The organism is Pseudomonas kielensis, assembly GCF_030505375.1.
GTDB classification, from domain to species: domain Bacteria; phylum Pseudomonadota; class Gammaproteobacteria; order Pseudomonadales; family Pseudomonadaceae; genus Aquipseudomonas; species Aquipseudomonas kielensis.
In genome coordinates this window covers 4,891,962-4,947,421 of sequence record NZ_CP130043.1, presented here as the reverse complement: position 1 = coordinate 4,947,421, position 55,460 = coordinate 4,891,962, and the positions used below count along the sequence as shown (strand labels likewise).

The following is a 55,460-nucleotide window of genomic DNA, read 5'->3' as shown; positions in this document are numbered from 1 at the left end:
CGCCGGCTGGGCGCCCGCCTCCCACCACTGGATGCTGGACTTGATCTGGTCCAGCTTGGCAAAGGCCCGGGTCACGCCCTGTGGGGTGTTGAGGACCTGATACAGCTCGTCCATTTTCACCCCGTCGGCCAGCAAGGCGATTTCCAGGGTGTACTTGGCGCTCTTGCGCAGCCCGCGCTTGCCAGGAAACTCGCTGACGTTCCAGAAGTCCGCCCAGTTCTGCGGCGCCTTGGCCAACTTGCCCTGGTCAAAGGCCAGGACCATCGACCAGACATAGGTGGCGACCCCGCACTCGGTCAATGCCCCGGGGACAAATTGCCCCGGGTCGCCCAGGGCGCTCAGGTCGAGTTTCTCGAACAGGCCCTCCTCACAACCGCGCAGCAGGTCCGGGCTTTCCACTTCAACCACGTCCCAACTGGTGTGACCGGCGGCCACCATGGCCTTGATCTTCGACAGTTCGCCGTTGTACTCGCCGGCGACGATGTTGCCCGCACCGCTGGCGTTGAACGGCTGGAAATACGCCTTATCCTGGGCCAGCTTGGTGGCCCCGCCAAAGGAAATCACGGTAAGGCTCTGGGGCGCGGCGCACACAGCGCCGCTCAACAGGGCCAGGGCAAACGGAAGACTGCAACGCAAGGATCTGGACATGGATCTGTTCCTCGAGAATGCCGGTACGCACTGAGGCGGCGGCGGGACACACATGGGCGGCCGCTAGGCCTTGTTATTGTTCGTCGGGGGCGCTCAGCCAGGCCGCCAGCCGATCCATCAGGCGGTCACAGGCGTGCAACTGCTCGACGCTGACAAACTCGTCGGGCTTGTGTCCTTGATCCATGCTGCCGGGACCACAGACCACGGTCGCGATACCGGCCGCATCGAATAACCCGCCTTCGGTGCCGAAGGCCACGGTGCTGAAGGCATCACTGCCACAGAGCTGGGCGATCAGGCGCGCGGCGGCGCTGTCCTGCGCAGTTGCCAGGCCCGGATAGGCCGACAGTTGTTCAAAGCGGATCGACGTCTCGGGCTTGATCGCCTGCATCGCCGGCAGCAGTGTGGTCTGGGCGTAGTGCTGCAACTCATCGACCACCGCTTGCGGGGCGAAGTCGGGCAAGGCGCGCACTTCGAAATCGAAACGGCAATCGGCCGGCACGATGTTCAGCGCCGTGCCGCCCTGGATCACCCCGACCTGCACGGTGGAGTAAGCCGGATCAAAACGTGGGTCCTGCAGTTCTGGCTCTGCCAGGGTGGCGCCGATCTCACCCAGCCGGCCGATCAGGCGCGCGGCCTGTTCGATGGCATTCACCCCAGAGGGGGCGTACGCCGAATGGCAGGCGGCACCGCGCACATGGCAACGCATCGCCAGCTTGCCCTTGTGGCCAAGCACCGGCTTTAGCTCGGTGGGCTCGCCGATCAGGCACATGGCCGGCGCCGGGATTCGCTGGGGCAACCGTTCCAGCAGACTGCGCACGCCCAGGCAACCGACCTCCTCGTCATAGGACAGCGCCAGGTGCACCGGCCGGCGCAAGTCGCTTGCCAGGAACACCGGGACCGCCGCCAGGACCGAGGCCAGGTAGCCTTTCATGTCAGCGGTGCCGCGCCCGAACAGTTTGCCGTCGGCCTCACTCAGGCAAAACGGCTCGACCGTCCAGGCCTGGCCGTCCACCGGCACCACGTCGGTGTGCCCGGACAACACAATGCCGCCGGCCACCTGCGGGCCCATGGACGCCAGCAGGTTGGCCTTGCTGCGCTCGGCGTTGTAGATCAGTTCGCAGTCAACGCCGAGGCCCTGCAGGTAGTCGCGCACGAACTCGATCAGCGCCAGGTTGGAGTCGCGACTGACCGTGGCAAACCCCACCAGACTGGCCAACAAGGCGCGGCTACGCGGCTCACTCATCACCCGGCACTCCATAGCTGGGGGCCTGTGTCGGGTCGAGGGCGCGGGTCAGGTAGTCCTGCAGTTGTGGCTGGTAGGCGCGCCACAATTTGCCCAGTTCGTCGATGGGCTGGTGTTCGGCCCAATCGACCCGCAGGTCGACGATCGGCCACGTCAGGTCGTCGACCACCGACAGCGCCGCCGAGTGCACCGTGCCGGCTTCGCCACCGGCCGCCTGGCCAGCTTGCAACGCGCTGAGCAAGCGGGCGGCAAGGCAGCCTTCGCTGTGTTCGAAGGCGCTGACCATGGCCTCGATCACCCCGGTGTTGGCTAACAGGTTGCCAGCGGCCACGCACTGTTCACCGGCCAGGGCGTTATGGGTCCCCAGGGCCTGGCTGCCGCTGAACACCGCAGTCCGGCCCTGGGCATCCACCACCGCCACCTGGCGGTACTGACTGTAGCCGTTGCGGGTCAGGGCCTGGTCCAGGGCCTGGGCCGGCGCGGCTCCGGCGGCCAGGCCGTCGAGGATCTGCGGGCCAAGGGCCGGCAGGGTAATGTTCTGGCTCGAGACCGCGCCGACGCCGGCCCGCAGCCAGGGGCAACGGGCCCCGACGGCGATGCTCGAGGAGCTGATGGCGATGCCCAACTGGCCGGTCTCGGCGCAGCGTCCAACGATGGAAAAGGTCATGTTCGCTTCCTTACTCGGGGATCACGGCAATCACGTCGATTTCCATCAGCCACTGCGGCTGGCCGAGGGCGCTGACCACCAGGCCAGTGGAAATCGGGAACACCCCTTTGAGCCATTTGCCGACCTCCTGGTACACCGGCTCGCGGTAGCGCGGGTCGATCAGGTAGGTGGTGGTCTTGACGATGTGGCTCAGGTCGCTGCCGGCCTCTTCAAGCAGTTGCTTGACGTTGCGCATGGCTTGTTCGGCCTGGGCCCGGGGGTCGCCCAGGCCCACCAGTTGCCCATCGAAGTCGGTGCCGACCTGGCCCCGCACGTACACGGTATTGCCGGCGCGCACGGCCTGGCACAGGTCGTTGTCCAGCGTCTGGTTGGGGTAGGTGTCTTTGGTGTTGAACATGCGGATGCGGGTATGAGTAGGCATCAACGAACTCCCATGCAGCTGGCTGGTTGGAGCGGTGCCGCGCACGCCTGTTCGGCATCGGCCTGGCGTTGTGCGGCATCCCGGTAGGCGAAATAGGTGCGTTGTTTGACGATGTGATCGGCGACGTGTTTGGCGTCATGCCAAACCCCCCAGATGAATGCCGAGCCGCGCCGCGACTGCCACGGCAGGCCAACGAAATACACCCCCGGCTCGCTCGACACGCCGCGCTGATGCTGGGGTTTGCCGTTGTCCTTGAAGGCATTGACCTTCAACCAGCTGTAGTCGACCGTGTAACCGGTGGCCCAGATGATGGTGCCGACTCCGGCCTTGACCAGGTCCAGCTGCAGGATCGGCTGACTGACACACGCCGGATCGGGCAACAGGCTGCGGGCTTCGGGCTCCAGCGGCAGGTCGAGACCGTTGCGGGCGATGTAGGCATCCGCTGCATCCAGCAAGGCCAGGTAGTTCTCGTCGCCACGGGCGATGTTGTCGGCCAGGTTGGCGGCGAAATTCACCACTGCACCGTTGAAGGATTCGGTCAGGCCGACCAGGGTCATGCCTTGCTGGGCGAGCCGACGAAAATCGATGGTTTCACCCCCACGGGCACCGCTCACGGCAATGGTCACGTGCTCCTTGCCGGGTTGCATGGCCTCGGCATCCCACTCGCCCAGCACCCCCAACCACCAGCAGAAATCACGGTTGCGATAGGCACGTGGCGGCCGGTCGTGAGCTCCTACCGACAGGTACACCTGCTTGCCGGCGCGCTGCAGTTCATCGGCGATCTGCACCCCAGAGGATCCGGCGCCCACCACCAGCACCGCGCCCGCCGCCAGTTGCTGCGGGTTGCGATAGTCGGCCGAGTGGATCTGCTGGACGCCGCTGATGGCCGGCGCAATCGGTGGGATGACCGGGCGCTGGAACGGACCGGTGGCGACCACCACGTGCCGGGCTTCGATCAGCCCGGCACTGGTGTTGACCGTGAAGCCCGGACGATCGCTATTGCGCTCCACGCTCTGCACTTCGACCCCGGTGCGGATCGGTGCATTGAATTTTTTCGCATAGGCTTCGAAGTAGTCCGCCACCTGCTCCTTGGGGGCAAAGGCGTCCGGGTCAAGGCCTGCGAATTCCAGGCCCGGAAAGCGGTCATGCCAGGCCGGCCCATTGGCGACCAGCGAATCCCAGCGCCCTGTGCGCCACGCTTCGGCGATACGGTTGCGCTCCAGCACCAGGTGCGGCACCCCAAGTTTGCTCAAGTGCTCACTCGTGGCCACGCCGGCCTGACCGGCACCCACAACAAGCGTATCAATTTGAATTTTTTCAACGGTCATGTCTGTGCACTTCTGAAAGTTGGACGGGTTCAGATCGGTCATGGCTGGCGCCTCTGATGCGGATCATCGTGGTGCTGCGAATACGGCTGACTGTGCGCGGGTGTTGGGCGCATTCTGTGATGCGCAGGGGATTAGCGAAATGATGTTTTATGTAGTCGTGGGCAAGGAAAAAGCGTGCCCGTACGCCCCCCCGTAGCCGCTGTTGAGCAGCGCGAGGCTGCGTCAACCGCCGGGGGCCGCTACGCAACCCAACGCAGCCTTCGGCAGCTGCTACGGGAATTGGGTGGGGGGTTGGGACATTGAGTCCGGACCCCGATCAACAGCGTCAGCTCAAACGATCGTGCAACCAGCCCTCGAACCGCCCCTCCTCGATGACCGTGCGCAACGCCTGTCGGGGCTTGCCGTCCTGGCGATCCTGCTGGGTGTAGAACCTGGAAAAATGCGCACCGAGGATCTCGGCCTCGTCATAGCCTTAGATCCGCGCCGCAGCGGCATTCCAACTGGCGACGATAGCCTCGGGTTTGGCACGCTGCATGGGTTGTTCTGGATCTGTTGATCCTAGATGGCATCGGCACCGGGCAAAGCAGATTGAACTCCTTATATGCCGATCTCTCACAATGCTATGAAGGCGGCGGTACTCGCCATCCAGCGCAGGGAGTAGTCAGTGTGAACAGGTCGACAGCGCAGGACGGGGGGCGTTCGCTTGAGCAGATCCTCGAGGACTTTGGCCAGCGTGCCGCGCCGCTGGAGCTCGATCGACAATTGCCCGAGGTCATGCGCCGCTGCCTGGCAGACGGCCAGGCCGACCTGCCGCTGCCCGGCCAGGGCCAGACGCTGCAACGCTGGCGCGCCCTGGCGCAGGTAGCGGGCAACGACCTGGCGCTGCTCAAGCTGTTCGAAGGCCACACCGATGCCAAGGCGATTCTTGCCGAACTGGGTGCCCTGCACTTGGACAGCCCGGGCATCTGGGGTGTATGGGCCGCCGAGCCGCCAACGGCCAGGGTGCGCATCGTCGGTCGGGAACACGGGGCGGTGCAATTGAGCGGGACCAAAGCCTGGTGCTCCGGCGCCCTGCAGATCGACCATGCGTTGCTCACCGCGTGGGGCGAAGACGACCGCCCGCAACTGGTGGCGCTGGCACTGACCCAAGGCGATCTGCGAATCGACAGTGACGACTGGCAGGCCCGCGGAATGGCGACCACCGCCAGCGTCAGTGTCCACCTCGACGGCGCCCGCGCTCACTGTGTGGGGCCCAGCGGTGCGTATGTGCAGCGCCCAGGTTTCTGGCATGGCGGTGCCGGCATCGCCGCCTGCTGGTACGGCGCCGCGCGGACCCTGGCCGAGACCTTGCGCCAAGCCTGCGCCGGACCGCGCAACGACCCCCATGCGCAGGCGCACCTGGGTGCCGTCGATGCCGCCCTGGCCAGCGCAGCGGCCGGGTTGCGCGAGTGCGCGGCGTGGATCGATGCCCACCCCCGGGCCGATGCCGAGTTTAACGTGCGCCGTACCCGCGCCCTGGTGGAGGCTGCAGTGGTCCAGGTGCAATGGCACGTCGGCCGGGCATTGGGCGCCACGCCCTTTTGCCGTGATCCACGGTTCGCCCGGCTGAGCGCGGACCTGCCAGTGTTTATCCGGCAGAGCCATGCCGAGCGCGACCTGGCCGAACTCGGCCGGCAATTGCACGGACGTGATCCGCAAGGCTGGTGTCTATGAGCCAGGACCCGGACCAACTGATTCAAGGTGCCGGCACCTCACTGGCCCAGTGGCAGGCATCGCGCGCCTTGCACGCCGTGCCGTCCTTGCCCCGGGAACTGATCCTGCCCATGGGCAGGCGCCTGGTGGTGGTCGCCCCGCACCCGGACGACGAGGTGCTGATGTGTGGCGGACTGTTGGCCAGCCTGGCCAGCGATTCGCCCTGCCTGCTGTTGATTTCGGTCACCGACGGTGAAGGCAGTCACCCGGGGTCCAGCCTCTGGCCCTCCGAGCGCTTGGGCGCCGAGCGGCCTCGGGAGAGTGCCCGGGCCCTGGCTTACCTGGGCCTGGATGCACAACGATTCGATTGGTTGCGCCTGGGGTTCGCCGACTCCGCGGTCGCCGACAGCGAAACACAGTTGGTGCGGCAACTCTGCGCGCAGATCCGCCCCGGCGACCAGGTGCTCACCACCTGGCGCCACGACGGTCATTGTGATCACGAAGCCGTTGGCCGCGCCTGTGCCAGTGCCTGCCGCGCGCGCCAGGCCCATCTGCTGGAGGTGCCCGTGTGGGCCTGGCACTGGGCTGAACCGGAGGATCGCCGCCTGCCGTGGTTGCGGGCACGCAAACTGCTGGTGGCGCCGCGTTTCCTGGTGCGCAAGCGCCGGGCGATTGCTGCGCACCAGAGCCAACTGTTGGCCGACCCGAGCACCGGTCAGCCGGCCATTCTCCCCCCGGCAGCGCTGGAGCGCCTGCTGCAACCTTTTGAACTGGTGTTTCTATGAGCCTGTCCGCGCCCTACTTCGAACAACTGTTCAGTGCCAATCCGGACCCTTGGGCGTTCCGCAGCCGCTGGTACGAAAAACGCAAACGGGCACTGACCCTCGCCCTGTTGCCCCGCCAACGCTACGGGCGAATCTTCGAGCCGGCCTGCGCCAATGGCGAGCTGAGCCTGGGCCTGGCCGAGCGCGGCGAGCACTTGCTGTGCATGGACCTGAGCCCCACCGCCGTGGCCCTGGCCACTGAGCGCCTGGCCGGGTATCCCACAGTGCAGGTGGTGCAAGGCTGCTTGCCTGAAGAGTGGCCCGAAGGCCTGTTCGACCTGATTGTGCTCAGTGAACTGGGCTATTACCTGGACACTGACGACTGGCGTCAGGTGATCGACCAGGCCCGCGCGAGCCTCAGTCCCCAGGGGGCGATCCTGGCCTGCCACTGGCTGCGGCCGATAGCGGACTGCCCGCAAACCGGGGCGCAGGTCCACGCCATGCTCCAGGCCCATCTGCACCTGCCGCGTGCCGTGCACCACCAGGAACCCGACTTCATCCTCGAGCTCTGGTGCCGAGGCCCCTACCGTCCTGACCTCGAAGAACAAGCCCTATGATCGGCGTCGTCGTCCCGGCTCACAATGAACAGGCCCTGCTCAAACGCTGCCTCGACGCACTGGCCTGCGCCGCCCACGCCGTCGAACGCGGTGGAGAGTCGGTGGCGATCCTGGTGGTGCTGGATGCCTGCACCGACCGCTCGTTAGCCATCGCCCAGGCCTGTGGCGTGCAGACCCTGGTCATCAACGACGCTAACGTCGGGTGCGCCCGCCGGGCCGGTGCAGCCTACATGCTGGACCGGGGGGCGCGCTGGCTGGCCTGCACCGATGCCGACAGCCGGGCGCCCCGCAACTGGCTGCGTCAGCAGTTGGCATTCCAGGCCGATGCGGTGTGTGGCACGGTCAGCGTCGATGATTGGCACCCCGACCATTGCCCGGCGGCGCGCCAGCGCTATCAGGCGCTGTATCAATCCCGGGAAGGCCATCGGCATGTGCACGGCGCCAACCTGGGGGTGTGCGCGGAAGCCTACCGGCGCGTGGGCGGCTTCCGCCCCCTGCCGGCCCATGAGGACGTGTGCCTGGTGAAGGATTTGCAACGCAGCGGTGCCAGCATTGTCTGGACTGCCCTCAACGGAGTGCGCACCAGCAGCCGCGTGGACTGCCGTGCGCGAGGCGGGTTCGGTGACTATCTCAAGTCGCTGGCGGGTGGGGGCTGAGCCGGGCCCAGTGAATGCAAGCGTCTCAGCGCCGGCGCACCACCCGCACGCGGCCGCTGTTGCCTCCGCCGCAGAAGAACTGCTCGGCGCCATCGGACTCCAGGCCCGAGACGCCGACCCCAGCGGGCATGTCGAGGGTCTCCAGGACTTCGCCGCTCTGCGGGTCGATCCGCCGCAGCTCACTCTCTTCACCTTCCCAGGTGCCGTGCCAGAATTCGCCGTCGACCCAGGTCACGCCCGTGACAAAACGGTTCGATTGCAGGGTCCGCAGGATTTTCCCCGAGGCCGGGTCGATCTGGTGAATCTGCCGGTCCTGGTACTCGCCGACCCACAGCGACCCTTCAGCCCAGGTCAACCCCGAATCACTGCCTCCGGGGGCCGGGATGCTGCCCAGCACCCGTCCGCTGGCAGGGTCGATCTTGTGGATCTGATTCCCGGCAATCTGATACAGGTGCTGGCCGTCGAAAGCGGTGCCGGCATCCGCGGCCATGGCGAAAGTATTCAGCGTCTCGCCACTGTCCGGGTCGAGGGCGATCAGGCCCAGGTTGTTGGCGAACCACACGCGCTCACCGTCCCAGGTGACGCCGTGCACACTGTCGACCCCGGGAAAGGGTCCGTACTCGCGCACTATGTTTGCGGCTGACTGTTTCATCGCGACATCCTCGTATGGGTTGGAACCTGCAGCCTAATCACCGGACCAGGGCAGCGGGAGTAACAAAGTGGTCGCGAATCCCGGAATCGGTGGGCGGGTCCAGCGCGCCGCCCGGCCTCGGCCGAACACCTGTGCCTTGCCCTCTGCCGCCAGCGCCTCGAGGGCCCGTTGCACACTGCGCTGACTGATGCCCAACGCCAACGCCAGGGCCGAACTGGACCAAGACTCACCGTCCATCAACAGCGCCAGCACCTCGCTGTGGGGAGCTTCGACAGGCCAGGCCAGGACTGCCAGCGTGCCCGGTGCAGGCAGCACCAGGGCATATCCGCCCTGGGTTGCGGTGACCTGGGCCAGGGGCCGCAACACCGCGCGCAAGCGGCCGATTTCCACCCGCAGACGGGCCCGCAGGGAGTCGTCGCACAGTGTCAGGCGGAACACCCGAGCGATCAGCGTAGCCCTGGGCACCGCCTGCGGCCAGGCTTCGCCGAGAAGGCTGAGCAGCGCCATCAGCACCGGGCGGCCCGCCAGGGAAATCTGCGCGTCAAACTGCTGGACCTGATAACGCCGCGCGTCCAGCACCAGCGCCCCGGACCCCAGCAGCGCCTGGACGGCTTCCAGGTCCAGCAGTCGCTCTGCGCCCTGGCCAAGCAATCGCGCGGCCGGGGCTTGGAGTACCTGCCGGGCGCTTGCCACTTCGGCACTGAGCGCCGGGATTGCGGCCAACCGCGCAGCCTGCTCGGCGTCGGCCAAGGCCAACCGGGCCGCCGGGGCATCCAGGCGCCGGATCGCCAGACCCGCGACAATCAGCCCATGGATCGTGCGCAATCCCGCTGGCAGCGAGCCTGGCTGCAGTGTGGCGAGTTGGCCCTCGGCCGCGTCGAGTTGGCCAATCAGCAACAGCCGCCGGATCTGCAGGTAGCGGGCATGGGCGGCATTGATCCGGTCGCCGTGCCGTTGCAGGCACTCGCGCGCGGCCTCCAGGGCCGGTTGTGGCCAGCCGAGGTCCCGCGCGGCAAAGGCAATTTCCGCCTCGGCCACCACGCAACGCGCCCGCGCCACCCGCTCTTTGGGGTCGAAGTCATGGCTGGCCCGGCGCAGCAGAGCCTTGGCCCGCGCAAAGTCGCCCAACTGCGCCATGGCAATCCCGCGCAGGGCGAGCGCCGGCGGGTCGTCGCGCAAGGCGACGTGCTTGAGTGCCCCCAACGGGTCGCCGACCGCCAGTGCCCGGGCGGCGGCCGTGATCAGCGAATCCATGTCAACCGCTCCCACGCATGCTCTCTGGCCCTGCAGTCTATCTCAGCGGCCACTGGCCCTGCGGTAGGCGAGGCCTGTGGCAAGTTTTTCCCACTGACTTACACTGAAAGACCCATAACGCGGATCATGGTGCTCACCGTTGCCCGGGCAGTCGCTGATGATCTGAGTGAAGCCAGCATGAAAACGCTCACGACCCTGTGCACCACCCTCCTCGCCACCGGCGCCTGCGCGGTGCACAGCGAGTTGGCCTGGGCGGACGCCCTGTACAACACCAGCTTCGAGTGCGCCCAGGCCAGCCTGGTGGTGGAAAAGCTGATCTGCCGCGATCCGCAGCTGGCACGTATGGACCTCGAACTGTACCGCCTGTATCGCCTGGCCCTCACCGATGAGCGCTCGGTGCCGCGCCCGGACAAGGTCATGACCGACCAGCGCTTCTGGGCCCTGGCCCGCAATCAGTGCGCCTCCACCGCCGAGCCCAAGACCTGCATCCGCCAGGCCTATGCCGAACGGGCCCATCAGTTGCGCCAGGGCTCCGCCATCGTCAGGACCAAGGACCCCAGCCGGCTGACCGACGGACCGCTGGCGTTTCATTGCGACGGGCTGGACGCGCTGGTGGCCGCCACCTACTTCAGGGCTGGCCCGGATGTGCTCTATCTGCGCTGGGCCACGACCTCGATCACCCTCACCCAGGTGCCGAGTGACTCGGGGGAGCGCTACAGCGGCAAGGACGCTCGCGGCTATTACAGTTTTTCCCAGAACGGCAACCAGGCGCTGCTGCAGCGCCCGGCCAGCGCACCCTTGAGGTGCACCCTCGAACCCACTGGATAAGCGGGAGGGCGTCATGCGCCAGATAGTCAGTAAAGAACCCTGGTGGGCGCAGCCCCCCCGGCAAGGGCAGGACGAGTCAGAGCTGGAATGGGGCTGGCTGGTGACTTACAACGAAGGCGAACCACGGTTTGAATTCGTCAAGCAACGGCCTTCGCAGGACGAGATCCGTAACCGCAAGAGTTGCCGGATCACGCCTCACGAATGAACACGCGCTAGACGTCGACAATCCGCTGGAAACCGCCGAACACCATGCGTTGGCCATCGAACGGCATCTGGTTGCCCTGCTCATGCACGCGCGGGTCGGCCATGAAGCTGGCCATGCCGGCGTCGCGGGTTGGTCGGTCGGGCCACAGGATCCAGGAAAACACCACGGTTTCGCCCTCCTGCAGTTTCACCGCCAAGGGAAACGACGTCAGCTTGCCCTCGGGCACATCGTCGCCCCAGCACTCACTCACGTTCAGTGCGCCAAACTCCTTGAAGATCTGCGCCATGGTTTCGGCATGGTGGCGGAACGCCTCGCGCTTGGCGGTGGGTACAGCGGCTAGAAAACCATCGACATAGGACATGCTCAGACTCCTGTTGCACATTGGCTGATGGAACGGCTCATGCACTAGTCGACTGGCCCGGCCAATGATCGACAGGCCCGGGGACGGTAGCGACCGACGGTCAGGCGTAACGATTGTCCGGCCACTTAGCGGCAATGATTTGGATCCGCTAATACTCGCTACTGGGCCGAAGCGAATTTTTCACATTGGTTTCACTCCCCTGCCACCTGCCGACGCCTAGAGTGCCCGACATCATTTGTCCTGCGAGCGCCTTGCACGCGCCTTGTCAGGATCATTTCAGTATTGGATTGATGGTCTACAGGTGAACACTGTGGTTATGTCCCGAACACCGAAGTCATCCGGTGCACGTTCCGCTCAACACCCCCTACGCAAGGTGGCCCTCGTCACCCTGGCCCTGTTGGTGGCGGCCTTGGTCATGGGTTTCGTCGCCTGGCCAGTCTCGCCGATGCTCCTGGCGCAAGGCGACCAGGTGCAAAAGGCCGGTATGCTGCAACGCTGGCAGGCCGGGGAAATCGTGGTGCTGGTGCGCCATGCCGAACGCTGTGACCAGTCGAGCAACCCCTGCCTGGGCCCTGCCGACGGCATCACCGAAGTCGGCCGGGACGCGGCCCGGCATGTAGGCCAGGCCTTGGACGCCCTGGGGCTGGCCCACACCGACCTGCTCACCAGCCCGGCCACCCGCACGGTGCAAACCGCGCACTACCTCTCAGCCCAGGAGATTCCCCAGCAGGAATGGCTGGCAGCCTGCGGCGAGACCATGGGCGCCGAGGTGCTGGCGCACAAGACGGCGCAGCGCAATCTGGTGCTGGTGACCCACAGTGGCTGCATCAGCGATTTCGAAGCACAGAACGGCTTCAAGCATGCCAGCAAAGCCGAGTACACCAGCGCGTTGTTTGCGGCAGCGGGTCCAGATGGGAAGTTGCACATACTCGGCACGGTGAATGATGCTGATTGGCCGGACGTGCTGAACAATCAAGTTGCAGAGCAATAGCACAGGGTGTCCCGCGCTTGGGGTGAGTGGCGCCCAGGCAGTCAAGATTATCCACCCCTGCCAAATCCTCTAAATTACTTTATAAATCGTCGATATCGTATTGTTTGATAAGGATTTAATTACAGATCGAAGCGATCTACCGCGCGCCGCCGCTCATTGTCGTCGCGCACATCGTAATTGGCAGTGGTCTGGATATTGCTGTGGTGCGCCAGCTTCTGCGCGATCGACAGGTCGTGTTCCTCGATCACCCGGGTGATGAATGAACGGCGGAAGTCATGGGGCATGATCTTCACGCCTACCTGAGTTCCGCGTTGCCGGGCAATGTAGTAGATCGCGTGCTTGGTTATCCGCTCGCGGGTGATGTGACTGCCACGGCGAATGCGGTTGAACAGGAAGCCATCGTCGGCCTCCCCTTCTTTGAGAAACGAACGCCGCAGTTCCAGCCAGGCCTCGAGCTTGGCAAAGGCCCAGCTCGGCGCGTATTTGATCAACTGTTTGTTGCCCTTGCCCGTGACCTGCAGGCTGCGTTCGGCGAAGTCGACCTGTGCCAGGTCGAGGTTGACCGACTCCGACTTGCGCATGCCCGAGCCGTACAAGATCGCAATGATCGCGGCATCGCGCAGGCCCTGGGGCCGAGGGTCGGCGGCGCACACCGCCATCAGGTCGTGGATCAGGGTGCGCTTGAGGTTGCGCCCCTGGGACAGGCGCGTGCCGGCGATGCCTTTGACCGAGCGCATTTTCAGCAGGTGCTCATGGCTGATCAGGCTCATGCGCCAGGCTTCGTTCATCACCCCCCGTACCGCGTTGACGTACAGGGACGAGGTGTTGGGCGCGTAGCCATCGCTGCGCAACGCCGCCACCAGCGCGATCACATCCTCGGGCTGCAACTGGTGCCAGGGGATGTCTTCCATGTTCAATTCATCAAAACCCAGGCGGTCGGCCGCGTCCTGCAAGACATAACGCAAGGTCAACTGGCTGGAGGGTGCCAGGCGCGCCAGATACAGCGTCAGTGGATTGGGGCGTTGCACGTCGGGTGTCGGTGGGGTATCGGGTAAATCGAACAAACTGAAAGGACCTTTAATGAAAATGGCTCAACAAAGAGGGGTCAGACAGGCTAAACCTGTAGGAAGTTTCTGATAAAAGCTGCATCCCTGGCAGCCCCCTGAACAATTGCTGTAAGCGTCTAAGTTAAACGATCCGGACACCGATTTTTCATGTCACTTTTACATTTCCGCGCTTACTCTCAGCGCTTCCGAATCAGGTTCTGCCTGAGCCAAGCTGCCGGTCCCTGGGAGAAAAGTCAATTCATGGGGTTTTTCACCATTACCGGCTAACCGTTTGATATGGAATATTTTTCTTGAGTTACTCTGTGACAATTTATTCATTTAAGCCGAGCTTTCCACGGAACTCGACACCTCGGTGTTCGATCCCATTGTTCCCTGACATGACTCCCAATGACGTCAAACCCGTAGTGGGCGCCATTGCACAGACCCTGGACCCAAGCCTTTGAAGCCTTATCCAATCCATTGCGTGTCGATCGTTATCCCGGTCTACAACGAAGAAGACAGCCTGCCCGAGTTGTTGCGCCGCACCGAAGCGGCCTGCCGCCAACTCAAGCAGGACTATGAAATAGTCCTGGTCGACGACGGCAGCCGCGACAGCTCCGCACAACTGCTCGAAGAGGCCGCCGCCCGCGACGGCAGCAACGTGGTGGCGGTGATCCTCAACCGCAACTATGGGCAGCACGCGGCGATCATGGCCGGCTTCGAACAGTGCAAGGGCGATCTGGTGATTACCCTCGACGCCGACCTGCAGAACCCGCCCGAGGAAATTCCTCGCCTGGTGGCCCAGGCCGAACTGGGGTACGACGTGGTGGCCACCGTGCGCAACAATCGCCAGGACTCGGCCTTGCGCCGCTATCCCTCGAAGTTGATCAACCTTGCGGTCAAGCGCTCCACCGGGGTCGCCATGAGTGACTACGGCTGCATGCTGCGGGCCTATCGGCGCACCGTGGTCAACGCGATGCTGGCCTGCCGCGAACGCAGCACCTTCATTCCGATCCTGGCCAACAGCTTTGCGCGCCACACCACCGAGATCCTGGTGCAGCACGCCGAGCGCGAGCACGGCGAGTCCAAGTACAGCACCATGCGCCTGATCAACCTGATGTTCGATCTGATCACCTGCATGACCACCACCCCGCTGCGCCTGCTGAGCATCATCGGTTTCAGCATGGCGGCGCTGGGCATGCTCTTCGCCCTCACCCTGATTGTCTTGCGCCTGGCCTTTGGTGCCGACTGGGCCGGTGACGGCATGTTCGTGTTGTTCGCCATCCTGTTCGTGTTCACCGGTGGCCAGTTCATCGGCATGGGCCTGTTGGGCGAGTACCTGGGACGGATGTACGGTGATGTCAGGGCCCGGCCACGGTTCTTCATCGAGAAAGTTTTGCGCAACCAAGCCGCCACGCCGGCTCCCGTTGTCACTGTCGACGGTTTGACTTCCACTTCAACTGATCAGGTTTCGCCATGAGTTCAAACGCTGTTGTTTTTGCCTACCACGACATTGGTTGCGCGGGCATCGAAGCCCTGCTCGAAGCGGGCGTCCGGATAAGCGCGGTGTTCACCCATGCCGACGATCCCAAGGAAAACACTTTCTATGGTTCGGTCGCGCAACTCTGCGCCCGCAAGGGCATCACCGTGCATGCGCCGGAGGACGTCAACCATCCGTTGTGGGTCGAGCGCATCGCCAAACTCAACCCTGACTACCTGTTCTCCTTCTATTACCGCAACCTGTTGAGCGAGCCGCTGCTGGCAACCGCCCGCCAGGGTGCGTTCAACCTGCATGGTTCGTTGCTGCCGGCTTACCGTGGCCGCGCACCGGCAAACTGGGTGCTGGTCAACGGTGAAACCCAGACCGGTGTCACCCTGCACCGCATGGTCAAGCGCGCCGACGCCGGGGCCATCGTCGCCCAGCAAGCGGTCGCCATTGAACGCAACGACACCGCGCTGAGCCTGCACGGCAAGCTGCGCGAAGCCGCCGCCACTCTGCTGCGCGACACCTTGCCCCTGATGCTCCAGGGCAAAACCCGCGAAACCGCCCAGGACGAATCCCGCGCCTCCGTGTTCGGGCGCCGCACCGCGGCCGACGGCAAACTGCTGTGGCAACAACCGGCCGAGCAACTGTTCAACCTGGTGCGCGCCGTCACCCAGCCCTACCCTGGCGCCTTCTGTGCCGTTGGCGAGCACAAATTGATTGTCTGGAGTGCCGAGGTGGCCAAGGGCAATGCGGGCCTGGCACCCGGACGCGTGATCAGTGTCGACCCGTTGCGCATTGCCTGCGGCGAAGACTCGCTGGTGATCACCTTTGGCCAACGCAACGACAACGGTCTGTTCCTCAGTGGCCCGCAACTGGCAGACGAACTGGGCCTGGTCGAGGGCTCCGTGTTGCGCGGCGCCGAATCCGGGCGCAGCCCACGGCGCACCCGGGTGCTGATCCTGGGCGTCAACGGGTTCATCGGCAATCACCTGTCCGAGCGCCTGCTGCGCGACGACCAGTACGAAGTCTACGGCCTGGACATTGGCTCCGACGCCATCGAGCGCTTGCGCAGCCACCCCAATTTCCACTACGTCGAAGGCGATATCAGCATTCACTCCGAGTGGATCGAGTACCACATCAAGAAATGCGATGTGGTCCTGCCGCTGGTGGCCATCGCCACGCCCATCGAATACACCCGCAACCCACTTCGCGTGTTTGAACTGGACTTCGAAGAGAACCTCAAACTGGTTCGCTACTGCGTCAAGTACAACAAGCGCGTGATCTTCCCGTCGACGTCGGAAGTCTATGGCATGTGCCAGGACGAGAACTTCGACGAAGACACCTCCAATCTGGTCGTCGGCCCGATCAACAAGCAGCGCTGGATCTACTCGGTCTCCAAGCAGTTGCTGGATCGGGTGATCTGGGCCTACGGCCAGCAAGGCCTGGATTTCACCCTGTTCCGGCCGTTCAACTGGATGGGCCCGCGCCTGGACCGCCTGGACTCCGCACGGATCGGCAGCTCCCGAGCCATCACCCAACTGATCCTCAACCTGGTGGAAGGTACGCCGATCCGCCTGTTCGACGGCGGCGAGCAGAAACGCTGCTTCACCGACATCGCCGACGGCATCGAAGCCCTGGCGCGGATCATCGACAACCGCAATGGCGCCTGCACTGGCCAGATCATCAACATCGGCAACCCGGACAACGAGGCCAGCATTCGCCAACTCGGCGAGGAATTGCTGCGCCAGTTCGAGGCACACCCACTGCGTGGCAACTTCCCGCCGTTCGCTGGCTTTCGCGAGGTCGAGAGCAAGGCGTTCTATGGCACCGGCTACCAGGACGTGGCGCACCGCAAGCCGAGCATCAAGAACGCCAAGCGCTTGCTGGACTGGACCCCGACCGTGCACATGCGCGAAACCATCGGCAACACGCTGGATTTCTTCCTGCGTGAAGCCATGCTCGAAATCGCGGACAAGCGTTGATGCAGGCAGGCCTTCGAATCGATGTCGATACGTACCGGGGCACCCGCGAAGGCGTGCCCCGGTTGCTCGACATGCTGGATGAGGCGCAGGTCAAGGCGACGTTTTTCTTCAGCGTTGGCCCGGATAACATGGGGCGCCACCTGTGGCGCCTGATCCGCCCACAGTTCCTCTGGAAAATGTTGCGTTCCAATGCCGCCGGCCTGTACGGCTGGGACATTCTGCTGGCGGGTACCGCCTGGCCCGGCAAGCCCATCGGTCGTGACCTGGGGCACCTGATGCGCCGGGCTGCGGACGCCGGCCATGAAATTGGCCTGCATGCCTGGGACCACCACGGCTGGCAGGCCAATGCCGGGCGCTGGAGCGATGCACAGTTGAGCCAGCAGATCCGCCGAGGCGTCGACTGCCTCAGCGATATTCTCGGCCAGGCCGTGGACTGTTCGGCCGCCGCCGGCTGGCGTGCCGATGAGCGGGTGATTGCGGCCAAGCAGGATTTTGCTTTTCGCTACAACAGTGATTGCCGGGGGCACAGCCTGTTTCGTCCGCGCCTGGCCGACGGCAGTCTCGGCACCCCACAGATTCCGGTGGATTTGCCGACGTTCGACGAAGTGGTCGGCCCGCTGGTGGCCGCCGACGGGTTCAACCCATTCATTCTGGACCGATTCAGCCCCTCGCAGCTGAACGTCTACACCGTACATGCAGAGGTAGAAGGGATTCTGATGGCTGAGCATTTCCGTCAATTGCTGGTGCAAGCGCGCATGCGCGACATCGACTTCCAGCCCTTGGGCAACTTGCTGCCCGATGCGCTGGACACCCTGCCTGCGGGGCGGGTCCTGCGGGGCACGCTGGCCGGCCGTGAAGGCTGGCTGGGGGTGCAAGGCGCATGAGCAGACGCTGGATACTGCCGTTATTGTTGCTGGCTTTCGGCCTGTTCTACCTGCTGCCGATGACGTCCCACGGCCTGTGGATTCCCGACGAAACCCGCTACGCCCAGATCAGCCAGGAAATGCTCCTGACCGGGAACTGGGCCTCCCCCCATTTCATGGGCATCCGCTATTTCGAAAAACCGGTGGCCGGTTACTGGATGATCGCCCTGGGCCAGGCGCTGTTTGGCGACAACCTGTTTGGTGTGCGCGTGGCCTCGGCCCTGAGCACTGGCCTGAGCATCGTGCTGACCTACCTGATTGCCCGGCGCCTATGGAGCGACCCACGCAAGAGCCTGACCTGCGCCTTGCTCTACATGAGTTTGTGTGTGGTGGTCGGCCAGGGTGGCTACGCCAACCTCGATCCGCAATTCACCTTCTGGGTCAACCTGAGCCTGGTGGCGTTGTGGCTGGCCTTTGACAGCCAGACACCCCGCGCCCGCCTGGGCTACTGGGCCCTGACCGGCCTGGCCTGCGGTATGGGTTTCATGACCAAGGGCTTCCTCGCCTGGCTGCTGCCGGTGCTGATCGCCCTACCCTACATGGCCTGGCAAAAGCGCTTGCGTGAACTGCTGACCTACGGCGGCGTGGCCGTGGTGGTCGCGGTGCTGGTGAGCTTGCCCTGGGCATTGGCGGTGCATGCCCAGGAGCCGGACTTCTGGAATTTCTTCTTCTGGCATGAACACATCCGCCGGTTTGCCGGTGCCGATGCCCAGCACTCGGAGCCCTGGTGGTACTACTTGCCGCTGTTGCTGGCGTTCAGCCTGCCGTGGGTCGCATTGTTGCCGGTCGCCCTGCGCCAGGCCTGGCAAAACCGGCGCCAGGCCAGCATCGGCTTCCTGCTGCTGTGGCTGCTGCTACCACTGGCCTTCTTCAGCTTGGCCAAGGGCAAATTGCCGAGTTACATCTTCCCCTGCCTGTTGCCGCTGGCGCTGTTGATGGGCGATGCCCTGGTGGATCGCTTGAGAAACCGCCAGACCCGGGTCATCCGCATCAACGCTGCGCTCAATCTGGCACTCGGTGGTTTGGTGCTGCTGGCGCTGGTGTATTTCCAGATCAAGAAACCGCTGTACAACAACGAACCCGAGCACCTGGCGCTGGTCAGCGTTGCCGTGATCGGCTGGCTGCTGTGCAACGCCCTGCAGGCGCTGCGACCCTTGCGACTGTGGGCCGCGCCGGTACTGGGCAGTTGGCTGTTCGTCGCCCTGCTGCCGGCCGGCCTGCCGAACTCGGTGGTCTACAACAAGACCCCGGACCAGTTCATCAACGACCATCTGCAGGAGCTCAGCCAGAGTACCCGCCTGTTGAGTAACGACCTGGGCGCCGCCTCGGCCCTGGCCTGGCGCCTCAACCGCCCGGACGTGGCGCTGTACAACACCGTAGGCGAAGTGAAATATGGTCTGGCTTATCCTGACACCCTGCATCGCCGGGTGGACTTCCTCAAGGTCCCGCAATGGATGAGCGAAGCCCGCCAGCAAGGCCAGGTGGGCGTCGTCATGCGGATCAATGGCCAGGAGCACTACGAAATCGACATGTTGCCCCAGGACTTCAAACGTTATGACCAAGGCAATCTGGTGATCCTGATTTTCCCCAAGAGTCAGCCATGAGCCTGATACTGATCGGGGTCGCCTGCCTGCTGACTTGCCTGGGCCAGGTGGCGCAGAAATACGCCGTGGAAAGCTGGCGTGACCGGCCTTCGGCACTGCTCGACAAACTGCGTTCGCCCTGGCTGTGGCTGGCGCTGGCGAGCCTGGGCCTGGGCCTGCTGGTGTGGTTGCTGGTGCTGCAACAGCTCGATGTCGGGGTGGCTTACCCGATGCTGAGCCTGAATTTTGTCCTGATCACCCTGGTGGCCCGCTTCGTGTTCCATGAAGCGATCGACCGCCAGCATTGGATCGGCGTCGCCCTGGTGATCGCCGGGGTGATTCTGCTCGGGAGGCAACTATGAGCCTGGGTCGTGGAATGGGTTTTGCGATGACCAGCGTGGTGCTGGTCAGCACGGCCCAGTTGGGCATGCGCTGGAGCATGAGCCATCTGCCCCTGCCATCGCAGTGGTGGACGGCCCTGCACGACGGCACGGTCGACCCCTTCGCGGTGGCAGTGGTGCTGAGCGCCATCCTCGCCTATGGGCTGTCGATGCTCTGCTGGCTGCTGGCCTTGCGTGACGTACCGCTGGGACGCGCCTACTCACTGCTGAGCATCAGCTACGCCCTGGTCTACCTGCTGGCGGCCAGCCTGCCACTGTTCAACGAAGACTTCAGCCTGTCCCGCTCCCTGGGGGTGGCCCTGGTCATCCTCGGAGTCATTACCATCAATTCGCGCAGCAACCGTACTTCAGACCTCAGGAATGCCTCATGAAAATCAGTGTAATCGGGAGTGGCTACGTGGGCCTGGTCCAGGCTGCCGTGCTGGCCGAAGTGGGCCACGATGTGGTCTGCATGGACATCGATGAGCAAAAGATTGCGCTGCTGCAGCAAGGGCATGTGAGCATTTTCGAACCGGGGCTGGCCAGCCTGGTACGTGAAGGGCTGGAATCTGGACGGCTGCATTTCAGCACCGACGAAAAACTCGCCATCGAGCACTGCCGGGTGCTGTTCATCGCCGTGGGCACGCCGTCCGACGACGAGGGTGCGGCCGACCTGCGCTATGTGTTGTCAGTCGGCGATGCAGTGGCCCGCCACCGCCAGCAGCCGCTGATCCTCGCCGAGAAATCCACCGTGCCCGTGGGCACTGGCGACACGCTGCGCGCGCACATTGAACGCCAGTTGCACGCAGGCGGGCGCAGCCTGAAGTTCGATATCGTCTCCAACCCCGAGTTTCTCAAGGAAGGCTCGGCGGTCGCCGACTGCCGGCGTCCCGACCGGATCATTGTCGGCTGCGACAGTGACGAAGTCCGCGAAGTGATGCGCGACCTCTATGCGCCGTTCAACCGCAACCACGATCGCATCCTGTTCATGGACCTGCGCAGCGCCGAACTGACCAAGTACGCCGCCAACTGCATGCTTGCGACCAAGATCAGCTTCATCAACCAGATCGCCGAACTGGCCGAACACCTGGGGGCCGACATTGAGTCGGTGCGCCTGGGCATCGGCGCCGACCAGCGTATCGGCTATCACTTCATCTACCCCGGCTGTGGTTATGGCGGCTCGTGCTTCCCCAAAGACATGCGGGCCTTGATTCACAGCGCCCAGCAAGCCAATTGCTCCAGCGACCTGCTGCAAGCGGTGGAAGCGATCAACGAACGGCAAAAACACAAGCTGTTCGAGCGGATCAACGCGTTCTACAACGGCAACCTGGCCGGCAAGACTTTCGCCCTCTGGGGGCTGGCATTCAAGCCCAATACCGACGACATGCGGGACGCCCCGAGTCGCGTCTTGATGGAGGCGTTGTGGGCAGCGGGCGCATCGGTCAGCGCTTTCGACCCAGAAGCCATGCAGGAAACCCAGAAGCTGTACCCGAACGAGACCCGGCTGATGCTGATGGGCACGCCAGAATCAGTCCTCAAGGACGCTGACGCGTTGATCATCTGCACCGAATGGCAGCAGTTCAAGGCCCCCGACTTCGAGTTGATCCAGCAGCGCCTGAAGGCGCCGGTGATTTTCGACGGGCGCAACCTGTACGACGCCGAACGCCTGGCGCGCAATGGCTTCAAGTACTTCCCGATGGGGCGCGGCGAGTCCTGCCATCTGCCGATGCCGCAGCAGCAGTGGCCCGCTGCAGCGGCCATCGCCTAGGCCGTCGCCATGACCTATTCCCTGCGTCGAGCCCACGTCGATGATGCCGACGCCCTACCCGACATCGAGCGCTCAGCGGCACGCCTGTTTGCCCAAGACCCGGAGCTGGCCTGGCTGGTCGACGCCGCGGTGATCAGTGGCCCTGAACATCGCCAGCACATCGCAACATCCCCGGTGTGGGTGGTCGAGGCGGCGGATGGGGGTATTGTCGGTTTTCTCAGCGCGGCTGTGGAGGGCCGCCAACTGCATGTCCAGGAGCTGTCGGTCGGACGTTCGGCCCAGGGCCAGGGCTTGGGTCGCCGGCTGTTGCAGGCGGCGATCGAGCACGCCCGGGACCAGGGGTTGTTGGCAGTGACCCTGACCACCTTCCGTGAATTACCCTGGAACGAGCCGTTCTATCGGCGCTGTGGTTTTGCCACCCTGGCAGCACAGCAGATCGATCCCCACCTGCAGCAACGGCTGGACGCGGAAGCGGCCCACGGCCTGCCCCGTCATCGGCGCTGCGCCATGCGCCTGGACTTGCGCCTCTAGCGACAAACCGTTGCAGGCTCGGCGCACCGGCCGTAATCGGCGGTTGCCTGTGTGGCCTGAGTGCACGCCGGGGGATTTAACTTCAACATTAATGAACTTAAAGCTCATTAATATGAATTTGTCAGGCGGCACGTTGGCCGGCACACTGTGCCGGTTCCTCCCCCAAATGTTGGAACGCTTAAAGGGCTTGCTGGAGAACCAGCCAAGCCCTTCTTTTTGCCTGCCCTTCACCACTGGACCGTTCTGCCCATGTTCGCTCGCTGGATTCCTGCTGCCATCAACACTCGCCCGACCGAATGGAGCCGCGCGGCCATCGGCATGTCGCTGGGCACGCTGCTGAGTGTCTGGGTCTGTGCCCAGGTCTTCGGCATGCCGATTGCCCTGCACTTGATCGGCCCCCTGGGAGCGTCGGCAGTGCTGTTATTCGCCGTGTCATCCGGTGCCCTGGCCCAGCCGTGGTCAATCATCGGTGGCTACCTGTGTGCCACCGTGATGGCGTTGCTGGTGGCTCACGTGCTGGGACGAACCCTGGCCAGTGCTTGCCTCGCGGCCGGCATGGGCTTGATCCTGATGTGCTGGTTACGTTGCCTGCACCCACCGGCCGGGGCCCTGGCACTGCTGATGGTGCTGGCGGATCCGGCAACCATCGCCCTTGACTGGCAGGCGCTGGCCCCGGTGATGCTGGGCGCATCGACCCTGCTGCTGAGCGCCCTGGGGTACAACAACCTGACCCGCATTCGTTACCCCAAGCGCCCCGCCGAGCCTGTACCAATGATCCCGGCGGACCACCCGCCCACCGACAGCCAGGCCATCACCGCCGAAGACCTGAAGGCCGCGCTGGCCGAGCTTGAGGCCTTCTTCGACGTCACCCCCGAAGACCTCGAACAGTTGATCCATGCCAGCGAGCGTCACGCCAAGCGTCGCAGCATCGGCCAGGTACTGAGCGGCCAAGGCTGAATCAGCCCAGGGTCGAGGTCTTGACCATCGCCAGTTCGGGGTGGCTGACCAGTTTGTCGATGTGCAACTCCGGGTCGTCGAACCAGACTTCGGTCAGGACCCGATAGTGCTCCATGTCGCGACAACGCATGCGCAGGCTGTAGTCGAAGGCGCCGCTGATCAGTTGGCATTCCAGCACTTGTGGGCAGGCCCGGACCTTGGCTTCGAAGGCCTTTTGCGCGGCGCGGCCACTCTGGTTCGACAATGCCACCAGCACCAGCAATGACAGGCCGGGGGTCAGTTTTTTCTCGTCGAGAATCGCCCCGTAGCCACGAATCACCCCCAACTGCTCGAGTTTACGCACCCGTTCAAGGCAGGGCCTGGGTGTCAGGTGCACGAGCTCGGACAGCTTTTGATAGGTGATGCGCCCATCGTGGCGCAGCACCTCGATAATTGCCTGGTCGATACGATCAAGCACAATCGACAGATCGCGGATATCCGCCATGTACGTCTTGCCTCACTTCAAACGGCCCGATAGAAATTACTGCATACGTTCACGCTGATTGGCCGGTCGAGAATAGTCGCAGCCCCCAACTGCTCGCCCCTGTTCCAAGTCAAAACGTTCATACAGATTTTCAACGGTGAACTTGTACAGGAAATACCCCTGGCCGCGCACCTCTGTCGACCTGAAACCCTCGACGCTGACGGCTTCAAACCCGTGGCCAGAATGCCAACAGACGTTGCCTTCGAGGTGTCGTTAAGGGCTGAGCAAACAGCGCAGATCGGCTGACATCGGCCGATTCACAGCCGATTCTGTCGCGAATGCCCTATTCACTCAAAAATATCGCCGACGGCCGTTTCGATATTACAAAAATGCACACCTAACCTGCATTCATCCGGGTTGTACATGGCAAATTTGCACTGTTACGATCGACGATCGCCCGCGCCCGGGCATTTCCATAAAGAACAATAAAAGCAGGGAGTTACCGATGACTGCTGAGGTTTTATCTACGCAGGTAAAGGCCATGGATGCCACGCAAAACGAAGTCCTGGCCGAGGTCCGCAACCATATTGGCCACCTGACCCTCAATCGCCCCGCCGGCCTCAATGCCCTGACCCTGGACATGGTGCGCACCCTGCACCGCCAACTCGAGGCCTGGGCCCGGGATTCGCAGGTGCATGCCGTGGTGCTGCGCGGCGCCGGCGAAAAAGCCTTCTGCGCCGGCGGCGACATCCGTTCGCTGTATGACAGCTACCAGGCCGGCGACACCCTGCACGAAGATTTTTTCGTTGAGGAATACGCCCTCGACCTGGCTATTCACCAATACCGTAAACCGGTGCTGGCGCTGATGGACGGTTTTGTCCTGGGCGGCGGCATGGGTCTGGTGCAAGGCGCTGACCTGCGGCTGGTCACCGAGCGCAGCCGCCTGGCGATGCCGGAAGTCGGCATTGGCTATTTCCCGGACGTGGGTGGCAGCTATTTCCTGCCGCGCATCCCGGGCGAACTGGGGATCTACCTGGGGGTCAGCGGGGTGCAGATTCGCGCCGCCGATGCGCTGTATTGCGGCCTGGCCGACTGGTACCTGGCCAGCGAGCAACTGAGCGAGCTGGACCGGCGCCTGGATAACCTCCAGTGGAACGATACGCCACTCAAGGACCTGCAAGGGTTGTTGGCCCAACTGGCGGTGCAGCACCTGCCCGAGCCGCCGCTGCATGCCCTGCGCCCGGTCATCGACCACTTCTTCGCCCTGCCGGACGTCCCGAGCATCATCGAACAACTGCGCAGCGTGACCGTAGCCGACAGTCATCAATGGGCGCTGGACACCGCCAACCTGCTGCAGACCCGTTCCCCGCTGGCGATGGCCGTAACCCTGGAAATGCTCCGTCGCGGCCGCGAACTGAGCCTGGAACGCTGCTTTGCCCTGGAGCTGCACCTGGACCGCCAATGGTTCGCCCGCGGCGACCTGATCGAAGGCGTGCGCGCCCTGCTGATCGATAAAGACAAGAATCCACGCTGGAACCCTGCCTCCGTCCAGGCCTTGGACGCCGAGCACGTGGCCAGTTTCTTCACAGGCTTTGAGCAGAGCGGGAGCTGATTCTCATGCACGACATCGAACTGAGCGAAGAACAAGTGATGATCCGCGACATGGCCCGGGACTTTGCCCGCGGCGAGATCGCACCCCATGCCCAGGCGTGGGAAAAGGCTGGCTGGATCGACGACGCCCTGGTGGCGAAGATGGGCGAACTGGGCCTGCTGGGCATGGTGGTGCCCGAGGAATGGGGCGGCACCTATGTCGACTACGTTGCCTATGCCCTGGCAGTGGAAGAGATTTCCGCCGGCGACGGCGCGACCGGGGCCTTGATGAGCATCCACAACTCGGTGGGCTGCGGGCCGGTGTTGAACTACGGTACAGAGGCCCAAAAGCAGACCTGGCTGGCGGACCTGGCCAGCGGCCAGACCATCGGCTGCTTCTGCCTGACCGAACCCCAGGCCGGTTCCGAGGCGCACAACCTGCGCACCCGCGCCGAACTGCGCGATGGCCAGTGGGTGATCAACGGCGCCAAGCAATTTGTCAGCAACGGCAAGCGGGCGAAGCTGGCGATCGTGTTTGCGGTTACTGACCCGCAGTTGGGCAAGAAAGGCCTGTCGGCGTTCCTGGTACCCACCGACAACCCGGGCTTCATCGTCGACCGCAGCGAGCACAAGATGGGCATCCGTGCGTCCGACACCTGCGCGGTGACGCTCAACAACTGCGTCATCCCCGAAGCCAACCTGCTGGGTGAACGTGGCAAGGGCCTGGCGATTGCGCTGTCCAACCTCGAAGGTGGGCGCATCGGCATCGCTGCCCAGGCCCTGGGCATTGCCCGCGCAGCCTTTGAAGCAGCCCTGGCCTACGCCCGCGACCGGGTGCAGTTCGACAAGCCGATCATCGAGCACCAGAGCATCGCCAACCTGCTGGCCGACATGCACACCCGGCTGAACGCCGCCCGCTTGTTGATCCTCCACGCCGCACGCCTGCGCAGCGCCGGCAAACCCTGCCTGTCCGAAGCCTCGCAAGCCAAGCTGTTTGCCTCGGAAATGGCCGAGAAGGTCTGCTCCTCGGCCATCCAGATCCACGGTGGTTATGGTTACCTGGAAGATTATCCAGTGGAGCGCTACTACCGCGATGCGCGGATCACCCAGATCTACGAAGGTTCCAGTGAGATCCAGCGGATGGTGATTGCGCGGGAATTGAAGAACTACCTGCTGTAAAACCCTGAACCCATCGCGGGCAAGCCCGCTCCCACAAGCTCTTCAATGCTTTGTGGGAGCGGGCTTGCCCGCGATGGTGACCGTCAAAACCCAGGATTACTGACCGACAAACTCCGGCGCACGCTTGGCGATAAACGCCGCCATGCCTTCTTTCTGGTCCTGGGTGGCGAAGGCCGCGTGGAAGACCCGGCGTTCAAAACGCACGCCTTCGGACAGGCTGACTTCGAAGGCGCGGTTCACGCTCTCCTTGGTCATCATGGCAATCGGCAGCGACTTGCTGGCGATCAGGGTCGCGACTTTCAGCGCTTCATCCAGCAGCTCATCCGACGGCACGATGCGCGCCACGATGCCGCAACGCTCGGCTTCCACCGCATCGATCAGGCGACCGCTGAGGCACATTTCCATCGCCTTGGCCTTGCCCACCGCGCGAGTCAGGCGCTGGGTGCCCCCCATGCCCGGCAGGACGCCAAGGTTGATTTCCGGCTGACCGAATCTGGCGTTGTCGCCTGCCAGGATGAAGTCGCACATCAAGGCCAGCTCGCAACCGCCACCCAGGGCAAAACCGTTGACGGCGGCGATGATCGGCTTGCGGCGGTTGGCCACGCGGTCACTGTCGCTGAACAGGTCGTCCAGGTAGATCTGCGGGTAGGTCAGCTCAGCCATTTCCTTGATGTCGGCACCGGCGGCGAAGGCTTTCTTCGAGCCGGTCAGGACGATGCAGCCGATCTGCGGGTCGGCTTCCAGGCCGTCCAGCGCATGGTTCAGCTCACTGACAATCTGTGCGTTGAGGGCGTTCAATGCCTGTGGGCGATTGAGGGTGATCAGGCCCACGCGGCCCTGGATTTCCAACAAAATCGTTTCGTAACTCATGCAAGGGTTCCTTGTTCAAAGATTGCGCGAAATGACCATGCGCTGGATATCGCTGGTGCCTTCGTAGATCTGGCACACCCGCACATCGCGGTAGATACGCTCCAGCGGGAAGTCGCTCAGATAACCGTAACCGCCGAGGGTTTGCAAGGCGGACGAACAGACCTTTTCGGCCATTTCCGAGGCAAACAGCTTGGCCATCGACGCTTCCACCAGGGCTGCCTTGCCGCTGTCACGCAGGGCGGCGGCGTAGTGCACCATCTGCCGGGCAACGGCAATCTGCGTGGCCATGTCGGCCAGACGGAACGCCACGGCCTGATGCTCGATGATCGGTTTGCCGAAGCTTTCCCGCTCACGGGCGTAATCACGGGCGGCCTCGAACGCGGCACGGGCCATGCCCACCGACTGCGAAGCGATCCCGACCCGGCCGCCTTCCAGGTTGGCCAGGGCAATGCGGTAACCCTCGCCCTCCTCCCCCAATCGATTGGCCACGGGCACCTTGACGTCCTCGAACAGGATCTGACAGGTGTCGGAAGCATGCTGGCCGAGCTTGTCCTCGACTCGTGCAACCTTATAGCCAGGCGAATCAGTGGGCACGATAAAGGCACTGATCCCACGCTTGCCGGCGCTCGGATCGGTCACCGCAAACACAATCACCACCCCGGCGTTCTGCCCGGAGGTAATGAACTGTTTGCAGCCGTTGAGCACATAGTGGTCGCCATTGAGTCGGGCGCGGGTTTTCAGGCCACTGGCATCGGAGCCGGCCTGGGGTTCGGTCAAGGCAAAGGCGCCAAGCATCGCCCCGCTGGCCAGTGGCGTGAGGAAACGCGCCTTCTGCTCATCGGTGCCGTACTTGAGGATGGGTACACAGCCTACCGAGTTGTGCACGCTCATGATGGTCGAGCAGGAGCCATCGCCCGCGGCGATTTCCTCCAGGGCCATGGCGTACGCCAGGTAACCGGTGTCGCAGCCGCCCCACTGTTCGGGGACCAGCATGCCGAAGAACCCGAGCTCGGCCATTTGCGCAATGGCTTCCTTGGGGAAACGGTGTTCACGATCCCACTCGGCGGCGAACGGTTTCAAGCGTTCCTGGGCAAACTGCCGGGCCGCTTCGCTGATCTGTAGTTGTTCGTCATTGGGCAGCATAGGGAATCCTTAATCCAGGCATTCAACGGCCATGGCCGTGGCTTCGCCGCCGCCGATGCAGATGGCCGCCACTCCACGTTTCAGGCCTTTCTGGCGCAGGGCCGAGAGCAGCGTGACCAGGATCCGCGCGCCCGAAGCGCCGATTGGATGACCCAGGGCGCAGGCTCCGCCATGCACGTTGACCTTGCTGTGGGGAATGTCCAGCTTGGTCATGGTGACCAGGCTGACCACCGCAAAGGCTTCGTTGATTTCGAACAGATCAACCTCATCCAGCGACCAGCCGGTTTTTTTCATCAGCTTCTGGATCGCGCCCACCGGAGCCACCGGGAACAACCCCGGGGTGTCGGCAAACGCGGCATGGCCATGAATCACGGCCAGGGGCTTGAGCCCACGTTTTTGCGCCTCGCTGCGCCGCATCAGGACCAAGGCCGCGGCACCATCGGAAATCGAACTGGAGTTGGCAGCGGTCACCGTGCCACCTTCGCGGAAGGCCGGCTTGAGGCTGGCGATCTTGTCCAGTTTGGCTTTGGGCGGTTGTTCGTCGTTGGTGATGGTTTTTGGCTCTTTGCCGACCATGACCTGCAGCGGGACGATTTCGGCCGTGAAGCTGCCGTCCTCGATCGCCTGCTGGGCGCGGGTGGTCGAGGCGATGGCAAAGGCGTCCTGGGCCTCGCGGCTAAAGCCGTGTTCCTGGGCGCAATCCTCGGCAAAGGTGCCCATCAGGCGCCCCTTGTCGTAGGCGTCTTCCAGGCCGTCGAGGAACATGTGGTCGATCACGCTGCCGTGGCCCATGCGGTAGCCGCTACGGGCGCGGTCCAGCAGGTACGGGGCGTTGGACATGCTTTCCATGCCACCGGCCACCACCACCTCGGCGCTGCCGGCCAGCAGCATGTCGTGGGCCAGAATCGCCGCCTCCATGCCCGAACCGCACATCTTGTTCAGGGTGGTGCAGCGGGTCGATTTGTCCAGGCCCGCGCCCAATGCGGCCTGGCGTGCCGGGGCCTGGCCGAGACCGGCAGGCAGTACGCAGCCAAACAGCACTTCTTCCACGGCGTCGCTGGACAGGCCCGCGCGCTCGACCGCCGCACGAATGGCGGCGGCGCCCAGTTGGGGCGCCGTCAGGCTCTTGAGATCACCCTGGAAACCGCCCATGGGGGTGCGCACGGCGCTGACGATGACAATCGGATCGTTGTGAGTGGTCATGTTCATGACTCCTTATTTAGCGGCCATGCGCAAGGCACCGTCGAGACGGATCACCTCACCGTTGAGCATGCTGTTTTCAATGATATGCCTGACCAGCGCTGCGTACTCGCCTGGTTTGCCCAGGCGTGGCGGGAATGGCACGCCGGCGGCCAGCGAATCGCGCACTTCCTGGGTCATGCCGGCCATCATCGGAGTTTCGAAGATGCCCGGGGCAATGGTCATCACACGGATGCCGAAGCGCGCCAGTTCACGGGCCGCCGGCAAGGTCAGGCTGGCGATCGCGCCCTTGGATGCGGCATAGGCGGCCTGGCCGATCTGGCCGTCGAAGGCGGCCGCCGAGGCGGTGTTGATGATCACACCGCGCTCGCCGTCCGCGTCCGGGCTGGCCTGGGCAATCGCCTCGGCCGCCAGGCGCAGCATGTTGAAGCTGCCGATCAGGTTGACGTTGATCACCTGGCTGAAACTGCCCAGGGCGTGTGGACCGTTTTTGCCAAGGATCTTTTCGCCCCGCACGATGCCGGCGCAGTTGACCAGGCCGTTGAGCCCGCCGAACGCCGCTACCGTGGCCTGTACCGCAGCCTGGGCAGCTTCTTCGTTGCTGATGTCGGCGACCACACTGTGGGCGCCGAGGCGCTCGGCCTGCGCTGCGACTGCTGCGGCGTTCATGTCCACCAGCATCACCTTGGCGCCAGCGGCGACCAACAGTTCAGCAGTGGCCGCACCCAGTCCCGACGCACCGCCGGTGACGATAAAAACCTTGTTTTCGATCTGCATCGTTGTTTCCTTGGATTCAAGCCTTGTTGACCGCGGCCTCTTGAGCCTTGGCGATTTCCTGGTTGCGCAAGATAAAGCGCTGCAATTTGCCGCTTGGGGTTTTCGGCAAGTCGCTGACAAATTCGATTTCACGGGGATAGGAATGCGCGGCCAGGCGCTTGCGCACATGCTGGCGCAATTCCTCGGCCAGCGCCGGCGAAGCCAGGTACTGGCCACCGAGCACGACGAAGGCCTTGACCAGTTCGGTGCGCTCCGGGTCGGGTTTGCCGACCACCGCCGCCTCGATCACCGCCGGGTGCTCGATCAATGCGCTTTCGACATCGAACGGGCCGACCCGGTAACCCGAGGTGGTGATCACGTCGTCGCTGCGACCGACGAAGCTGATGCTGCCGTCCGGGTTCAGCTCCACCGTGTCGCCGCTCAGGTAGTAGTTGCCGACAAAGGCCTTGGTCGGCGCACCGTCGTAGCCGGGGAACCAGCACATCGGCGACTGGCTGCGATCGATCGCCAGGATCCCGGGCTGGCCAACGGACAATTCGTTGTAGTTGTCGTCCAGCACCACGATGCGGTGGCCCGGCGAAGCAAAACCGGCGGCACCGACATGCACCGGATGTTCGAGGCCGTGGTGGTTGCACAGGACCATGCCCAGTTCGGTCTGGCCATAATGGTCGTGGATCACCACGCCGAGGTTGTCGGCAAACCAGCGGATCACTTCCGGGTTCAGCGGTTCGCCGGCGCTGCTGACAATGCGCAGCTTGCCTTTGATGCTACGGGCGAATTCGTCGCCGCCGGCAATCAGCAGGCGGTAGGCGGTCGGCGAGCCGGTCAGGTTGGTGATCCCGTACTTGTTGATCACCCGGCAGGTGCTTTCCAGGGTAAACGGGCCGTCGTAGAACGTGATCGGGTGACCCATGCCCAACGGGCCGGCCACACCAAAGTAGATGCCATAGGCCCAACCGGGATCGGCGACGTTCCAGAAAGCATCTTCCGGGCGCAGGTCCACGGCGTCGCGGGTGTAGCTCTGGAAGGCGACAAGGGCCTTGAGCGGCACGTACAAGGCTTTCGACGGGCCGGTGGTGCCCGAGGTGAACATCAGCAGGAACGGGTCTTCACCGCTGAGCAACACCGGTTCGCACTGATTGGAATGATTGGCCAGTTCCGCCCAGAAACTGAAGTCGCCGCGGACCAGGCCCTGGCCCTTGTTGCCAGTGACCGTGACGATGGTCGGGCAGTCGGGCACTTCGCTGAGTTTGGGCCGGTTCGTCGCATCGGTCACCACCACGGCCGCGCCGGAAGTGCCCAGGCGATGTTCCAGGGCCTTGGGGCCGAAGGCGGTGAACAATGGCTGATAGACCGCGCCGATGCGCCAGGTAGCGAGCACCACGATCAGCAGTTCTACGTTGCGCGGCAACAGCCCGGCGACCTTGTCGCCCCGCTTCACGCCCTGGGCCTTGAGGAAGTTGGCAAAACGCGCGGCCTTGTCCTGCAAGTCGCTGAAGGTGTAGGTGGCGCTTGCGCCGTCGCGCCCCTCCCAGAACAAGGCAATGCGCCCGGGCAAGGCATGCCGGTCGCAGCACTCGACACAGGCATTGAGTGCCGTCAGCGAACCATGAAGTGCCGCATCGACCGTGTGCTGATAGTTGAACTGTGAAGTCGCAGACAGGTAATCGCGCATTGCCAGAATCCCTTGGTGTTTTTATTGGGTTGGGGGAACCTACAAAATCCTCGAAATACTCGCTCCACAGGCGGCGCGGGACAATGGTCAAAGCCTTCAAGTTGCTTGACTGCTTTGGCCAAGGGGGCGGTTCTGTGTGACTTGACGGCGCTATCGCGGCCGGCATAGGCATCTACACAACTGTGGTGCGATGTTGCGCCTGTGGGCCGACCAGGAAGTTGGATTGGACCGAGTACATATCCATTTTTGCGGTAATGGCCGATAGGGGTTCCGCTCTTACAGCGGCTCACTTTTGAGAGCGCAAAAGTAAGCCGCTGTAAAAGCGGAACCATAGGAGGCCGTTACCAAAGAACCGGATATGTACTCCACCTAATCCCCCCACCGCGATAGCCATATAAGGACACGCTAGAACCGACTCAATCGGCATCGCTGAGAATCAGGCTGCGGTAGTGCCCCGGGTTGGACCCCGACCACTTGCGAAACGCCTTGTAGAACGAGCTGGTATCGGCAAACCCCAGGCGGGCGGCGATATCGCTGAAGCTGATGGCGGGTTCGGCCAGCCAGACGATCGCCAGTTCCTTGCGCACGCTGTCTTTCAAGCCCTGGTAGGTCTGTCCCTCCTCCGCCAGGCGCCTGCGCAGGGTCGAGGCCGACATGCACAGCTGTTGCGCCAGGCTTTCGGTTTCCGGCCAGGTGTGCGCCGGCAGGTGCCGCAAGTCGTGCTTGATGCGGCTGGCCAGGCTTTGGGGGTCGCGGTACTTGACCAGGATGTTGGCCGGAGCATGGGCCAGGAAGCGCTGCAGCTCTTGCACGCTGCGCTTGAGCGGCAGGTCCAGGCAGTCGGCCGCGAAGATCATCCGGGTCCGTGGCCGGTCGAATCGCAGGTTCTCGGAAAACATCACCTTGTAGTCGTCGCAGAACGGCGGCTCGGCGCACCGCAGTTCAATGGCCAGGATCGGAATCCGCCGCCCCGCCAGCCAGCAGGCCACGCCATGGACGATCATCCAGTAGGTGAAGTAGGTGAAGGCGCGGCGCGGTTGCGGGTCGTCTTCGAGCAGGACAATTTCCGCCAGGCTCTGCTGGTGCACCAGTTGCGCCGGCAGGCGCTCGAGCATCAGTGACAGAAAGCCCAGGCCGCTGTTCAGTCCCGCTGCCAGCGTCGGCTGGGCCATGGCGCACTGGCAGAGAAAGGCCAGGCTGCCGGATTTCAGCTGGCGCGGGTCCATCCCGAAGAATTCATCGTCGCGGCGGCGAGCCAGCAGGCGCCACAGCCGGGCGTATGCGGTGGCCGGTACCCGGGCGTCAGCCTCCTCCAGTAACCGCGGCTCGATGCCGACCTTGAGCAGCACTTCGTGACTGGCGGCACCCGGCTCACAGCTTTGCAACAGCGCTTCGCGCACCAGGTGAATGGAGATGGTGTCTTTTTCCGACATAAAGCGTGGCGACCCGGTTTTTATTTGACGGCCATCTTAACGTACCGGCCGGCCAGTTGGCCCTCGATGGCGCCAGAATAGGCAACATCGAAGGTGCCTGACACAGCGCCTTCGCGAGCAAGCTCAACCCCACACACCTATACCGTTAGCCTGCTTTCTTTTATCTCAGTCGCGCGCCATGATGCAGGGTACTGCCCGCCCGCGAACGAGCTCCCATGTCTGCGCAGCAAACACCCCCCGTCAGTTCCATGGCGATCACCCTGCAGATCGTCTCCATCGTGTTCTACACCTTTATTGCCTTTATCTGCATCGGCCTGCCAATTGCGGTGCTGCCGGGTTATGTCCACGATCAGCTGGGGTTCAGTGCGGTGGTGGCCGGGCTGACCATTGGCTCGCAGTACCTGGCCACCCTGCTCAGCCGGCCCATGGCCGGGCGCATGTGCGACAGCGTCGGCACCAAGCGCGCCATTGTCTATGGACTGCTGGGAATCCTGCTCAGCGGCCTGCTGACCCTGGCCTCGACCCTGTTGCAGAGTCTGCCACTGCTAAGCCTGGGCATCCTGATCGGCGGCCGGTTGTTGTTGGGGGTCGCCCAGGGCTTGATCGGCGTCGGCACCATCAGTTGGTGTATGGGCCAGGTCGGCGCGGAACACACGGCGCGTTCGATTTCCTGGAACGGCATTGCCTCCTATGGCGCGATTGCCATCGGCGCCCCACTCGGGGTGGTGATGATCGACGCTTGGGGTTTCGCCAGCCTGGGAATTGCCCTGGCCGTGCTGGCAGCGGCCGCCTTGCTGCTGATTCGCAACAAACCCTCGGTGCCGGTGATTCGTGGCGAACGCCTGCCCTTCTGGTCGGTGTTCGGCCGTATCGCGCCCTTTGGCGCCAGCCTGAGCCTGGCCTCGATCGGCTACGGCACCCTGACCACCTTCATCGCCCTGTTTTATGTCAGTCGCGGCTGGACCGGCGCGGCCTACTGCCTGACGGTGTTTGGCCTGTGTTTCATTCTCGCGCGGCTGTTGTTCATCTCCTGCATCAACCGCTTCGGCGGCTACCGTTCGGCCATTGCCTGCATGAGCATCGAGACGCTAGGCTTGGCGCTGCTGTGGCTGGCCCCTTCGACGACCGTGGCCCTGATTGGCGCCGGACTGGCCGGGTTTGGCCTGTCGCTGGTGTATCCAGCCCTTGGCGTTGAGGCCATCAAGCAGGTGCCGAGCAGCAGTCGCGGCGCCGGTTTGAGCGCGTACGCGGTGTTCTTCGATCTGGCGCTAGCGATCGCCGGTCCCTTGATGGGGGCCGTGGCGTTGAACCTGGGGTATTCGTGGATCTTCTTTGGTGCAGCGCTGTTGTCGATCAGCGGCCTGGGCCTGACCTTGCTGCTCAAGCGCAGGAGCCTGCAGGGCTAGCCACGGCGTCAGGACCCATGTTCCTCGCTGACAGTCTGTAGCCCGGCCCGGCTGGGTTTGCCCAGGGTTCGGGAGAAAAATGCGGCCGCTTCGCTGATCAGGTTGCGGTGAATGTCTTCGCGGTCGACGCCATCGGCATCGGTGCACAGGGCCGCCATGGCCAGCCGCTGTTCGGCGCTACACGGCGCCATGAACACAAAGTGCCCGGCCCCGGCCAGCAGCTTGAAGTCCGGCGCGACCGGCAGCTTGCGTGCCAGGGCCGCCGCGTTCTTGTCCACAGCCACCAGCTTGTCGCCATCACCGCTGTAGAGCAGCACCGGCACATGCACTCCTGCCAGGGTGTGCCGGCCGAACTTCAGGCTCAAAGGCGCCATCAGCATCAAGGCGTGGACCCGTGGATCGGCGACCGGTTGCAGGTCGTCACGGTCGACGATCAGTTCGCCCTGGGTGTTGCAGGCGTCGCGATCCTCTGGGCGCTCCAGGCAGTAGCGGCGCAAGCGGTCGAGGTCGGGCGTGGCCCCGGACAGAATCAATGCGGTTTCACCGCCCGCCGAATAGCCGATGACCCCGACCTGCCCGGGATTGACGAACGGCGCCAGCAACGGGTCGGCCAGCGTGGCAGTGATGGCTTCGGAAATCTGGATCGGGCGCCCGTACAGGTTGCTCAAGGTGCCAAGGCGGCTGTGGTCCTTGGAGTTGTCACCGGGATGAATCACCGCCACCACCACAAACCCCTTGCGCGCCAGCGCCGTGGCGAGGTCGTGCAGGGCCAGGGGCGTGCCGGTGTTGCCGTGGGACAACATCAGCAGCGGGAAACGGCCGATGGCGACCCGGGCATCCTGCGTTGCCTGGATCTGATAACCCTCCAGCAAGCTGGGGTGCTCGATGCCCGTCGAAGGATAAAACGCGATGGCGGACATGGGTTGCAGGTCCAGCGGGTCGAGAAAGCTCAAGGAGTGGTAACCGACGCTCCAATGTGGCGTCAATCCAGGTGCGGCGTGCACTGAATTCAGGCTGCCCAGCAGGCAAATCAGTAACAGCGCCCACAGACGCGACATGGCAGGCCTCACCTTGTTACCCGATTGGTAGAAATATCGTACTCAGCACGCTGCTGGTAAACCAACGCTGCATAACCCGGGCCAGTGTCACGCTGCACGAGCCCTTTTTTAAGCGGACACAAAAAAACTGCGCGCCTTGACCGTTTTACTCTCGATCAAAGCGCGCAGTCCAGTGGTTGACGCAAGCTTTACGCCGCGGCGAACAGCTGCTCACTGATGTGTGCCTGGGCATCGCTCATGGCTTTGCTGCGTACGTCATCGCCGTAGGCCAGGCCGTGGGCACGGACGAACTCGATGTCGGTGATGCCCATGAAACCGAGCATGACCTTCAAGTACTCTTCATGGCCGACACCGGTTGGCTGGCCGACATGCAGGCCGCCGGCGGTCGACACCACCACCACTTTCTTGTTGCCGCACAGGCCTTCAGGGCCGGCCTCGGTGTAGCGGAACGTCTGGCCGGCGACGGCGATACGGTCGAACCAGGCCTTGAGCTGGGTGGGGATGGTGAAGTTGTACATCGGTGCGGCAATCACCACCGCGTCGGCGGCAAGGAATTCGGCCAGGGTCGAAGCGCTCAGCTCGGCCTCGTGCTGTTGCGCGGCGTTGCGCAGTTCGGCGGAGGTGCCGGCGGCGACCAGGGTCGCGGCGGAAAAATGGCTGATGGCATCGCTGGCCAGGTCGCGGTAGGTCACTTGGGTGGCCGGGTCGGCGGCCAACCAGGCCTGGACCACACCCTGGCTCAACTGACGGGAAGCGGAGTTGTCGCCAAGAATGCTCGAATCGATATGCAGAAGTTTCATGTGGGATCTCCAAGTGAGGATCGCCACCGGGCGATCAAGTTGAGACAATCCTACAGGTGAATCCAATGGACGATTAGCCAGCAACAATGTGATAGTTCGTCCCACTGATAGGACAATCGAGCCCGCCATGCAAGATCTCAATGACCTCTACTATTTTGCCAAAGTGGTCGAAGCCGGCGGTTTCGCCGCCGCCGGGCGGTTGCTGGGGATTCCCAAGTCGCGGCTGTCGCGGCGCATCGCCGAGCTTGAAGAGCGCCTGGGCGCGCGCCTGCTGCAGCGTACGACTCGACAACTGAAGCTGACGGCGGTGGGTGAACGTTACTTGCGCCACTGCCAGGCCATGTTGCTGGAAGCGGAGATGGCCGACGAAGCCGTGGCCAGCATGACCAGCGAGCCGCGTGGCCGCCTGCGGGTGTCGTGCCCGGTGGGCCTGGCCCATGAGTTCCTGCCGAGCGTGATCAGCACATTTCTGGAGCGCTTCCCCCAGGTGCAACTGGAGATGCAACTGCTCAACCGCCGGGTCGACCTGGTCACCGAAGGCATAGATGTGGCCTTGCGGGTCCGCGAGCTGGGCGACGAGGCCCCCTTCCTCGTGACCCGCCGCCTGCGCCAGGCGCAAACGGTGATCGTCGCGACCCCGGCGTTCTTGCGCGAGCGCCAGATCAACCACCCAGACGACCTCAAGAATGTGCCAGTGCTCGGTGCCCTGGAAGCCGACCGCCTGGTGCATTTGCGCATGCTCGACGAGCACGGGCACAGTTGCGACTTGAGCCTGGAGGCGCGCCTGGGCATCGATGACTTTGTCGTGCGCAAGGCCTGCACCCTCGCCGGGCTGGGCTTCACCATTTTGCCGATGCTGTATTGCGAACAGGAACTGGCCGACAGCACGCTGGTGCAACTGCTGCCTCAATGGTCGCTGCCCGGTGGCTGGCTGCAGGCGGTCTATCCCCATCGGCGCGGCGTGTTGCCGGCGGTGCGGGCCTGGATCGACCATCTGACTGAATCATTCAAAAGCTGTGGAGACCGACTGCTATGAAGGCCAAGGTGATGAGCGAACAACAGGTCGCCGATTTCTGCCTGACCCTGCCCGGGGCCCGGGAAGACTACAAATGGGGTGGCGTGCGGGTGTTTTCGGTCGCGGGCAACAAGATGTTCGCCCTGCAGAACCTGCGGGGCGACTCATTGGCGTTCAAGGTGGACAAGGAGCTGTTCCTGGGCCACGTCGACCGCCCGGGGATAGGGCCGGCGCCCTATCTGGCGCGCGCCCAGTGGATCATCATGCAGCTCCCCTACCCGCTAGGAACCGCAGAGCTGCAGGGCTTGTTGCAACGCTCCCACCAACTGGTGGTGAGCAAATTGCCCAAGCGGCTGCAGGTCGGCTTGCTGCTTTAAAACAGGCGGAAAAAACCGGCACCGAGAAACAACTGGTCGATCCAGAACACCTGGTGCGCCAGCACGATGATCCAGAACACAACCTGGAACGACACCTTGCGGGTCTTGTGGCGGAACACTTGCTGGGCAAGCAGGGCCCCCGGCCAACCGCCCGCCAGTTCCACCGCATGCAGGACGTTTTCCGGGGTACGCCATTGCTCGGCGCGGGCCTTGCGCTTGTCGGCCCAGTACAGCAGGAACGCCACGACGCTGACCACGCCGTAGGCTGCCAGCGCCAATGGCGACCCACCGCGCAGCCACAGCAGGCTGGCACCGAACAGCGGCAAGGCGCAGAGGGCCAGGAAGATCAGGCCCTTGAGCCGCGGATGCTGGATGGCACCGCCGTTGCTGTGAGCGTTCACGCCTTGGCCGCCGCCCAGTCGATCCAGCCGAACTGCCAGGTCGCCAGGATCAACAAACCGAAGGCAATCCGGTACCAGGCAAACGCTGCGTAGCTATGGCTGGCGATAAATTTCAGCAGGCCCTTGACCGCGATCATCGCGAAAATGAACGCAGTGACAAAACCCACAGCGAACACCGGCAGGTCCGAGGCCTGGAACAGGTCACGGTACTTGTAGCCCGAGTACACCGCGGCGCCGACCATGGTCGGCATGGCCAGGAAGAACGAGAACTCGGTAGCCGCCTTGCGCGACAGGCCGAACAGCAGGCCGCCGATAATGGTCGAGCCGGAACGCGAGGTCCCCGGGATCATCGCCAGGCACTGGGTGAAGCCGATTTTCAGTGCATCTTTCCAGGTGATGTCATCGACTGTCTCGGCGCGCACGCTGTGCTGGCGACGCTCGGCCCAGAGCATCACGACCCCGCCCACCACCAGGGCCGTGGCCACGGTGATCGGGTTGAACAGGTAATGGTGGATCAGGTCGGCGAAAATCACCCCCAGCACCACCGCCGGCAGGAAGGCAATCAGCAGGTTAGCGGTGAAGCGCTGCGCATTGCGCTGGGTCGGCAGGCCAATGACCACGTCGAGGATCTTGCGGCGAAACTCCCAGACCACCGCCAGAATCGCCCCGAGCTGGATGATGATGTTGAATGCCATCGCCCGCTCGCCACCAAAATCGAGCAAGTCCGCCACGATAATCTGGTGCCCGGTACTGGAAATCGGCAAGAACTCGGTCAGCCCCTCTACAACCCCAAGAATCAACGCCTGTATGGCCGTCCAAAGATCCATCAATCCCCCATGAAGCGATGCCCCAGGCATGCCACGTTATCTAGTTTTTTTGGTGTTCACTGCGCTCAGCGTAGCTGAATGGCAAGGCGTACAGGATCTACCGGAACCGGTAAAAATCCTGTGAAAAATCAGCACGGATTCAGGTTTTACCGTGCGCGGCCGAAATCCTATCAGACATGCCCGCTCGGCGCTGCGCCGTCATAGGACTTCAGTCGCATTGGCGTAGTGGCAAAAGCATGTCTTTATGCTGGCGCTGGTTGATGACAAGAATAAGAACCTGGAGTGACGCACTATGAACAGCTTGCGCAGTATGTCGATCAGCCGGCGGTTGTGGCTCATCCTGGTAGTGGCTGTGCTGATGCTCTTGGCCCTGGGTTTGCTGATGCTCAAGCAGATTCACGACGACCTGTATCAGGCCAAGGCAGAAAAGACCCGCCATGTGGTTGAAGCGGCCAGCGGCGTGCTGGACTACTACCGGCAGTTGGAAACCGCCGGCACCCTGACCCGCGAAGCAGCGCAGCAGCAGGCCCTGAGCGTGATCCGTGGCTTGCGTTATGAGCAAAGTGACTACTTCTGGATCAATGACCTGACCCCGGTGATGGTCATGCACCCCACCAACCCCAAGCTGGACGGCCAGAACCTGTCGGCGATCAAGGACCCGGACGGCTTTGCCCTGTTCAACGAGATGGTGGCCATCGCCAAGGCCAAGGGCGCGGGGATGGTCGACTATCGCTGGCCCAAACCTGGCGCCAGTACCCCGGTGCAGAAAACCTCCTACGTCAAGCTGTTCGAACCCTGGGGCTGGGTGATCGGTTCGGGCGTCTACATCGACGACATGCAGTCTCGAGTTCCGCAGCCAGGTAGCAGAAGCCTCGCTGGTGGGCCTGGGCATTGCGGCGCTGATGGCCCTGCTGGTGATGCTGATTGCCCGCAGCATTGTGCGGCCGCTGCAGGAGGCCGTGGACGCCATGGCCAACATCGCCAGCGGCGAAAGCGACCTGACCCGCAACCTCGACACCCACGGCCAGGACGAAGTGACCGAGTTGGCCAGGCACTTCAATGCCTTCACCACCAAACTGCGCGGGGTGATCAGCCAGCTGCAGGTCTCGGCCAGTGCCCTGGACCAATCCTCCACGGACCTGGGTGATAACGCAGCGCAAGCCCAGTCCCGCAGCCAGCAGCAGTCGCAACAGATGGAACTGGTGGCAACCGCCATCAATGAAGTGACCTACGGCGTACAGGATGTCGCCAAGAATGCCGAGCACGCGGCCAGCGAAATGCGCGACGCCCAGGCGCAGGCGCAACAGGGCCAGGTCAACATTGACGGCAGTCTGCAGCAGATCGACCAGTTGTCCGCCACCATCGAACAGGCGGTGCAAGTGATTCGTACCCTGGCCAGCGAAAGCACACAGATCGGTAGCGTGCTGGAGGTGATTCGCTCCATCGCCGAGCAGACCAACCTGCTGGCCCTCAACGCCGCCATCGAAGCGGCCCGGGCCGGCGAGCAGGGCCGCGGTTTTGCCGTGGTGGCCGACGAGGTGCGCCTGCTCGCGCAGCGCACGCAGAAATCCACCGCGCAGATCCAGGCAATGATCGAGCGCCTGCAGAACCATTCGGAGGCGGCCGTGCAGGTGATCGGCGACAGCAGCCGCGCCTCCCAGTTGACCATTGAACAGGCAGGGCTTGCCGGTGCCAGCCTGCATGCCATCGGCCAGGCGCTGCACAACCTCAATGGCCTCAACGCGTCCATCGCCAGCGCCACCCTGCAGCAGGCCCATGTGGTCGAAGACATCAACCAGAACGTGACCCAGGCCGCCGGCCTCTCCCACAGCACCGCCCTGGCGGCGCAGCAATCGAGTGCGGCGAGCGTGCACCTGAAAGCACTCAGCGAGCAGCTCAATGGGCTGCTCAGGCAGTTTCGGGTGTAGTGGCGTGAATCCTGTGGGAGAGAGCCCTTGATGTGCGGCCCTGCTGTACAATCGGCGCCCTCTCCGACTTCCCCAAGGAACCGCCATGTCCGGGCTTGAACTGTTTGCCGCCACGCTGGGCGTGATCGCCGTCTGGCTGACAGTCAAACAGAATCCCTGGTGCTGGCCGATCGGCCTGGTCATGGTGTTGCTCTACAGCTGGATTTTTTTCGAGGTCAAACTCTACTCGGACATGTTGCTGCAGGTGATCTACGCCGGTTTGCAGCTGTACGGTTGGAGACAGTGGACCCGCGGCGGCGACAGCCACCAAGGGCGCAAGGTCACACGCCTGGGCACTCCCAGAGTGGTGCGCGACCTGGCCCTGGGGGCCGTTGGCAGTCTGTTGCTGGGTGCGGCCATGGACCATTGGACCGATGCCGCGCAGCCCTGGCTGGATGCCGCGTTGACCGGCTTCAGCCTGGTGGCCCAGTGGTGGATGGCGCAAAAGCGCGTGCAGTGCTGGCCGTTGTGGATCGCCGTGGATGTGATCTTCGTCGGGCTGTTCCTCTACAAGGGCCTGTACCTGACGGCGGCCCTCTACGCGCTGTTTACCCTGCTGGCGGTCCATGGCCTGCGCGAATGGCGAGCCGATCCGGCGCTGCGCACATGAAGGTGCTGGTCCTGACCGGCCCCGAGTCCAGCGGCAAGAGCTGGTTGTCGGCCGAGCTGCACAGGCATTTCGGTGGGCTGCTGGTGGGTGAGTATGTGCGCTACTTCATCGAACAGAACCCGCGTGATACCTGCCTGGCCGACATCCCGCAGATTGCCCGGGGGCAACTCGACTGGGAGGATGGCGCCCGCGCGCAACAGCCGGCCTTGTTGATTCTCGATACTCACTTGCTGAGCAATATGCTCTGGAGCCAGACCCTGTTTGGCGACTGCCCGCCCTGGATCGAGGATCAATTGCTCGCCCGCCACTACGACCTGCACCTGTTGCTGTCCCCGGAAGTCGTGGCCTGGACCGACGACGGCCAACGTTGCCAACCACAATTGGGGCAACGCCTGGCGTTCTTCGAAGCCACCCGCAATTGGTTGCAGCAGCACGAGCGCACGCTGCAGATTGTCGAGGGCGACTGGGCCCAACGGCGCCGCCTGGCATTCGCGGCGGTAGAGCAATTGCTCAAGAGTTGACCCCCTGAACCAGCCTTCTCTCCCCCGTTTCACCCCGGTTTCGGGGCACAAGTGTCCATTCCTGAAACACATCCATACGGCGTAACAGCCGGTATCAGGGGGTTCACGGCCTTGTCACGCGCACTGTTACACCGCTGATACAGCTGCGCCACACCCCTTGTTCCAGAGCGTTACAACGCCTGCTGCCATGCGCCGGCAGGGTCCCCTGTCTCACGCTTGATACAGTGCTGACCGGTCATTGTCCGCTCGAATCGCCAAGTCGTTGAATCTATGTAGAAAACCAAAAGCGGCACGGCTTCTGCTCTCTCCCTGACAACGCTGACAGGGCCAGCGATAGAAGATAAGGAGTGCCGACATGGAGAATTACGATAAAGGCTTTACCCGCCTGCTGATGTTCGGATGCGCACTGAGCTCCGTGCTCAGCTTGCCGGTCCAGGCAGAGGGTAATGGCGTCATCGTGCTTCAACGTGACGTCCAGCCTCGCGCCATCGGCAGACAACCTTTCGCCAAAGACCCCTACCCCACCACCGTCAACGCCAACCCGTCCGATCGAGTGGTACAGGCCACCAACCACGAACTGAGTGACGGCGACTTTGCCGGCATCAACAGTGGCTACCGGGTCATCAATCAAAACGTTGTACCCAACCCCAACAGTGGCGCCGGGATCAACGTGCTGACCAACCCCAATGGTCTGCCCGGCATGTCAGCCGGACACGGCGGCGGCAGTGGCAATGCGATCTCCGGCACCATCACTCGCACCATCAATATCGGCCTGTCGCCTTTGACCAACATGGGGAAATGAGATGAAGCGCACCCTGATCTTCATTGCCCTGCTGGGCAGTACCTGTGCGATGGCCGACTCCGGTGTCAATGCAGTGAACAACGCGACCCTGAGCAACTCCGGGGCGAACTACAAAGGCAACATGATGATGAACCAGGCCGCCGGCGACCAGCAACAACAGGTCAACAGCCGCGCCATTGCGATCGGTACCGAGGCTTCGGCCAGCGGCAACCTGCGCCAGACCATCACCACGCCTGCCGACCGCTCGATGAACGCAACCAGTGCCATCACCGGCAACGCATTCAGTAACGGCAACGGCGCACTGGGAGTCAACCAGTCGGCCGGCGCCAACAACCAGATGATCAATGCCATGCGGATCAGCGTTAGCGCGGTACCGCAAAGCATCGACGACAGCGTCCTGTCCCAACAGAACGTGGCGCTGTTACCAGACTCAGGAGCAACTGGCACTTCGCAAGGCAGCCGCCAGGTCGTTACCAGCGACCAGGCCTTCACCGGCAGCCGAGGAGTGATTCAGGTGAACCAGAGTGCAGGGGTGGGGAACCGAATGGCTAACACCCTGAGCATCCGGGTCGCTGACTGACCCAACCGCAGTGCGATTAGACAAGTACCAACACTTAACCAACTAATAAGCACGGAGAAACACCATGAAACCTACAACAGCTCTGAAACCACTGGTTTTCGCTCTGGCAGCGGTCATGGCAATGGCGGCTCAGGCCGATGGCGGCAAACGTCATCATCCTACTAAACCACAAGGTCCAACCCTGGATCAGATCCTGTCCATCACCGCCGGTGCTGGCGCCGCGATCCTGGACGTACAGGACAGCAGCGACAACAGCGTGCTCAACCAAGGCACCCAAAACAACGCCAAGGCCGATAGCTCGCTCAATGGCTCCAACGGCAACATGGGCGCCAACGTTGCAGCCGGTACTGGCAACCAACAAGACAACGCTGCGGCCATCGCCACCGCCGATGAAAAATTCATCTTCGGCAGCGCCGTTGCAATCTCCAGCGCCACGCAAACCAATACCGACAACTATGTAAAAAACCACTCCACCCAAAACAACGCTACGCTTAACAACTCAGCCAACAACGGCTCCGGCAACATTGGTGTCAACGTGGCTGCTGGCGACTTCAACCAACAGAAAAACAACCTGGCCATTGCTGTATCGGCCGGTCGTATAGCCACCGCGGCTGCTGCGGCCAACCAGACCTCCACCGGCCTGGATGTCGACAACAAAGCTGATCGCGTGACCAAAGTGGTTGACCTCAAAGGCAGCTTCAAAGCCAACGGCAGCTACAAAGGCACCGGCTACGGCACCATTGACGGTGGCAAAGGTGGTCATGACGACGACGATCGCTATGGCGGCGGCGGCAACAAAGATCAGAAATTCACCTTCAAAGAACAAGGAAGTATCGAGCTGGCTGGCTACTGGACTCAGCAAGTGCTGACCAAAGATGGCTGGAAAAACCCAGTGGTGAACAATGCTTCGATGACCGGTTCCATGAACGGCTTCTCGGGTAACGGCGGTGCCAACGTTGCAGCAGGCGTGGGCAACCAACAAAGCAACTCGCTGTCCATCGCTGCAGGCTGCAAAGCTTGCCCAGGCGGCAACAGCTTCTAACTGCGAAGACCAAGGAAGCCCCGGCAACGGGGCTTTTCTTCAGACCCTACAAGGCGTATCGACCATGCGTGTTGCTGCCCTCTCACTGTTGCTTTGCCTGTCTGGCCTGACTCAGGCCGCACAGATGCCAGTGGCCGCCCTTCCCGGCGGCGTTATGGTTTACAAGGACGTGCAAAGCCTGCGCGAGCGCAAATTCGCCGACCTGGTCCAACAAAAAACCGATTTCAGTTGTGGCGCTGCCGCGCTGGCAACGGTGTTACGCCAGGCTTACTGGTTGGATGTCGATGAAGAGCACGTCATCAAAGGCATGTTGGTCAACGCTGACCAGGACCTGGTGAGAACCCAGGGCTTTTCCATGCTGGACATGAAGCGCTACATAGAAAGCATCGGCATGCGTGCCCGGGGCTACCGGATCCCTCCGGAAAAACTGGAAGCGGTCACGATTCCCGTAGTGGTTCTGATGGACATTCGTGGTTACAAGCACTTCGTGGTGTTACAGCGGGCAGAAAAAGACTGGGTGTACATCGGTGATCCGGTCCTGGGCCACAAACGTTACGCACACGAAGACTTTGTCAAAGGTTGGAACGGCATTGTGTTTGCCATCATCGGCCCCGGCTACGACAAGGCCAACGCCTTGCTCGACCCACCGACGCCGCTGACTGCCAAGAACAAACTGGATAACTTCAACCCTGTCAAAGATGCCGAACTTATGGATTTCGGGTTTATTCAGAGCGATTTCTTCTAGGCGCTCAAAAAAGATAAAGGAGCAGCTGGACGCTCCAGGAGCCGAAGATGAAAACTTCACATTGGGTGGTCGCCGCATGCTTGGCTGCGAGCTTTCCGACGCTCACCTACGCAAGCTTTACCCCGATAGAGATCAAAGACTCAGAACTGGCGCAGCTACGCGGCCGTTACGTCATGCCCGGTCGGATTATCAGCTTTGGCGTGGTCATGAGCAGTACCTGGCGCAATGCCAGTGGCGACATCATCGGTGCTTCCAGCACCCTTCAGATTCAGTCCTCGACGGTCAAACCCGAGTTTTATGTGTCTACCGTGAATGTGCCGGGCCAAGGTGGTCATACGCCACAACAAGGCACCGGCAACGTGATCGGTGGTAGCGCCTTGAGCACCACCCAGGGCATCACCCAGACCGTGCGTGCAGCAGGCGATGGTAACAGTGCCTACAACGATATCGGCATCAACGTCAAAGAAGCCTCCAGCGCCCCGGCGCCGCTCACTGCGCCTGCGGGCAGCCAGGTACTGACCGCGGGTAACACCATCAATGCTAGCAACGGTGCCGGCTCGATCGCCGTGACAGCCGCCAGCGGCGGCATTCAGATGGCCATCTCGGCCAACAACAATCAGGGCAACGCCCTGCAGCAGGTCGCCCAGGGTGGGCTGCTGCAAAACACCCGGCTGCTGGGCAACAGCAACGTGGTGAACAACTTGACTCAACTCAACGTAGTTCTCAATAACAACGGGCCAAGTCCTGGCGCATTGGATTGCAACCTCAGCCAGCTCAAAGGCCTACGCAACATGGGATATTGAACTACGCTGACTTTCGACCATTGGGCTCAAAGGGACGGCTTATTTCATGTATCGATCGGTGTCATTACGCGCGGTTGTTTGCCTAAGTACTCTATTTCCCGCTGCGCTACTGCAAGCGGCGCCCAACTCGGACGTAGAGACCCTTAAACAGGAACTTCTGGAGCTCAAGCAACGCTACGAAGTCCAGCAAAGAGCCCTGGCGGTACTCGAACAGCGAGTCCGCCAGGTTGAAGAGCAACCGGCCGAGCCACCACCCAAACGCTTGGCCAAATCGCCCGCCGACATGCGCGGCAATACCCAGGTCGCCGGTACAGGCGCCGGGGCAGCTTCGGGCGGAGCCGCAGGGGGCGGTGGTGCCAAGGGCAGTTCCTACGGCCAGTCGCTGGCAGACGACACCCAACCGGCCCAGAGCGTGTCGAACCTCTATGACGAAGCCAGCGGCTTCTTCGGGGGCGGCAAATTCAGCTTCGAGACCGGCGTGACCTATGCCCGCTATGACACACGCACCTTGATTCTCAACGGCTTCCTGGCCCTGGACTCGATTTTCCTCGGCAACATCAACCTGGACCGAATCAAGGCGGACAACTGGACCTTCGACCTGACCGGTCGCTATAACCTGGACAACCGTTGGCAATTCGACGTCAACGTGCCGGTGGTCTATCGCGAGTCGACCTACCAGTCCGGCGGTGCCTCGGGCGGCGCGGCGAACGTGACATCCGAGGAAACCGTGACCCAGGATCCGACCATTGGTGACGTCAACTTCGGTGTTGCCTACAAGTTCCTCGACGAGTCGGTCAACTCTCCAGATGCGGTGTTGACCCTGCGCGTCAAGACGCCGACCGGCAAGGAGCCATTCGGCATCAAGTTGCGTCAGGTCGACAGCAACAACAATCTGTTCATCCCGGATGACCTGCCAACCGGGAACGGTGTGTGGTCGATTACCCCGGGGATTTCCCTGGTCAAGACCTTCGACCCGGCCGTGCTGTTCGGCTCCCTGTCCTATACCCACAACCTGGAGGAATCGTTTGACGACATCAGCTCTACTGTCAACGTCGATACACCGGGTAAAGTCCGTTTGGGCGACAGCTTCCAGATTGGCGCCGGTATCGCGTTTGCCTTGAACGAAAAAATGAGTATGTCGTTCTCGGTCTCCGACCTAGTGCAAAAAAAGAGCAAGCTCAAACCTGATGGCGGTGACTGGCAGTCGGTGACGTCCAGCGACGCCAACGCCGGCTACTTCAACGTCGGCATGACCGTGGCGGCCAGCGACAACCTGACCATCGTCCCCAACCTGTCGATCGGCCTCACCGACGATGCGCCGGACTTCACCTTCAGCCTGAAATTCCCTTACTACTTCTAAGCCCCGCAAACGCCAGGGCCCGCTGCGATCTACTTCGCAGCGGGCCCTGGCGTTTCACCGCGCCCTAGCGGATCTGGTGCTTGTGCAGCAATCGGTAGAACGTTGGCCGGGACACCCCCAGCACCCGGGCGGCGACACTGAGGTTATCGCTGTGCCGGTTCAACACATCACACAAGGCCTGGCGTTCGGCCCGGGTCTTGTAGTCCTCAAGGGTGCCCATGGGCGTGGCGATCGCCTGGTGGCTGATCAAGCCCAGGTCCCGCGCCTCGATCTGCCGGCCTTCGGCCAGCACCAGGCCGCGACGCACCCGGTTCGCCAACTCACGGACATTGCCCGGCCAATCGTGCTTGCCCATGGCCACCAGGGCGTCCTCGCTGAAACTGCGGGGCCGGCGTCCGGTTTCCAGGCTATAGAAGTGGGAGAAATGGTTGGCCAGCATCGACAAGTCGCCATGGCGCTCACGCAAAGGCGCGGTCACCACCTGCAGGACATTGAGCCGGTAGTACAGGTCTTCACGAAAACGCTTGGCTTCGATGGCCGACTCGAGGTTGACGTGAGTGGCCGCCAGGACCCGCACATCCACGGGTATCGGCTGGCTGCCCCCTACCCGCTCGATGTGCTTTTCCTGGAGGAAGCGCAACAGGTTGGCTTGCAACTCCAGCGGCAGGTCGCCGATTTCGTCGAGAAACAACGTACCGCCATTGGCGGCCTCGATGCGCCCGATCTTGCGCTGGTGGGCGCCGGTGAAGGCGCCCTTCTCATGGCCAAACAACTCGGACTGGATCAGATGTTCGGGGATCGCCCCACAGTTGATCGCCACAAAAGGCTTGTTGTGGCGTTGCGACTGACGGTGCAGGGTCCTGGCCACCAGTTCCTTGCCGGTGCCGCTTTCGCCACGGATCAACACTGGCGACTCGGTTGGCGCCAGCTTGCTGAGCAGTTTGCGCAGCTCCCGAATCGGCTTGCTGTCGCCCAGCAGTTCGTGCGCCGGCTGGTCGACATGGATCGTCCCCTGGCCGCGCAAGCGCGCCATGCCAAAGGCCCGGCCCAAGGTGACTTGGACCCTGGAGACGTCGAACGGCAAGGTATGAAAGTCGAAGAACCATTCACAGACAAAGTCGCCGACGTTCTGCAGGCGCAACACTTCCTGATTCAATACGGCAATCCACTCGGTGCCGCTGCGGCTGATGAGGTCCTTGACCGCTTCGGGCCGCTCCAGGTGAAAGGGTTGCAGGCGCAGCAGGCCGACGTCGCAACTGCGGTCGACGGCGTTTTCCAGGCTACAGCTGTCGACATCCCAGCCGATGGCACGCAGACCGGGCAACAACTGGTGGCAATCGTCACAGGGATCCACCACCAATAGACGGCGTAGTGCAGGGGCTTCGAGCATGACTGTTCCTTGGCGCCAAATTATGGAAAAGTTATTAGAAACAGTCGTTTGGCGGACCTGGGTGTAACATTAGCAAGAACTTGACAGGGTCTTGTATCGTTTAACTATAAGGTTAATTACGTTTTAGTTATAAGCAACCTGTTGCTTAGCAACCTATCGACTCCCAACCTTTCATTCAGCTTTCAAAGTGTCCGCCAATACCGAGCATATGGAAGAAAGTTTAAATTTCTTTCAATTATGTGTGACCTGCCTGATGGTTGCGCGCATCAGTACAAGTAACCAGCCGAACGGTAAGCCCAACCGACGGCACATCACTTGATTGGGCACTACGAGAGAAGACCCCATGAACGCCCCGCTCCGTCTCAACGAAGCTCTTTTGATTGCCGACCACGCATTTACTCCTTTCCAATGCGTGGCCTGGGCCCCACAGGATGGCACTGGCGAGCTGACGCTGACCGTGATCGACCGTACCAGCACCCCGATCGAACGCAAGCAAGTGCCGTGCAGCATTTACACCGACCCGGTACAACTCGAGTCCCTGCTCAAGCAGGCGCGTGCCGAATTGAGCGAAGAAGGCTACCAGTTGCAATCCTGGACCATGCCGCAATAAAACAGCGCGCGGGTCACCGACCTCGGTGGCCCGCCTGTTTATCGAGATAACTTCCTGGCCTCCCCTGCCGCTATCTCGGTTTAGTCCTCGTTAGTTAGTCAGAAAAACTCTGCTTAATTAACGATGAGCGGTCGCTTTTCACGGTCAAACCCAACTTCGGTTCGCAAAGACACTGTTCTGGCACATAACGCCGCTCCGCCTGTAATTTCTGACAGTTGTGCATTATTTGAATCAGCGCTTGAATGTTTCCTTCATGAAGTCCTCCTCCTCAGCTTCCGGATCAGGTCGACTCGCAAGGAGAAGCGACATGTCCATCCACGCCATTCACAGCGCCCTGGCATTCCGTATCCCTACAGATACGGCCGGCCAACTCGACAGCCGTTTTGCCTGCGCCGGCAAAGCCTGGGTCGATTTCCCCGGCAGCCTGTGGAGCCTGGCCAATGACGTGACCGTCGACAGCCAGGGCCGTTTGCTGGTCGCGGCCAAGGTCGGCCTGGACCACGGCTGCCACTTCGGCCTGGCCCGCCTGCACGCAGACGGCTCGCCGGACCTGAGCTTTGGCACCTTGGGCAGCCGGGTCGGACAATTCGCGCCCGGCCTGGAGTCCACCGGCGGCAAGGTGCTTGCCTTGGCCGATGGACGCATCCTGTTATCGGGCCATGTGTATGAAAGCCTCCACCGCACACTCCCTGCCCTCGCCTTGTTCGATCACCAGGGTCGTCTGGACCCCACGTTCGGCGACCGCGGCGTGCAGGTGGTGCGCCTGTCGGGCAACCTGTCCCTGGGGCTGCGCGACGCTTGGCTGCCTCCTGGCGTACCCGGCGCGGAAGCCTGCGACGTTCAGGTACAAGCCGATGGGCGGATCCTGCTGCTGGCCAATCACCATTTCGAGTTTGCAGATCATGTAGGCGTGCTGATTCGCCTGGAGCCAGACGGCCGCCTGGACACCTCGTTCAATGGCCGGGGATTTGTCATGGTCCGCCACCTACTGCTCAACACTTGGCTGTCCAGCATCCTGGTGCAGCACGATGGCGCGATTGTGGTTGCCGGCTCGATCGACCTGCCCCAAGAAGGTTTACTGGCACGCTTCGACAAGGATGGCCGCCTGGATAGCAGTTTTGCCGAACACGGCTTCCTGAGTTTCCGCGCCCAGGGCCGCAGCGCCCAGGTCAGCCAGGTCGTGCAACACCTGGACGGCCACTTGCAGTGCTTTGGCAGCAGTCGCGACCCGATGCACTGCCTGTCCCTGAAGGTACGTCGCGATGGCCGTCCAGACACGACGAACAACGCCGGCCATGCCCGACTCACGCAGATCGCCAATGTCCCCAGCCAATGGACCGCGGCAACGACCTGCACGGATGGCCGGGTACTCAGCGTGGGCGCCACCATTGGCGGGGTCGAGGCAGATTTCCTGATCGCGCGGCACCTGGCCGACGGCCGCCCGGACCTGGATTTCGGGCAAGGTAACGGCTGGGTTCGCACCCGCCTGGGACATAGCCTGGACACGGCGACCTCAGTGGTGGTGCAGGCGGACGAAGGTATCGTGGTCGGCGGCTACTCGCTGGACGGTCATTATCGGGCCGTGCTGGTGCGCTACCGGGCTTGATCCTGGGCGCTCATGAACAACAATAAAATTCAAGAACTTGATCTTGTCCGAGTGTTACGGCAAGTTGCGCGCTTCTTAATCAAAGGAGCAGCCGATGTCCGGTTCAATGGCCCAGGCGTTTGCGCATAATTTCCTCGGGCATTCGCCGCGCTGGTACAAGGCGAGCATTCTCGCTTTCCTGATACTCAACCCCTTGCTGCTGTGGACTGCAGGCCCGGTAGTCGCTGGATGGTTGCTGGTTGCCGAGTTCATCTTCTGCCTTGCCATGGCGCTCAAGTGCTACCCCTTGATGCCAGGCGGCTTGCTGATGGTCGAGGCGCTGCTGCTGGGCATGACCACGCCCCAGGCGCTGTATGACGAGTTGCAACACAACTTCCCGGTGATCCTGCTGCTGATGTTCATGGTGGCCGGGATTTATTTCATGAAGGACCTGCTGCTGTTCCTGTTTTCCCGGCTGTTGCTGGGCGTTCGCTCCAAGGCCGTACTGGCGCTGCTGTTCTGCTTTCTCTGCGCCTTCCTTTCGGCGTTTCTCGATGCCTTGACCGTGACGGCGGTGATCATCAGCGCGGCCGTGGGGTTTTACTCGGTCTATCACCGCGTCGCCTCGGGCAACGATCCGCGCCAGAACAGTGCGTTCACTGAAGACCACGACCTGCCGGCACTGCACCACGAAGACCTCGAACAGTTTCGCGCCTTCCTGCGCAGCCTGCTGATGCACGGCGCGGTGGGGACCGCCCTGGGTGGTGTGTGCACCCTGGTCGGCGAACCACAGAACCTGCTGATTGGCCATGAAATGGGCTGGCACTTCGCAGAGTTTTTCCTCAAGGTCGCGCCGGTCTCCATGCCGGTAATGGCCGCCGGCCTGGTGACCTGTGTGCTGCTGGAGAAACTGCGCTGGTTCGGTTACGGCACCCTGCTCCCGGACAACGTACGCCGGGTGTTGGCCGACTACGCGGCGCAGGACAACGCTGAACGGACTGCCCGCCAGCGCGCAGCCTTGTTGGTGCAAGGCGCAGCGGCCATGATCCTGATTGTCAGCCTGGCGCTGCACGTGGCTGAAGTGGGTTTGATTGGCCTGATGGTGATTGTGCTGATCACTTCGCTGACCGGGATTACCGATGAGCATCGCCTCGGCAATGCCTTCAAGGACGCCATGCCCTTCACCGCACTGCTGGTGGCGTTTTTTGCCGTGGTGGCGGTGATTCACGACCAGCAACTGTTCACCCCGTTGATCCAGTGGGTGCTGGCCCTGCCTGCCGAGCAGCAACCGGGCATGTTGTTCATCGCCAACGGCCTGTTGTCGGCGATCAGCGACAATGTGTTCGTGGCGACCATCTACATCACCGAGGTCAAGCAGGCGTTCCTCGCCGGCCACATGAGCCGCGAGCACTTCGAGACCCTGGCGATCGCCATCAACACCGGCACCAACCTGCCCAGCGTCGCCACTCCCAACGGTCAGGCCGCGTTCCTGTTCCTTTTGACCTCAGCGGTTGCCCCGCTGATTCGCCTGTCGTACGGGCGCATGGTGTGGATGGCATTGCCCTACACCGTGGTGATGGGTGGACTGGGCTGGTATGCGGTGAGTTACTGGCTGTAGCTTTCGCGGACAAATGCCACGCCCCCTGTAGGCGCGAGTTTGCTCCTACAGGGGGCGTGGCATAGGGGTTAGCCCAGGCTGTGCCACACCCGGCCGTCGCGGGCCAGCAGTTCGTCCGCGGCGCTTGGGCCGTCGGTGCCGGCGGCATAGGCCTGGACGCTGGCATCTTCCTGCCAGGCATCGAGGAAGGGTTGTACCGCACGCCAGCCGTTTTCGATGTTGTCGGCGCGCTGGAACAGGGTCTGGTCGCCGGTCAGGCAATCGTAGATCAAGGTTTCATAGCCCGTGGAGGGCTGCATTTCGAAGAAATCCTTGTAGGCAAACCCCAGTTCGATGTTGGCCATGTCCAGCGCCGGTCCCGGGCGCTTGGCCAACAGGTCGAACCACATGCCTTCATTGGGCTGGATCTGAATTCTGAGGTAAGTCGGTTCGAGTTCATCGACTTCCGTATCGCGAAACTGCGCGTAGGGCGCAGGTTTGAAGCAGATTGCAATTTCCGTGTCACGCACGCTCATGCGCTTGCCGGTGCGCAGGTAGAACGGCACGCCGACCCAACGCCAGTTGTCGATCATCACCTTGAGCGCGACGAAGGTTTCCGTGGTGCTGTCAGGCGCCACCTTCGGCTCCTCGCGATAACCGGCCACCGGCTGGCCGCCGCTGTCTCCCGCGCTGTACTGGCCACGGACCGAATTGGCACGTGCCTCAGCCGTTGACCAGGGACGAATCGCCCCCACCACCTTGGCCTTTTCACCGCGGACCGCATCGGCGCCAAACGCCGCCGGCGGCTCCATGGCAACCATGGCCAACAGCTGGAACAGGTGATTGGGCACCATGTCGCGCAAGGCGCCAGTGTGCTCGTAAAAACTGCCACGGGTTTCAACGCCGACGGTTTCCGCGGCGGTGATCTGTACGTGGTCGATGTAATGATTGTTCCAGAACGCCTCGAACAGGCTGTTGGAAAACCGGCTGACCAGAATGTTCTGCACGGTTTCCTTGCCCAGGTAGTGGTCGATCCGGTAGATCTGCTTTTCCGTCATCACCTTGAGCAGGCACGCATTCAAGGATTCGGCGGTGTGCAGATCGGAACCGAAAGGCTTTTCGATCACCACCCGACGGAAAGCCTCCGGGCCCTCCTCCAGCAGCCCGGCCGAACCGAGTTGGCGCACCACTTCGCTGAAGAAACGCGGCGCGGTGGCCAGGTAGAACACCGCATTGCCTGTGCCGCTCTCGGCGATTTTCGTCGCCAGCGCCTGGTAGGTGCCGGCGTCGAGAAAGTCACCCTGGACGTAGCTGATGCCCTTGGCCAGCTTGGCCCAGAGCGCCGGGTCCAGGGAGTCATGGCCGTTGCCGACCTTGCTCGCCGCCTCGTTGCGGATGAAGTCTTCGAGTTTTTTCGCGAAGTCGACATCGCTGATGGCGTTGTGATCCACCCCGATGATCCGCAAGCCGTCCCCCAACAACCCGTCGCGACTGAGGTTGTACAGCGCTGGCATCAGCAAACGCTTGACCAGGTCGCCATGGGCACCGAACAGAAACAGCGTGGTCGGCGGTGCTGGTTGTGCCTTGGACTTCTTGCGGATCGAGGTCATTTTTTCGGCGTCTCGACGTGGCCACCGAAACCGAAGCGCTGGGCCGAAAGGATCTTGTCACCGTAAACACCCTGCTGGCGCGAGCGATAACGGGAGAACAAGGAACTGGACAACACCGGTACCGGTACCGCCTGCTCCATGGCGGCCTCGATGGTCCAGCGCCCTTCACCGCTGTCAGCGACGGAGCCGGAGTAACCTTCGAGCTTCGGATCGCTGGCCAGCGCATCGGCGGTCAGGTCCAGCAACCAGGACGAAACCACGCTGCCACGACGCCAGACTTCTGCGATATCGGCGACGTTCAGCTCAAAGCGCTGGTCTTCCGGCAGGATTTCCGAGGATTTGGTCTTGAGGATATCGAAGCCTTCGGCAAACGCCTGCATCATCCCGTATTCGATGCCGTTGTGAATCATCTTCACAAAGTGCCCTGAACCAGCAGGGCCGGCGTGGATGTAACCGCGCTCGGCACGGTCATCTTCGGACACCCGGTCCTTGGTCCGCGGGATGTCACCCATGCCCGGGGCCAGCGCCTCGAACAATGGGTCCAAACGTTTCACTTCGTCGGCGTCACCGCCGATCATCATGCAATAACCACGCTCCAGGCCCCACACGCCGCCGGAGGTGCCGACGTCGATGTATTTCAGGCCTTTTTGCGCCAGGGTCTTGGCACGACGGATGTCGTCCTTATAGAAGGTATTGCCGCCGTCGATGATCACGTCACCGGCTTCCAGCAGCTCGCTCAGGGTTTCGATGGTGTCTTCGGTCGGTGCGCCAGCGGGCAGCATGACCCAGACCGCGCGCGGCTTGGCCAGGCCAGCCACCAGTGCGGGCAGGTCGGCAACGCCGGTTGCGCCTTCTTGGGCCAGGGTATCAACGAACGCGGTGTTGCGGTCGTAGACCACAGTGCTATGCCCGTTGAGCATCAGGCGCCGTGCAATGTTGCCGCCCATGCGGCCCAGTCCAATGATCCCTAATTGCATGTGCTGATGCTCCTTACTGCGAAAAAAAGTGTGCCAAAAGTCGATAGCGCCACGAACCAAGTCA

The 55,460-nt window shown here is 62.7% G+C and carries 55 protein-coding genes and 4 pseudogenes (2 of these 59 cut by a window edge); 35 read left to right on the top strand and 24 right to left on the bottom strand.

Going from position 1 to position 55,460, the window contains the following annotated elements:
• From Q1W70_RS23045 to Q1W70_RS23020, 6 genes and pseudogenes are all read right to left on the bottom strand, one after another.
• Positions 1-648, bottom strand: the 5' portion of a protein-coding gene (locus Q1W70_RS23045; protein WP_166589577.1) for an ABC transporter substrate-binding protein. The gene continues 393 nt to the left of window position 1, outside the view; only the first 648 of its 1,041 coding nucleotides appear in the window; its start codon is at positions 646-648; the stop codon falls past the left edge of the window.
• A gap of 73 nt (positions 649-721) precedes the next feature.
• Positions 722-1,891 (bottom strand): acetylornithine deacetylase, encoded by a 1,170-nt coding sequence (gene argE / locus Q1W70_RS23040; protein WP_166589576.1) that lies wholly within the window; start codon positions 1,889-1,891, stop codon positions 722-724.
• On the bottom strand, positions 1,884-2,558 hold the full coding sequence (locus Q1W70_RS23035) for a DUF1028 domain-containing protein (RefSeq protein WP_166589575.1): 675 nt from the start codon (positions 2,556-2,558) through the stop codon (positions 1,884-1,886). The genes argE and Q1W70_RS23035 overlap by 8 nt, the downstream gene beginning before the upstream one ends.
• 10 nt (positions 2,559-2,568) lie before the next feature.
• A complete protein-coding gene (locus Q1W70_RS23030; RefSeq protein ID WP_003182257.1) occupies positions 2,569-2,979 on the bottom strand; it encodes a RidA family protein in 411 nt (136 codons plus the stop codon).
• The gene (locus Q1W70_RS23025; RefSeq protein WP_166589574.1) at positions 2,979-4,349 is read right to left on the bottom strand and encodes a flavin-containing monooxygenase; all 1,371 of its coding nucleotides are present in this window, start codon (positions 4,347-4,349) and stop codon (positions 2,979-2,981) included. The genes Q1W70_RS23030 and Q1W70_RS23025 overlap by 1 nt, the downstream gene beginning before the upstream one ends.
• A gap of 307 nt (positions 4,350-4,656) precedes the next feature.
• Positions 4,657-4,827 (bottom strand): annotated as a pseudogene (locus Q1W70_RS23020) (PAS domain-containing protein); the annotation flags it as partial.
• Between the two features lie 146 nt (positions 4,828-4,973).
• Here Q1W70_RS23020 and Q1W70_RS23015 point away from each other — a divergent pair.
• From Q1W70_RS23015 to Q1W70_RS23000, 4 genes are read left to right on the top strand one after another with little or no spacing between them, the layout of a single operon-like run.
• Positions 4,974-6,020, top strand: coding sequence for an acyl-CoA dehydrogenase family protein (locus Q1W70_RS23015; protein ID WP_166589572.1), 1,047 nt, complete (start codon positions 4,974-4,976; stop codon positions 6,018-6,020).
• A complete protein-coding gene (locus Q1W70_RS23010) occupies positions 6,017-6,784 on the top strand; it encodes a PIG-L deacetylase family protein (RefSeq protein ID WP_166589571.1) in 768 nt (255 codons plus the stop codon). The genes Q1W70_RS23015 and Q1W70_RS23010 overlap by 4 nt, the downstream gene beginning before the upstream one ends.
• Positions 6,781-7,380 carry a class I SAM-dependent methyltransferase gene (locus Q1W70_RS23005; protein WP_166589570.1) on the top strand — a complete coding sequence of 200 codons (600 nt, stop codon included), beginning with the start codon at positions 6,781-6,783 and terminating at the stop codon, positions 7,378-7,380. Before Q1W70_RS23010 ends, Q1W70_RS23005 begins: the two co-directional genes overlap by 4 nt.
• A complete protein-coding gene (locus tag Q1W70_RS23000; RefSeq protein ID WP_166589569.1) occupies positions 7,377-8,036 on the top strand; it encodes a glycosyltransferase family 2 protein in 660 nt (219 codons plus the stop codon). The genes Q1W70_RS23005 and Q1W70_RS23000 overlap by 4 nt, the downstream gene beginning before the upstream one ends.
• 25 nt (positions 8,037-8,061) lie before the next feature.
• On the opposite strand, the gene Q1W70_RS22995 is transcribed toward Q1W70_RS23000, so the two are convergent.
• Together Q1W70_RS22995 and Q1W70_RS22990 are read right to left on the bottom strand one after the other, a co-directional pair.
• Positions 8,062-8,688 (bottom strand): Vgb family protein, encoded by a 627-nt coding sequence (locus Q1W70_RS22995; RefSeq protein ID WP_166589568.1) that lies wholly within the window; start codon positions 8,686-8,688, stop codon positions 8,062-8,064.
• 33 nt (positions 8,689-8,721) lie between these two features.
• On the bottom strand, positions 8,722-9,942 hold the full coding sequence (locus Q1W70_RS22990; protein WP_166589567.1) for a MalT transcriptional regulator family protein: 1,221 nt from the start codon (positions 9,940-9,942) through the stop codon (positions 8,722-8,724).
• 177 nt (positions 9,943-10,119) lie between these two features.
• On the opposite strand from Q1W70_RS22990, the gene Q1W70_RS22985 reads away from it, so the two are divergent.
• Positions 10,120-10,770, top strand: coding sequence for an MliC family protein (locus Q1W70_RS22985; RefSeq protein ID WP_302098016.1), 651 nt, complete (start codon positions 10,120-10,122; stop codon positions 10,768-10,770).
• A 13-nt stretch (positions 10,771-10,783) separates the two neighbouring features.
• Positions 10,784-10,975, top strand: coding sequence for a hypothetical protein (locus tag Q1W70_RS22980; protein WP_166589565.1), 192 nt, complete (start codon positions 10,784-10,786; stop codon positions 10,973-10,975).
• A gap of 7 nt (positions 10,976-10,982) precedes the next feature.
• On the opposite strand, the gene Q1W70_RS22975 is transcribed toward Q1W70_RS22980, so the two are convergent.
• The gene (locus tag Q1W70_RS22975) at positions 10,983-11,336 is read right to left on the bottom strand and encodes a DUF1428 domain-containing protein (RefSeq protein ID WP_166589564.1); all 354 of its coding nucleotides are present in this window, start codon (positions 11,334-11,336) and stop codon (positions 10,983-10,985) included.
• Positions 11,337-11,652: 316 nt separating this feature from the next.
• Between Q1W70_RS22975 and pmrG the strand changes: the two genes are divergently transcribed.
• Positions 11,653-12,327, top strand: coding sequence for a lipopolysaccharide core heptose(II)-phosphate phosphatase PmrG (pmrG, locus tag Q1W70_RS22970; protein WP_185817940.1), 675 nt, complete (start codon positions 11,653-11,655; stop codon positions 12,325-12,327).
• 119 nt (positions 12,328-12,446) lie between these two features.
• Here pmrG and Q1W70_RS22965 read toward each other — a convergent pair whose 3' ends face one another.
• Positions 12,447-13,337 carry a site-specific integrase gene (locus Q1W70_RS22965; RefSeq protein WP_302098907.1) on the bottom strand — a complete coding sequence of 297 codons (891 nt, stop codon included), beginning with the start codon at positions 13,335-13,337 and terminating at the stop codon, positions 12,447-12,449.
• A 496-nt stretch (positions 13,338-13,833) separates the two neighbouring features.
• Here Q1W70_RS22965 and arnC point away from each other — a divergent pair, with 496 nt between their 5' ends.
• The 9 genes and pseudogenes from arnC to Q1W70_RS22920 all read left to right on the top strand — a co-directional run bounded on the left by arnC (position 13,834) and on the right by Q1W70_RS22920 (position 22,983).
• Entirely contained in the window at positions 13,834-14,853 is a 1,020-nt protein-coding gene (gene arnC / locus Q1W70_RS22960; RefSeq protein WP_182340427.1) for an undecaprenyl-phosphate 4-deoxy-4-formamido-L-arabinose transferase, read from the top strand.
• Positions 14,850-16,841: a bifunctional UDP-4-amino-4-deoxy-L-arabinose formyltransferase/UDP-glucuronic acid oxidase ArnA gene (gene arnA, locus Q1W70_RS22955; protein WP_166589562.1), complete on the top strand. Its 1,992-nt coding sequence runs from the start codon at positions 14,850-14,852 to the stop codon at positions 16,839-16,841. The genes arnC and arnA overlap by 4 nt, the downstream gene beginning before the upstream one ends.
• Positions 16,841-17,725: a 4-deoxy-4-formamido-L-arabinose-phosphoundecaprenol deformylase gene (arnD, locus tag Q1W70_RS22950; protein ID WP_166589561.1), complete on the top strand. Its 885-nt coding sequence runs from the start codon at positions 16,841-16,843 to the stop codon at positions 17,723-17,725. Before arnA ends, arnD begins: the two co-directional genes overlap by 1 nt.
• A complete protein-coding gene (arnT, locus tag Q1W70_RS22945) occupies positions 17,722-19,368 on the top strand; it encodes a lipid IV(A) 4-amino-4-deoxy-L-arabinosyltransferase (protein WP_166589560.1) in 1,647 nt (548 codons plus the stop codon). Before arnD ends, arnT begins: the two co-directional genes overlap by 4 nt.
• Positions 19,365-19,709 (top strand): 4-amino-4-deoxy-L-arabinose-phosphoundecaprenol flippase subunit ArnE, encoded by a 345-nt coding sequence (arnE, locus tag Q1W70_RS22940; RefSeq protein ID WP_166589559.1) that lies wholly within the window; start codon positions 19,365-19,367, stop codon positions 19,707-19,709. The genes arnT and arnE overlap by 4 nt, the downstream gene beginning before the upstream one ends.
• The gene (arnF, locus tag Q1W70_RS22935) at positions 19,706-20,119 is read left to right on the top strand and encodes a 4-amino-4-deoxy-L-arabinose-phosphoundecaprenol flippase subunit ArnF (protein WP_166589558.1); all 414 of its coding nucleotides are present in this window, start codon (positions 19,706-19,708) and stop codon (positions 20,117-20,119) included. Before arnE ends, arnF begins: the two co-directional genes overlap by 4 nt.
• Positions 20,116-21,539: pseudogene (locus tag Q1W70_RS22930) on the top strand (UDP-glucose dehydrogenase family protein). The gene arnF and the pseudogene Q1W70_RS22930 overlap by 4 nt, the downstream one beginning before the upstream one ends.
• On the top strand, positions 21,505-22,026 hold the full coding sequence (locus Q1W70_RS22925) for a GNAT family N-acetyltransferase (RefSeq protein ID WP_166589556.1): 522 nt from the start codon (positions 21,505-21,507) through the stop codon (positions 22,024-22,026). The pseudogene Q1W70_RS22930 and the gene Q1W70_RS22925 overlap by 35 nt, the downstream one beginning before the upstream one ends.
• Before the next feature lie 249 nt (positions 22,027-22,275).
• Entirely contained in the window at positions 22,276-22,983 is a 708-nt protein-coding gene (locus Q1W70_RS22920) for an HPP family protein (RefSeq protein WP_166589555.1), read from the top strand.
• A gap of 1 nt (position 22,984) precedes the next feature.
• On the opposite strand, the gene Q1W70_RS22915 is transcribed toward Q1W70_RS22920, so the two are convergent.
• Complete coding sequence (locus tag Q1W70_RS22915; protein WP_166589554.1) at positions 22,985-23,467, bottom strand: Lrp/AsnC family transcriptional regulator; 483 nt, start codon at positions 23,465-23,467, stop codon at positions 22,985-22,987.
• A 484-nt stretch (positions 23,468-23,951) separates the two neighbouring features.
• Between Q1W70_RS22915 and Q1W70_RS22910 the strand changes: the two genes are divergently transcribed.
• Together Q1W70_RS22910 and Q1W70_RS22905 are read left to right on the top strand one after the other, a co-directional pair.
• Positions 23,952-25,058, top strand: a complete 1,107-nt coding sequence (locus tag Q1W70_RS22910) for an enoyl-CoA hydratase/isomerase family protein (protein ID WP_166589553.1) — start codon at positions 23,952-23,954, stop codon at positions 25,056-25,058.
• Positions 25,059-25,063: 5 nt separating this feature from the next.
• A complete protein-coding gene (locus Q1W70_RS22905; RefSeq protein ID WP_095171480.1) occupies positions 25,064-26,215 on the top strand; it encodes an acyl-CoA dehydrogenase family protein in 1,152 nt (383 codons plus the stop codon).
• A 96-nt stretch (positions 26,216-26,311) separates the two neighbouring features.
• Here the strand turns inward: Q1W70_RS22905 and Q1W70_RS22900 are convergent, their stop codons facing one another.
• From Q1W70_RS22900 to Q1W70_RS22875, 6 genes are all read right to left on the bottom strand, one after another.
• A complete protein-coding gene (locus Q1W70_RS22900; RefSeq protein WP_166589552.1) occupies positions 26,312-27,085 on the bottom strand; it encodes an enoyl-CoA hydratase in 774 nt (257 codons plus the stop codon).
• Positions 27,086-27,100: 15 nt separating this feature from the next.
• Positions 27,101-28,228, bottom strand: a complete 1,128-nt coding sequence (locus tag Q1W70_RS22895; protein WP_166589551.1) for an acyl-CoA dehydrogenase — start codon at positions 28,226-28,228, stop codon at positions 27,101-27,103.
• Between the two features lie 9 nt (positions 28,229-28,237).
• A complete protein-coding gene (locus tag Q1W70_RS22890) occupies positions 28,238-29,431 on the bottom strand; it encodes an acetyl-CoA C-acyltransferase (protein ID WP_166589550.1) in 1,194 nt (397 codons plus the stop codon).
• A 12-nt stretch (positions 29,432-29,443) separates the two neighbouring features.
• Positions 29,444-30,205, bottom strand: a complete 762-nt coding sequence (locus Q1W70_RS22885) for an SDR family NAD(P)-dependent oxidoreductase (RefSeq protein ID WP_166589549.1) — start codon at positions 30,203-30,205, stop codon at positions 29,444-29,446.
• A 16-nt stretch (positions 30,206-30,221) separates the two neighbouring features.
• Complete coding sequence (locus tag Q1W70_RS22880; RefSeq protein WP_166589548.1) at positions 30,222-31,880, bottom strand: AMP-binding protein; 1,659 nt, start codon at positions 31,878-31,880, stop codon at positions 30,222-30,224.
• Positions 31,881-32,296: 416 nt separating this feature from the next.
• The gene (locus tag Q1W70_RS22875) at positions 32,297-33,313 is read right to left on the bottom strand and encodes an AraC family transcriptional regulator (RefSeq protein ID WP_166589547.1); all 1,017 of its coding nucleotides are present in this window, start codon (positions 33,311-33,313) and stop codon (positions 32,297-32,299) included.
• A gap of 215 nt (positions 33,314-33,528) precedes the next feature.
• Here Q1W70_RS22875 and Q1W70_RS22870 point away from each other — a divergent pair, with 215 nt between their 5' ends.
• Complete coding sequence (locus tag Q1W70_RS22870) at positions 33,529-34,719, top strand: MFS transporter (protein ID WP_166589546.1); 1,191 nt, start codon at positions 33,529-33,531, stop codon at positions 34,717-34,719.
• Positions 34,720-34,727: 8 nt separating this feature from the next.
• On the opposite strand, the gene Q1W70_RS22865 is transcribed toward Q1W70_RS22870, so the two are convergent.
• On the bottom strand, positions 34,728-35,777 hold the full coding sequence (locus Q1W70_RS22865; RefSeq protein WP_166589545.1) for an alpha/beta hydrolase family protein: 1,050 nt from the start codon (positions 35,775-35,777) through the stop codon (positions 34,728-34,730).
• A gap of 188 nt (positions 35,778-35,965) precedes the next feature.
• The gene (locus tag Q1W70_RS22860; RefSeq protein WP_166589544.1) at positions 35,966-36,577 is read right to left on the bottom strand and encodes an FMN-dependent NADH-azoreductase; all 612 of its coding nucleotides are present in this window, start codon (positions 36,575-36,577) and stop codon (positions 35,966-35,968) included.
• Positions 36,578-36,704: 127 nt separating this feature from the next.
• Here Q1W70_RS22860 and Q1W70_RS22855 point away from each other — a divergent pair, with 127 nt between their 5' ends.
• Together Q1W70_RS22855 and Q1W70_RS22850 are read left to right on the top strand one after the other, a co-directional pair.
• On the top strand, positions 36,705-37,613 hold the full coding sequence (locus tag Q1W70_RS22855; RefSeq protein WP_302098010.1) for a LysR substrate-binding domain-containing protein: 909 nt from the start codon (positions 36,705-36,707) through the stop codon (positions 37,611-37,613).
• Positions 37,614-37,624: 11 nt separating this feature from the next.
• Positions 37,625-37,969: an MmcQ/YjbR family DNA-binding protein gene (locus Q1W70_RS22850; protein WP_166589655.1), complete on the top strand. Its 345-nt coding sequence runs from the start codon at positions 37,625-37,627 to the stop codon at positions 37,967-37,969.
• On the opposite strand, the gene Q1W70_RS22845 is transcribed toward Q1W70_RS22850, so the two are convergent.
• Positions 37,966-38,370, bottom strand: a complete 405-nt coding sequence (locus Q1W70_RS22845; RefSeq protein ID WP_232534530.1) for a DUF1294 domain-containing protein — start codon at positions 38,368-38,370, stop codon at positions 37,966-37,968. The genes Q1W70_RS22850 and Q1W70_RS22845 overlap by 4 nt on opposite strands.
• Positions 38,367-39,197, bottom strand: coding sequence for an undecaprenyl-diphosphate phosphatase (locus tag Q1W70_RS22840; RefSeq protein ID WP_166589542.1), 831 nt, complete (start codon positions 39,195-39,197; stop codon positions 38,367-38,369). The genes Q1W70_RS22845 and Q1W70_RS22840 overlap by 4 nt, the downstream gene beginning before the upstream one ends.
• A gap of 292 nt (positions 39,198-39,489) precedes the next feature.
• Between Q1W70_RS22840 and Q1W70_RS27360 the strand changes: the two are divergent.
• The 11 genes and pseudogenes from Q1W70_RS27360 to fapF all read left to right on the top strand — a co-directional run.
• A pseudogene (locus Q1W70_RS27360) lies at positions 39,490-39,987 on the top strand (cache domain-containing protein); the annotation flags it as partial.
• A 112-nt stretch (positions 39,988-40,099) separates the two neighbouring features.
• Positions 40,100-40,219, top strand: a pseudogene (locus Q1W70_RS27355) (HAMP domain-containing protein); the annotation flags it as partial.
• Between the two features lie 171 nt (positions 40,220-40,390).
• Positions 40,391-41,125, top strand: a complete 735-nt coding sequence (locus Q1W70_RS27350; RefSeq protein ID WP_371927826.1) for a methyl-accepting chemotaxis protein — start codon at positions 40,391-40,393, stop codon at positions 41,123-41,125.
• An 85-nt stretch (positions 41,126-41,210) separates the two neighbouring features.
• Positions 41,211-41,774, top strand: coding sequence for a nicotinamide riboside transporter PnuC (pnuC, locus tag Q1W70_RS22830; RefSeq protein WP_302098008.1), 564 nt, complete (start codon positions 41,211-41,213; stop codon positions 41,772-41,774).
• A complete protein-coding gene (locus Q1W70_RS22825; protein WP_182340442.1) occupies positions 41,771-42,295 on the top strand; it encodes an AAA family ATPase in 525 nt (174 codons plus the stop codon). The genes pnuC and Q1W70_RS22825 overlap by 4 nt, the downstream gene beginning before the upstream one ends.
• 355 nt (positions 42,296-42,650) lie before the next feature.
• The gene (fapA, locus tag Q1W70_RS22820) at positions 42,651-43,097 is read left to right on the top strand and encodes a functional amyloid chaperone FapA (protein ID WP_182340444.1); all 447 of its coding nucleotides are present in this window, start codon (positions 42,651-42,653) and stop codon (positions 43,095-43,097) included.
• A 1-nt stretch (position 43,098) separates the two neighbouring features.
• Positions 43,099-43,677, top strand: coding sequence for a fibril amyloid subunit FapB (gene fapB, locus Q1W70_RS22815; protein WP_166589537.1), 579 nt, complete (start codon positions 43,099-43,101; stop codon positions 43,675-43,677).
• Positions 43,678-43,741: 64 nt separating this feature from the next.
• Complete coding sequence (gene fapC, locus Q1W70_RS22810) at positions 43,742-44,719, top strand: amyloid-like fimbrin subunit FapC (protein ID WP_166589536.1); 978 nt, start codon at positions 43,742-43,744, stop codon at positions 44,717-44,719.
• Between the two features lie 64 nt (positions 44,720-44,783).
• The gene (fapD, locus tag Q1W70_RS22805) at positions 44,784-45,464 is read left to right on the top strand and encodes a fibril amyloid maturation endopeptidase FapD (RefSeq protein WP_166589654.1); all 681 of its coding nucleotides are present in this window, start codon (positions 44,784-44,786) and stop codon (positions 45,462-45,464) included.
• Positions 45,465-45,511: 47 nt separating this feature from the next.
• Positions 45,512-46,267: a fibril amyloid subunit FapE gene (gene fapE, locus Q1W70_RS22800; RefSeq protein ID WP_166589535.1), complete on the top strand. Its 756-nt coding sequence runs from the start codon at positions 45,512-45,514 to the stop codon at positions 46,265-46,267.
• A gap of 46 nt (positions 46,268-46,313) precedes the next feature.
• Positions 46,314-47,627, top strand: a complete 1,314-nt coding sequence (gene fapF / locus Q1W70_RS22795; RefSeq protein ID WP_166589534.1) for a fibril amyloid transporter FapF — start codon at positions 46,314-46,316, stop codon at positions 47,625-47,627.
• A 64-nt stretch (positions 47,628-47,691) separates the two neighbouring features.
• Here the strand turns inward: fapF and Q1W70_RS22790 are convergent, their stop codons facing one another.
• Positions 47,692-49,017 (bottom strand): sigma-54 dependent transcriptional regulator, encoded by a 1,326-nt coding sequence (locus tag Q1W70_RS22790; protein ID WP_166589533.1) that lies wholly within the window; start codon positions 49,015-49,017, stop codon positions 47,692-47,694.
• A 343-nt stretch (positions 49,018-49,360) separates the two neighbouring features.
• On the opposite strand from Q1W70_RS22790, the gene Q1W70_RS22785 reads away from it, so the two are divergent.
• From Q1W70_RS22785 to nhaB, 3 genes are all read left to right on the top strand, one after another.
• Entirely contained in the window at positions 49,361-49,627 is a 267-nt protein-coding gene (locus tag Q1W70_RS22785) for a hypothetical protein (RefSeq protein ID WP_166589532.1), read from the top strand.
• Between the two features lie 307 nt (positions 49,628-49,934).
• Entirely contained in the window at positions 49,935-51,233 is a 1,299-nt protein-coding gene (locus Q1W70_RS22780; RefSeq protein ID WP_302098004.1) for a hypothetical protein, read from the top strand.
• 94 nt (positions 51,234-51,327) lie between these two features.
• Complete coding sequence (gene nhaB, locus Q1W70_RS22775) at positions 51,328-52,830, top strand: sodium/proton antiporter NhaB (protein WP_182340448.1); 1,503 nt, start codon at positions 51,328-51,330, stop codon at positions 52,828-52,830.
• 68 nt (positions 52,831-52,898) lie between these two features.
• Here nhaB and zwf read toward each other — a convergent pair whose 3' ends face one another.
• Positions 52,899-54,419, bottom strand: coding sequence for a glucose-6-phosphate dehydrogenase (gene zwf / locus Q1W70_RS22770; protein ID WP_166589529.1), 1,521 nt, complete (start codon positions 54,417-54,419; stop codon positions 52,899-52,901).
• On the bottom strand, positions 54,416-55,460 hold the 3' portion of the coding sequence (gnd, locus tag Q1W70_RS22765; protein ID WP_166589528.1) for a phosphogluconate dehydrogenase (NAD(+)-dependent, decarboxylating). Its footprint extends 38 nt past the window's final position; only the last 1,045 of its 1,083 coding nucleotides appear in the window; the start codon falls outside the window, past its right edge; the stop codon is at positions 54,416-54,418. The genes zwf and gnd overlap by 4 nt, the downstream gene beginning before the upstream one ends.

Bases quoted from the DNA above. Each gene is read 5' to 3' on its own strand.
- pmrG (WP_185817940.1), top strand. From the start codon at position 11,653: ATGTCCCGAACACCGAAGTCATCCGGTGCACGTTCCGCTCAACACCCC.
- arnE (WP_166589559.1), top strand. From the start codon at position 19,365: ATGAGCCTGATACTGATCGGGGTCGCCTGCCTGCTGACTTGCCTGGGC.
- arnD (WP_166589561.1), top strand. From the start codon at position 16,841: ATGCAGGCAGGCCTTCGAATCGATGTCGATACGTACCGGGGCACCCGC.
- Q1W70_RS22840 (WP_166589542.1), bottom strand. From the start codon at position 39,197: ATGGATCTTTGGACGGCCATACAGGCGTTGATTCTTGGGGTTGTAGAG.
- Q1W70_RS23035 (WP_166589575.1), bottom strand. From the start codon at position 2,558: ATGACCTTTTCCATCGTTGGACGCTGCGCCGAGACCGGCCAGTTGGGC.
- fapA (WP_182340444.1), top strand. From the start codon at position 42,651: ATGGAGAATTACGATAAAGGCTTTACCCGCCTGCTGATGTTCGGATGC.
- fapF (WP_166589534.1), top strand. From the start codon at position 46,314: ATGTATCGATCGGTGTCATTACGCGCGGTTGTTTGCCTAAGTACTCTA.
- Q1W70_RS22915 (WP_166589554.1), bottom strand. From the start codon at position 23,467: ATGGCGGATATCCGCGATCTGTCGATTGTGCTTGATCGTATCGACCAG.
- Q1W70_RS22875 (WP_166589547.1), bottom strand. From the start codon at position 33,313: ATGTCGGAAAAAGACACCATCTCCATTCACCTGGTGCGCGAAGCGCTG.
- Q1W70_RS22980 (WP_166589565.1), top strand. From the start codon at position 10,784: ATGCGCCAGATAGTCAGTAAAGAACCCTGGTGGGCGCAGCCCCCCCGG.
- Q1W70_RS22860 (WP_166589544.1), bottom strand. From the start codon at position 36,577: ATGAAACTTCTGCATATCGATTCGAGCATTCTTGGCGACAACTCCGCT.
- Q1W70_RS23030 (WP_003182257.1), bottom strand. From the start codon at position 2,979: ATGCCTACTCATACCCGCATCCGCATGTTCAACACCAAAGACACCTAC.
- argE (WP_166589576.1), bottom strand. From the start codon at position 1,891: ATGAGTGAGCCGCGTAGCCGCGCCTTGTTGGCCAGTCTGGTGGGGTTT.
- arnA (WP_166589562.1), top strand. From the start codon at position 14,850: ATGAGTTCAAACGCTGTTGTTTTTGCCTACCACGACATTGGTTGCGCG.
- fapD (WP_166589654.1), top strand. From the start codon at position 44,784: ATGCGTGTTGCTGCCCTCTCACTGTTGCTTTGCCTGTCTGGCCTGACT.
- Q1W70_RS22780 (WP_302098004.1), top strand. From the start codon at position 49,935: ATGTCCATCCACGCCATTCACAGCGCCCTGGCATTCCGTATCCCTACA.
- zwf (WP_166589529.1), bottom strand. From the start codon at position 54,419: ATGACCTCGATCCGCAAGAAGTCCAAGGCACAACCAGCACCGCCGACC.
- fapE (WP_166589535.1), top strand. From the start codon at position 45,512: ATGAAAACTTCACATTGGGTGGTCGCCGCATGCTTGGCTGCGAGCTTT.
- Q1W70_RS22870 (WP_166589546.1), top strand. From the start codon at position 33,529: ATGTCTGCGCAGCAAACACCCCCCGTCAGTTCCATGGCGATCACCCTG.
- pnuC (WP_302098008.1), top strand. From the start codon at position 41,211: ATGTCCGGGCTTGAACTGTTTGCCGCCACGCTGGGCGTGATCGCCGTC.
- Q1W70_RS22790 (WP_166589533.1), bottom strand. From the start codon at position 49,017: ATGCTCGAAGCCCCTGCACTACGCCGTCTATTGGTGGTGGATCCCTGT.
- Q1W70_RS22990 (WP_166589567.1), bottom strand. From the start codon at position 9,942: ATGGATTCGCTGATCACGGCCGCCGCCCGGGCACTGGCGGTCGGCGAC.
- Q1W70_RS22865 (WP_166589545.1), bottom strand. From the start codon at position 35,777: ATGTCGCGTCTGTGGGCGCTGTTACTGATTTGCCTGCTGGGCAGCCTG.
- Q1W70_RS22785 (WP_166589532.1), top strand. From the start codon at position 49,361: ATGAACGCCCCGCTCCGTCTCAACGAAGCTCTTTTGATTGCCGACCAC.
- Q1W70_RS22905 (WP_095171480.1), top strand. From the start codon at position 25,064: ATGCACGACATCGAACTGAGCGAAGAACAAGTGATGATCCGCGACATG.
- Q1W70_RS23010 (WP_166589571.1), top strand. From the start codon at position 6,017: ATGAGCCAGGACCCGGACCAACTGATTCAAGGTGCCGGCACCTCACTG.
- Q1W70_RS23000 (WP_166589569.1), top strand. From the start codon at position 7,377: ATGATCGGCGTCGTCGTCCCGGCTCACAATGAACAGGCCCTGCTCAAA.
- Q1W70_RS22985 (WP_302098016.1), top strand. From the start codon at position 10,120: ATGAAAACGCTCACGACCCTGTGCACCACCCTCCTCGCCACCGGCGCC.
- nhaB (WP_182340448.1), top strand. From the start codon at position 51,328: ATGTCCGGTTCAATGGCCCAGGCGTTTGCGCATAATTTCCTCGGGCAT.
- Q1W70_RS22975 (WP_166589564.1), bottom strand. From the start codon at position 11,336: ATGTCCTATGTCGATGGTTTTCTAGCCGCTGTACCCACCGCCAAGCGC.
- Q1W70_RS23005 (WP_166589570.1), top strand. From the start codon at position 6,781: ATGAGCCTGTCCGCGCCCTACTTCGAACAACTGTTCAGTGCCAATCCG.
- arnF (WP_166589558.1), top strand. From the start codon at position 19,706: ATGAGCCTGGGTCGTGGAATGGGTTTTGCGATGACCAGCGTGGTGCTG.
- Q1W70_RS23025 (WP_166589574.1), bottom strand. From the start codon at position 4,349: ATGACCGATCTGAACCCGTCCAACTTTCAGAAGTGCACAGACATGACC.
- fapC (WP_166589536.1), top strand. From the start codon at position 43,742: ATGAAACCTACAACAGCTCTGAAACCACTGGTTTTCGCTCTGGCAGCG.
- Q1W70_RS22995 (WP_166589568.1), bottom strand. From the start codon at position 8,688: ATGAAACAGTCAGCCGCAAACATAGTGCGCGAGTACGGACCCTTTCCC.
- Q1W70_RS22850 (WP_166589655.1), top strand. From the start codon at position 37,625: ATGAGCGAACAACAGGTCGCCGATTTCTGCCTGACCCTGCCCGGGGCC.
- Q1W70_RS22855 (WP_302098010.1), top strand. From the start codon at position 36,705: ATGCAAGATCTCAATGACCTCTACTATTTTGCCAAAGTGGTCGAAGCC.
- Q1W70_RS22885 (WP_166589549.1), bottom strand. From the start codon at position 30,205: ATGCAGATCGAAAACAAGGTTTTTATCGTCACCGGCGGTGCGTCGGGA.
- Q1W70_RS22925 (WP_166589556.1), top strand. From the start codon at position 21,505: ATGACCTATTCCCTGCGTCGAGCCCACGTCGATGATGCCGACGCCCTA.
- Q1W70_RS22910 (WP_166589553.1), top strand. From the start codon at position 23,952: ATGACTGCTGAGGTTTTATCTACGCAGGTAAAGGCCATGGATGCCACG.
- Q1W70_RS22890 (WP_166589550.1), bottom strand. From the start codon at position 29,431: ATGACCACTCACAACGATCCGATTGTCATCGTCAGCGCCGTGCGCACC.
- Q1W70_RS22900 (WP_166589552.1), bottom strand. From the start codon at position 27,085: ATGAGTTACGAAACGATTTTGTTGGAAATCCAGGGCCGCGTGGGCCTG.
- arnT (WP_166589560.1), top strand. From the start codon at position 17,722: ATGAGCAGACGCTGGATACTGCCGTTATTGTTGCTGGCTTTCGGCCTG.
- Q1W70_RS22895 (WP_166589551.1), bottom strand. From the start codon at position 28,228: ATGCTGCCCAATGACGAACAACTACAGATCAGCGAAGCGGCCCGGCAG.
- Q1W70_RS22920 (WP_166589555.1), top strand. From the start codon at position 22,276: ATGTTCGCTCGCTGGATTCCTGCTGCCATCAACACTCGCCCGACCGAA.
- Q1W70_RS27350 (WP_371927826.1), top strand. From the start codon at position 40,391: ATGGAACTGGTGGCAACCGCCATCAATGAAGTGACCTACGGCGTACAG.
- Q1W70_RS22825 (WP_182340442.1), top strand. From the start codon at position 41,771: ATGAAGGTGCTGGTCCTGACCGGCCCCGAGTCCAGCGGCAAGAGCTGG.
- Q1W70_RS22880 (WP_166589548.1), bottom strand. From the start codon at position 31,880: ATGCGCGATTACCTGTCTGCGACTTCACAGTTCAACTATCAGCACACG.
- fapB (WP_166589537.1), top strand. From the start codon at position 43,099: ATGAAGCGCACCCTGATCTTCATTGCCCTGCTGGGCAGTACCTGTGCG.